The sequence below is a fragment of the Paracoccus salipaludis genome (assembly GCF_002287065.1).
In the GTDB taxonomy this organism is placed as follows: Bacteria; Pseudomonadota; Alphaproteobacteria; order Rhodobacterales; family Rhodobacteraceae; genus Paracoccus; species Paracoccus salipaludis.
In genome coordinates, this window is sequence record NZ_NSJZ01000007.1 from 1 (window position 1) to 54,589 (window position 54,589).

Consider the following 54,589-nt stretch of genomic DNA (forward strand, 5'->3'; position numbering starts at 1 on the left):
GGCGGGCGGCACCCGTCGCCGCCACGCCCGCACGTGCCGCACCCCTGGCCGGCGGCGCGCCTTCGGCCGAGCCGCAGCCCGGCGCCCGCCGCCTGCACGCGGTTCGCCGCACCGACCGGAGCTGAGGCTTGGCCCAACGTCCTGACGAGATCGACGACAGCTCGGCCCCGCTGATCGAGCACCTGGCCGAACTGCGCACCCGCCTGATCTGGTCGGTGCTGGCCTTCGTCGTGGCCGCGATCCTGTGCTATTTCGTGTGGCAGCCGGTCTTCAACTTCCTGACCCACCCCATCTGCGGGGCGCTGGCCAAGCGCGGGCAGGAATGCGGGCTGATCATGCTGAAGGTGCAGGAAGGTTTCTTCCTGGCCATGCAGATCGCCATGTTCGGGGGCTTCATTCTCGCCTTTCCGGTGATCGCCTACCAGCTGTGGCGCTTCATCGCGCCGGGTCTCTACCGCTCGGAAAAGCAGGCCTTCCTGCCCTTCCTCATCGCCTCGCCGGTGATGTTCGCCCTGGGCGCGGCCTTTGCCTATTTCATCATCCTCCCCTGGGCCTTCGACTTCTTCCTCGGTTTCCAGAGCGGGCCCCTTGCCCTGCCCGATGACCCGGCCCAACCGGTCCCGAGCGACCCCAAGATGGCGGGGATCGTGTTCCAGGGGTCGATCAGCGAATACCTGTCGCTGACCACCAAGTTCATCCTGGCGTTCGGGCTGTCCTTCCAGCTGCCGGTGGCCCTGACGCTGATGGGCAAGGCGGGGCTGGTGTCCGCGGCGGGGCTGGCCTCGATGCGCCGTTATGCGATCATCCTGATCCTGGTGCTGGCGGCCATGGTGACGCCCCCCGACATCATCAGCCAGCTGGTGCTGTTTTCCGTGATCTACGCGCTTTACGAGATCGCGATCCAACTGGTGAAGCGGATCGAAACCAAGCGCGAGGCGCAGCTGCGCGCCGAAGGGCTCTGGGTCGATGACGACTGATCCCGCGCTGACGCGCATCGCCGACGCGCTGGACCGCCTGTCGCCGCCGCCTGCCCCCGCACCCAGCTTCACGGAAGCCGAGGCCTATGTCTGGCACACCGCCCCCGACCGGCTGGAGCCCGTGCGCCGCGTTTCCCGCGTGCCGCTGGACCAGCTTGTCGGCATAGACCGCGCGCGCGACACGCTGCTGGCCAATACGCTGCAATTCGCGCGGGGCCACGCGGCCAACAACGCGCTGCTGTGGGGCGCGCGGGGAATGGGCAAGTCCAGCCTCGTCAAGGCGGCCCATGCCGAGGCCGTGGCCCGGGGACTGCCGCTGGTGCTGGTGGAAATCGCCCGCGACGACCTCGATTCGGTCGGGCGCCTGCTGGCGATCCTGGGCGACAGCGACCGCCGCTTCCTGTTGTTCGCCGACGACCTGTCGTTTTCCAGCGATGACGCGCAGTACAAGTCGCTGAAGGCCGTTCTGGACGGCGGGCTTTCGGGCCGTCCGCCGAACGTCGTGCTGTATGCGACCTCGAACCGGCGCCACCTGATGCCGCGCGACATGATCGACAACGAGCGCGCGACCGCCATCCACCCGGGCGAGGCGGTCGAGGAAAAGGTCTCGCTGTCCGACCGCTTCGGGCTCTGGCTTGGCTTCCATCCCTGCGGGCAGGACGAATACCTTGCCATGATCCAGGGCTACTGCGCGGCCTACGGGCTGGACGTGGCGCCCGAGGTGCTGCGTGCCGAGGCGATCGAATGGCAGGCAACGCGCGGGTCGCGGTCGGGCCGCGTGGCCTGGCAGTTCTTCACCGATCTTGCGGGCCGCAGGGGGCTGGCCCTCTAGGCCGCTAACCGGGTGGTAAGGTTTGCCTGCGACAGTTGTTGCAGGGAACCACGGCGATTCGGACGAACGATGCAGGGCGCAGCGGACAGCACGGAGGCGACGGCTCGGGGCGGGCAAGTGCTGCGACGCCACGTTGCCGCCTTGGCCGCGCGCCGCCGCGCGACCGGGGCGACCGAGGATCCCCCGCAGTCATCCCCCGGCAGGCCAGTCCCCCGACCGCCCGAACGGATCATCTCCGGCGCGCTCGGCCGCGCGGCCGAGCGGGTGCATGGCCTGCCGCTGTTCTTCGACCGCGTCGAGGTGCGCCAGGCCGGGCTTGCGGAACTGGCCGAGTGTCTGCCCGAACCTGCGCTGATCCTTGTGGCCGAGGGGCCTGCCGAGGCCTTGGGCGCAGTGGCGATCTGCCCCGGCCTGCTCGCCTCGGTGATCGAGATGCAGGCGGTCGGGCGCGTCTCCTCCCGTGTCCTTCCGATGCGCCGTCCCACCCGGACCGACGGCGCGATCTGCGCCGATCTCGTGAATGCCTGCCTGTTCGAGCTGGGCGACGAGCTTGCGTCGCAGCCGGGGTTCGAGGGCCTGCGCGGCTTCCGATACGCCAGCTTCCTGGATGACGCGCGCCCCCTTGGGCTGATGCTCGAGGACACGGCGTTCCATCTGCTGTCGGTCCATCTGCGCGCGGGAAACGCCGGGCAGCGCGACGGGCGCATGGTCATCGCGCTTCCGGTCGCCACGGCCGTTCGGCAGGCCGAGACAAGAGCCATTCTGCTTGAACCCAAGCCCGAGGAGCCGCCGCCCGAAGCGGCCGGCGAAATCTGCCCGGCGGGCTCTCTGGCCGGGACGGTCAGAACCGTTCCCATCGATCTGGTCGGGATCTTGGGCCGGCGCATGATCTCTCTGGGTGAACTGCGCAGCCTGTCTCCGGGCGACACGATTGCCCTGCCGGCGGCCCTCCTTTCGGCCGCGACGCTCGAAACGACCGGGGGGCAGGTCCTGTTCCGGGGCAAGCTGGGGGAATTCGCCGGCCGCCACGCCCTGCGGCTGGTCGGCGGCGCGGAAGGCGCGACCGCCCCGGCGAGCGGCTGGACCCAGCACGAGCAGGCGTCCGTCCGGGCCCTGGCGCATGAGCCGCCCATTGCCGATCTGGGCACCCCGGATGCCTTCCGGGATGGCGAGGCCGTGCCGTCCGTGCCGCGATCGGCTCTGCCGGCCGGACCGGAGGCGGCCGGGGCCGCGCTTGCCGTCTAGGCTGCTGCGGCTGCACCCAGGACGGCCGTCCGGGAAAGCCTCAGGGCGCTCAGCCGAGAGTCGGTGCTGTCATGGTCCGCTCTGCTGCAGGACCGGTCCTCCCCTGCCTCTCGTCCGTGGAAGCGCGCTGACAGCGGCTGGGCGCGCCGGTCAAGTCGGGACCGGGCCCTTCGGTCAATCCTGCGAACAACCGCACGAACGCCACCCGCAACGCAGGACAATGGGGGCGGACGGGCAACCCATCCTCTCCCTGTCGCGCGGCATGCTCCTTTGCGGCAGCTACCCGGATGAACCGGTCGGGGCATGCGGGCCGGCGCCGTGGATCACGACGGTGCCCGAACGCAGCAGGGAGGTCCTGAAATGGCAAGTCCCGGCTTGAGAGAGGCACAAGCACCCAGAGCCGCATCGGCCCGTGAGGGGGGATACCGGGCACGAAACGGGACACCGTCCCTAAGCGCCTTTCTTCCTTGCCGCCCGAAGGGGCCTCATCGCCGGCCCCACAGAACCTTGAACGGCAGGGATCACCATGCCCGCCGGCAAGGCTGCGAAGGCCCCCTCACGCCTTCCGCGCCGTCTGCCGCCCGCGGGCTTGCTGCAAGCGGGCCGGCCTGCCGCCCCAGAGACCTTGCCGACAGGACGCTGCGGGTCCCTCGGGCCGCCAGCATCCCTGTTCTATCCCGCCAGGGCGATCCGGCCGCCGGGCAGGCGGATGACGCGGCCCTCGAGTTCGAGGTCGAGAAGCGCAGGCGCGAGATGGGCGGGCGAGACGCCGAGGTCGCGGATGACGCTGTCTTCCTCGGCAGGCGAGGGACCCAGCAGGTCCAGCAGCCGGAGGCGCAGCTCGACGAGGTCTGCGCCCGGAGCCTGCGCCGGTGCGCCGCGCGCCTTCGGGTCCTGCAGCGATTGCCGAGGAGCCGGGCCTGCCTCCATCCCCGGTGATGTGGCAGAGGGGCCGGAGATCCCCGGGCACGCTTTCCCCTCCGGATCAGGCGAGGCCGATGGTCCGGTTTCGTCCTCCCGGCGCGCCACCGCCGCGGCACCCGAGCGGGGCACGCCGGAATCAACTCCAATCCGCTGCCCTTCCGGCGCTTGCCCCCGGGCGGCCCGCGTCACCGCGCCGCTCTCCCCGAGCGCCGCGATGACATCCTCGGCGTTGCGCACCAGCGTCGCGCCGTCACGGATCAGCGCGTTGCAGCCGGCGGCGCGGGCATCCAGCGGATGGCCAGGAACCGCCATGATCTCGCGTCCCTGATCGGCGCCGCAGCGTGCGGTGATGAGGCTGCCCGAGCGGTGGGCGGCCTCGATCACCACCACGCCCGCCGACAGGCCCGAGACGATGCGGTTGCGGGCGGGAAAGTGGCGGGCGACCGGCTCGACGCCCGGCGGCTGCTCGGTCAGCAGGCAGCCGGTCTCGGCGATGCGATCGGCCAGGGCGCGGTTCTCGGCCGGGTAGATGACGTCGATGCCCCCCGCCATGACGGCCACGGTGCCCGCGTCGCAGCTTGCCTCATGCGCGGCGGTGTCGATGCCGCGCGCGAGGCCTGCCGTCACGGTCAGCCCCGCCTCGGCAAGGCCGCGCGCAAGTCCCCGCGCCATGCGCAGCCCCAGCGAAGAGGCGTTGCGCGCCCCGATCACCGCGATCGCAGGGCGTTCCAGCGCCTCGACCCGGCCGCGCATCCACAGCACCGGCGGCGCATCAGCGACGGTCGCCAGAAGGGGCGGATAGGCCGGGTCGTCGAATCGGATCAGCCGCGCCTTGGCTCGCGCTCCGGCGGCGAGTTCGGCTTGGGCAACGCCGGGGGGGCAGGGTGCGTAGCCCTCGATCCCCGCCTCGGCGGCGATGCCGGGCAGGGCCTCGAGCGCGGCGGCCGCGCTGCCGTGTTCGGCCAGAAGGCGGTGAAAGGTCGCCGGTCCCACGCGGCGCGAGCGGATGAGGCGAAGGACCGCAAGGTCATCTTCCCTCGGGGTGGGTGGGGCTTCGGGGGTAACGAGAGAAAACGATCGCGCCTGCAAAGCCGGTCCCTGCCTCATCCGCAGGGACGGTCTCGCACGGGATTGGTTAAGATTCCGTTAGCGCGGCCCGGTCAGGCCGCCGAGCCGCCGACCGTGAGCCCGCCGATCAGCAGCGTGGGCTGGCCCACGCCCACCGGCACCCACTGCCCCTGCTTGCCGCAGTTGCCGACGCCGGGGTCCAGCGCGAGGTCGTTGCCCACGGCCCGGATCTGGCGCAGCGCGGTGGCGCCGTCACCGATCAGGGTGGCGCCGCGAATCGGCTCTCCGACCTCGCCGTTCTTCACGCGGTAGGCCTCGGTGCAGGAAAAGACGAACTTGCCGTTGGTGATGTCCACCTGGCCCCCGCCGAAGCCCACGGCATAGATGCCGTCCGCGAGGCCCGACAGGATGGCGGCCGGATCGTCGGTGCCGGGGTCCATCATGGTGTTGGTCATGCGCGGCATGGGCGCGTGCGCGTGGCTTTCCCGCCGCCCGTTGCCCGTGGGCGCGACCCCCATCAGCCGGGCGTTCTGCCGGTCCTGAAGATAGCCCACCAGGATGCCGTCCTCGATCAGCACGTTGCGCTGGGGTGGCGTGCCCTCGTCGTCCACGGTGATCGAGCCGCGCCGGTCGGGCAGGGTGCCGTCGTCCACCACCGTCACGCCGGGCGCGGCGATGCGCTGGCCCATCAGGCCCGAGAAGGCCGAAGCCTTCTTGCGGTTGAAGTCGCCTTCCAGCCCGTGGCCCACCGCCTCGTGCAGCAGGATGCCGGGCCAGCCCGGTCCCAGCACCACGTCCATGACGCCCGCGGGCGCGGGGACGGACCGCAGGTTGACCTGCGCGATCCGCAGAGCCTCGCGCACCAGACCCTGCCAATGCGCGGGCTCCATCAGCGCGGACAGGCCGAATCGCCCGCCGCCGCCCGCCGTGCCGGTTTCGCGGCGCGCGTTCGATTCCACGATCACCGACACGTTCAGCCGCGCCATGGGGCGGATGTCGGACACGATGCCTCCCTCGGGCCGCAGGATCACGACCTCCTGCAGCGAGGAGGCGAGCGAGGCCGTCACCTGCACCACGCGCGGGTCGAGGTCGCGGGCGAAGGCGTCGATGTCGCGCAGGGTGGCGATGCGGGCGCCGAACTCGATCCCGCCCACGGGGTCCGCGTCGGTGTAAAGCCGCGGCCCCGGCCCGGCCGGGGCTGGCGCCAGCACGCCGCCGCCGGTGCCCACGGCCAGCCGCGCCATGGAGGCCGCGTCGCGCAGCGCGGCTTCGGTGATGTCGGTGGAATGGGCGTATCCCGTGACCTCGCCGCGCACGGCGCGCAGGCCGAAGCCCTGAGAGGCGTTGTAGCCCGCGCTGCGCAGCCGCCCGTCGTCGAAGACCAGGCTTTCGCCGCGGGCGCGTTCCAGGAACAGCTCGCCATCCTCGGCGCCGAGCGTCGCCTCGCGCAGGATGGCAAGGGCCCGGTCGGGGTCGATCAGGTCGGCGAAGGGGTCGAAGCGATCACTCATGATTGCCACCGGAGGTAGGGGTTTTTTGGGGACAAGTCGATAGCAATGGCTTGTCGGGTGGCGTCAGATGTGGTTGTGACAAGATGACGCGATGGGGAGAAGGGCGCCGTCCGCGGCCGGCCCGACCGGACCCTGTCGAGACGCAGGACAGAACGGGAATCGACGAATGGCGAACTGGGCAAGGGGCCGCGTGACGGCAGGGCTGATGGCGGCGGGCCTCCTCGCGGCGAACCTGGCGATGACGGGCACGGCGATGGCGCAGGACGTGCTGGGCGATCTGCCGATCATTGGCAAGCCGCAGCCCGGCGCGATCGGGTTCCAGCCCGCGTCCAGCTCGCTGGCGCATGACCAGCAGTGGCTGGACCGCTTCGTGCTGTGGATCATCACCGGCATCACGATCGTTGTCTGCCTGCTGATCCTGTGGTGCATCGTCCGCTTCAACCGCCGCGCCAACCCGGTGCCCGCGCGCTTCACCCACAACACCCCGGTCGAGGTGCTGTGGACGGTGGGGCCTGTCCTGATCCTGCTGACCATCGGCATCTTCTCGCTGCCGGCGCTGTTCCGGTCGCAGGAAATGCCGTCCGACCCGGACCTGGTCATCAAGGCGATCGGCCACCAGTGGTACTGGTCCTACGAATATCCCAACGACGCCATCGCCTTCGATGCGCTGATGCTGGCGCGCGAGGAACTGGGCGACTACGGCTACACCGAGGACGAGTATCTGCTGGCCACCGACAATCCCATCGTGGTCCCGGTCGGCGCGACGGTGCTGATGCAGGTGACGGCCACCGACGTGATCCACTCCTGGGCGATGCCTGCCTTTGCGGTGAAGCAGGACGCCGTGCCCGGCCGGATCGCGCAGCTGTGGTTCGAGGTGGACAAGGAAGGCGTCTACTTCGGCCAGTGCTCGGAGCTTTGCGGCATCAACCACGCCTACATGCCGATCGTCGTGAAGGCCGTCAGCCAGGAGAAGTATGACGCCTGGCTGGCCGAGGCGAAGACGACCATGTCGGCCGACGCCTCGTCCCACCTGCCCGCCGCGCCCGTGCGGCTGGCCCAGGCGAACTGATCAGGCCGGTGAGCGACATCCGCGCATATGAGTCCGCGTCCCCCCGCATCGCGGCCGGGGGCGAGGGCGAGTTCGGCGACTATGTCGCGCTGCTGAAGCCGCGCGTGATGTCGCTGGTCGTCTTCACGGCCTTTGTCGGGCTGTATGTGGCCCCCGTGTCGGTGAACCCGGTCGTGGCCTTTGCGTCGGTGCTGTTCATCGCGCTGGGCGGGGGCGCCTCGGGCGCGCTGAACATGTGGTACGACGCCGACATCGACGCCGTGATGAACCGGACCCGCAAGCGCCCCGTTCCCGCGGGCCGCGTTTCGGCCGAGGAGGCGCTGGGCGTCGGGCTGTTCCTGTCGGGCCTGTCCGTGCTGATGCTGGGGCTTGCGGCCAACTGGTTCGCGGCCGGCTTCCTTGCCTTCACGATCTTCTTCTACGCGGTCATCTACACGGTCTTCCTCAAGCGCTCGACACCGCAGAACATCGTGATCGGCGGCGCGGCGGGCGCCTTCCCGCCCATGATCGGCTGGGCCTGCGCCACCGGCGGCCTTTCGATCGAGCCGCTGCTGATGTTCGCGCTGATCTTCTTCTGGACCCCGCCCCATTTCTGGGCGCTGGCGCTGTTCATGAAGGAGGATTACCACAACGCCGGCGTGCCCATGCTGACGGTCACGCACGGCCGCGAAGCCACGCGCCGCCACGTCTTCGGCTATACGCTGGTGCTGGCCCCGTTCGCGGTGGCGATCGGCCTCACGTCGGTCGGCGGGCCGGTCTACATGGCGGTCGCGCTGGTGCTGAACGCGCTGTTCATCCGCGGCGGCTGGCAGATCCTGCGCCGCACCGAGGAACAGGCGCAGGCCGACGGCTATCGCGCCGAGAAGGGCTTCTTCCGCCTGTCGCTGTACTACCTGGCGCTGCATTTCGCGGCGCTGGCGGTCCAGGCCACGCTGGGGACATGGTGATGGGACTGCAGGCCGAACATGAACTGCACCGCCGTCGCAGCGGCCGTAACATCGGGCTGGGCATCGTGCTGGCCCTGTTCGTGGCGCTGGTCTTCATCCTGTCGGTGGTGAAGATCCGGCAGGGTGACACGATGCAGGCATTCGATCACCGCCCGCAGACCCCGGCGCCCTCGGCGCTGCCCGGGCCGGCGGCGAACCCGGTGGCCGCACCCGGCACGCCCGGCGCGGCCCTGCCCAACGCGCAACCCGCGCCGGTGCGGCCATGACCGCGCGGCCTGACGCGAACAGGCGGCTGGTCTGGCGGCTGCTGGCCGTGGTCGTCACCATGGGCGCGCTGTCCTGGGCGGCGGTGCCCTTCTATTCCTGGTTCTGCCAGGTGACGGGCTTCGCCGGCACCACGCAGGTCGCCTCCCAGGGCGCTGACCGCGTGCTGGACCGCACCGTGCGGGTCCGCTTCGACGCCAACGTCATGCCGGACCTGGGCTGGACCTTCCGTCCCATGCAGACCGAGATGACCGTCCGCCTGGGCGAGACCGCGATGGCCTATTACGAGGCGGTCAACACCTCGGACCAGACCGTGACCGGCAGCGCGACCTACAACGTCGCCCCCGACGACGCGGGCTATTTCTTCGAGAAGATCGAGTGCTTCTGCTTCACCGAGCAGACGCTGGCCCCCGGCGAACGGATCGAGATGCCGCTGACCTTCTTCGTCAGCCCCGACATGGTGGACGACCGCGACGCGGGGCATATCCGCGACATCACGCTCAGCTACACCTTCTTCCGCCAGGACGCGCAGAAATCGGCCAGCGCCGAGGTGGACGCAGCCCCGGCGACCGCCCTAAACTGAACGCCCACGACGACCCCAGAGAGAGCCCGCGACATGGCCCACGCCAAGAACCACGATTATCACATCCTGCCGCCCTCGCTGTGGCCGTTCCTGGGCGCGATCGGCGCATTCATCATGCTGATGGGCGCGGTCTTCTGGATGAAGGGCATGGGCGTCCTGGGGCTGCCCTCCTGGGCGATGTTCGCCGTCGGGGCGCTGATGGTGGCCTACACCATGTGGGGCTGGTGGTCCGACGTCACGCACGAGGGCAACAGCGGCGACCATACGCCCGTGGTCCAGATCGGCCTTCGCTACGGCGTGATCCTGTTCATCATCTCGGAGGTGATGTTCTTCGCCGCCTGGTTCTGGGCCTTCTTCAAGAACGCGCTCTACCCGATGGGCGAGATGAGCCCGATCGTGGACGGAGTCTGGCCGCCCGAAGGGATCCAAACCTTCGATCCCTGGCACCTGCCCTTCATCAACACGCTGATCCTGCTGCTGTCGGGCTGCGCCGTCACCTGGGCGCACCATGCGCTGGTGCATGACAACGACCGCAAGACGGTGATCCGCGGGCTGGCCGTGGCGGTGATCCTGGGCGTCGCCTTCACCTTCCTGCAGGCCTATGAATACAGCCACGCGGCCTTCGGCCTGTCGGACACCGTCTATGGCGGCGTCTTCTTCATGGCGACCGGCTTCCACGGCGTCCATGTCATCATCGGGACGATCTTCCTGCTGGTCTGCCTGATCCGCTTCATGCGGGGCGAGATGAACGACCGCCAGCACATCGGCTTCGAGGCGGCCGCCTGGTACTGGCACTTCGTGGACGTGGTCTGGCTGTTTCTCTTCGCCGCCATCTACGTCTGGGGCCGCTGATCCCCGCATCCGATCCCCGAGGCGCGCGGGCCCGTCCCCGCGCGCTTTCGCCGTTTCAGGGCCTTCCGCCCCGTTGCCGCCCCCTCAAGGCACCTGCCCATGCTGCGCCGCCTGCTTGTCCTGCTGATCCCCGGCCTTGCCCTGACCGCCGTGCTGGCGTCCCTCGGCGTCTGGCAGCTGCACCGGATGGAGTGGAAGGCCCAGCAGCTTGCCGCCATCCAGCGCGGGATCGAGCAGCCTCCCGGTCCCCTGCCGCCTGCCATCGATCCCTCAATGCGCTACCTGCCCGTCATCGTCCCGGGCCGCACCACCGGAGAGGAGATCCTGGTCCTGTCCGGCACGCGCGAACTGGGCGGCGGCTACAATGTCATATCGGCCTTCCAGACCGATGACGGCCGCCGGATCATGGTGGACCGGGGCTTCATCCCGCAGGACGACCGCCACGCGGCCCGCCCTTCCGTGGCGCTGACGGTCACGGGCAACCTGCACTGGCCCGACGAGAAGGGCCGCTCGACCCCCGAGCCGGACCTGAAGGCCGGGATCTGGTTCGCCCGCGAGGTGCCGCGCATGGCCGAGCATCTGGGCACCGAACCCGTGCTGGTCGTCGCCAGCGCCGTTCAGGGCGACGCGCAGGGTGTGATGCCGATGCCGCTGGACATCGGCGGCATCCCGAACAACCACCTGTCCTATGCGGTGCAGTGGTTCACCTTCGCGCTGATCTGCTTCGGGATGACAATGGCGCTGGCGTGGCGTATCCGGCGGCAAACCGACTGAAGGGAAGACGATGCGCTATATCTCGACCCGCGGGCAGGCGCCCGTGCTGCCCTTTGCCGAGGCGATGATGACCGGGCTCGCCCGCGACGGCGGCCTGTATGTCCCCGAAGCGATCCCGCAGATGGATGCGGGCGCCATCGCGGCGCTGGAAGGGCAGTCCTACGAGGAGGCCGCCTTCCGGGTCATGCAGCCCTTCGTGGCGGAAAGCTTTTCCGAAAACGAACTGCGCCAGGCCATCCGCCGTGCCTACCAGGGCTTCGGCCATGCCGCGCGCGCGCCGCTGGTGCAGCTCGCGCCGGGCCATCACCTGCTGGAACTGTTCCACGGGCCGACGCTGGCCTTCAAGGACTTCGCCATGCAGCTGATCGGCCAGCTGTTCCAGGTGGCGCTGGCCCGCGAGGGCCGCCGCGTCACCATCGTCGGCGCGACCTCGGGCGATACCGGCTCGGCCGCGATCGAGGCCTTCCGCGGCCTGCCGAACGTCGATGTCTTCATCCTCTACCCGCACGGCCGGGTCAGCGAGGTGCAGCGGCGGCAGATGACGACGCCCGACGACGCCAACGTCCATGCCCTCGCCATCGACGGCACCTTCGACGACGCGCAGGCGCGGCTGAAGGACCTGTTCAACGACCACGGCTTCCGCGATGGCGTGGGGCTGGCCGGGGTGAACTCGATCAACTGGGCGCGGGTGCTGGCGCAGGTGGTCTATTACTTCACAAGCGCCGTGTCGCTGGGGGCGCCCCACCGCCCGGTCAGCTTCACCGTGCCGACCGGCAACTTCGGCGACATCTTCGCGGGCACCATCGCCCGCGCCATGGGCCTGCCGGTGGACCGGCTGGTGATCGCCACGAACCAGAACGACATCCTCGACCGCGCCATGCGGACCGGCAGCTACGAGGTCGGCCGGGTCGAGCCGTCCGTCTCGCCGTCCATGGACATCCAGGTCAGCTCCAACTTCGAGCGTGCGCTGTTCCACGCGCTGGACGGCGATGGCGCGGCCGTCGCGCAGCTGATGCAGGAACTGAAGGGCGGTTCCTTCAGCATCCCCCAAGGTGCGCTGCAGCACCTGCGCGAAATCTACGACTCGGGCCGGGTGTCAGAACCCGAGACGCTGGCGACCATCGCCCGCGTCCGCGCCGAGACGGGCGAGGTCGTCTGCCCCCATACCGCCGTCGGCATCAAGGTCGCGGACGAGTATCGCAAGGCGGGTGTCCCCATGATCACGCTGGCCACCGCCCATCCCGCCAAGTTCCCCGACGCGGTGGAACAGGCCATCGGCATCCGCCCGCCCTTGCCGCCCCACATGGCCCGGCTGTTCGACCTGCCCGAACGGGTGACCCGGGTTGAAAACGACAACGAGGCGCTTAAGTCCCTGATCCTTGAACGGAGAATGGCTTGAACGACGTCCAGATCACGACTCTTCCCAATGGCCTGCGGGTCGCCACGCGGCTGATGCCGGGACTGCATTCCGCCAGCGTCGGCATCTGGGTCAATGCCGGCGGGCGCGACGAACGCGCCGAACAGAACGGCATCGCGCATTTCCTGGAACACATGGCCTTCAAGGGCACCGCGCGCCGGTCCGCCCTGCAGATCGCGGAAGCCATCGAGGACGTGGGCGGCTACATCAACGCCTATACCTCGCGCGACGTGACGGCCTATTACGCGCGCGTCCTGTCGGGCGACGTGGAGCTGGCGCTGGACGTGATCGGCGACATCGTCCTGAACCCGGCCTTCGACCCGCGCGAGATCGAGGTCGAGCGCGGCGTGATCCTGTCCGAGATCGGCCAGAGCCTCGACACCCCCGACGACGTGATCTTCGACTGGCTGCAGGAAGCGGCCTATCCGGGCCAGCCGATCGGGCGCACGATCCTCGGTCCCGCCGAACGCGTCTCGGGTTTCTCGCGCGAGGATCTCGCGGGCTTCGTGGGCGAGCATTACGGCCCCGGCCAGATGATCGTGGCCGCCGCCGGCGCCGTCGATCACGACGCGCTGGTGCGGCAGGCCGAGGAGAACTTCGGCCACCTCACGCCGCTTCTGGGCGTCGCGCGGGAGGCCGCCGTCTGGCAGGGTACCGAGGCCCGTCGCGTCAAGAAGCTGGAACAGGCGCATTTCGCGCTGGCCTTCGAGGGGCCGGGCTACCTGGACCCCGACTTCTATGCCGCGCAGATCTGGACCAGCGCGCTGGGGGGCGGCATGTCCTCGCGCCTGTTCCAGAAGATCCGCGAGGAACGGGGGCTCTGCTATTCCATCTTCGCGCAGTCGGGCTTTCATGACGACACCGGCATGGTGACGATCTATGCGGGCACCTCGGGCGACCAGGTCGCGGACCTCGCGCACCTGACCATCGACGAGATCCGCCGCTCGGCCGAGGATCTGGGCGAGGCCGAGGTTGCGCGCGCCAAGGCGCAGCTGAAGGCCGGTCTGCTGATGGGGCTGGAAAGCCCCTCGGGGCAGGCGGAACGCATCGCCCGGGCGTTGTCGATCTGGGGCCGGGTGCCGGATGCCGAAGAGGTTGCGCGGCGCATCGACGCGGTGACGGCCGGCGACGTGCGCGACCACGCGCAGCGCATGATCGCGCGGGCGCAGCCGGCGCTGGCGCTTTACGGTCCCGTCCGCAAGGCGCCGCTGCGCGAGGCGCTGGCCGAACGGCTCGCCGCCTGATGTTCCTGCGCCGCCATGCGCCCCGGCTGGAAACCGAGCGCATGGTGCTGCGCCTGCCCGCGCATGGCGACTTTGCCGCCTGGACAAGCCTGCGTGCGGAAAGCCGCGAGTTCCTGACGCCCTGGGAACCGGTCTGGCATGCCGACCACCTGTCGCGCCGCGCCTTCACCAACCGTGTCTACTGGGCCGCGCGGGCAAGCCGCAGCGGCACCTCTCTGCCGCTGTTCCTGGTGCGTCAGGACGGCGTGCTGCTGGGGGCGATCACGCTGGACGGCATCCGGCGCGGCCCGGCGCAGATGGGAACGCTCGGCTACTGGGTCGGCGCGCCCTTTGCCCGGCAGGGCTACATGCGCGAGGCGATCGGGGCGGTGGTGAGTCATGCCTTCGGCCTGATGGACCTGTCCCGGATCGAGGCCGCCTGCCTGCCCGAGAACGTGGCCAGCCGGGGCGCGCTGGAAAGCTGCGGTTTCAAGTACGAGGGCGTTGCGCAGTCCTACCTGCAGATCAACGGACGCTGGCGCAACCACGTGCTTTATTCGATCCTGCGCGCCGACCGGCGCGGGCGGACCGAGGCGGGCTAGAAGGGGGCGCTGCTCCCGCCACTCTGGCGAGTGGCTCCCCCGGGATATTTGGGCAAAGGAGAACTGCATGCTGAACCCCGCCGATGACCGGCTGATCGCGGCGCTGCCCGAGGGCGTCGTCCGTCCGCTCGAGCCGCGGCACCTGGACGAGCCGCGCGGCTATTTCGCGGGGCAGGGCGGGCTGCTGGCGGTGCCGCGCAACGTCGAGGAAGTGGCGGCGGTCGTGCGTGCCTGCGCCGAGGCGCGGGTGGCGGTGCTGCCGCGGGGGGGCGGGACCGGTCTGGTCGCGGGATCGGTCATGCCGGAAGGGCCCGCGCCGCTGGTCCTGTCCATGGAACGCATGACGGCCATCCGCAACGTCTGGCCCGACGAGGATGCGCTGGTGGCCGAAGCCGGCGTCACCCTGCAGCAGGTGCAGGACGCCGCCGCCGCCGTGGACCGCCAGTTCCCGCTGTCGCTGGCAAGCCAGGGCACGGCCCAGATCGGCGGCGTGCTGGCGGCGAACGCCGGCGGCACGGGCGTGCTGCGCTGGGGCAATGCCCGCGCGCTCTGCCTGGGGATCGAGGCGGTGATGCCCGACGGGTCGATCCTGCGCGACCTCAAGCGGCTGCGGAAGGACAACACCGGCTATTCCATCCGCGATCTCATGATCGGGGCCGAGGGCACGCTGGGGATCATCACGGCGGCCACGCTGAAGCTCGCGCCCCGCCCGGCGGCGGTGGCGACGGCGATGCTGGCCGTGCCGGACCCGCAGGCGGCGCTGCAACTGCTGTCGCTGGCGCAGGGCATGATGGCGGGCTGCGTCACGACCTTCGAGCTCATCTCGGGGCAGGGCCTTGCCTTTGTCGCCGAAACGCTGCCGGAAATCCGCCAGCCTTTGCCCGGGGCGCCCTGGTCGGTTCTGCTGGAGCTGTCGCTGCCGAAGGGGATCGACCCGGACGCGGCGGTCGAGGACCTGCTGGGACAGGCGATGGAGGAGGGCCTCGTGCTGGACGGCGCCATCGCCCAGTCGGGCCAGCAGGCCGCCGAGTTCTGGAACCTGCGCGAGCACCTGCCCGAGGCGAACCGGCGCATCGGCGCGATCTCCTCGCATGACATCAGCCTGCCCCTGTCCGAAATCCCGCGCTTCATCGAGGACGCGGGCGCGATGATCGCGGGCATGGGCGACATGCGGATCAACTGCTTCGGCCACCTGGGCGACGGCAACCTGCATTACAACGTCTTCCCCGGCGCAGGCCGCTCGCGTGCGGATTACGCCGACCTTCGGTTCAGGCTGCCCGAGGCGATCTACGGGATGGTGGTGGAACGCGGCGGCTCCTTCTCGGCCGAGCATGGGGTGGGACGGCTCAAGGTCGCGGACCTCGAACGCTGGGGCGACCCGGTGAAGCTGTCGGCCATGCGGGCGATCAAGGCGGCGCTGGACCCGCAGGGGATCATGAACCCCGGCGCGATCCTCGCCTGAGTTGAACCCCGTCGCCGCCCGGCCTATATCGGGCGGCGAAGGACGACCTTCCCCGTCATGGGCAGCATTCGGGACGGCCCGCAAAGGAACCGTTTCCCATGCGCACGACCCTTGACCGCATCCGCCACGCCATCGTGTTCGAACTGGTCGGCCTTGTCCTGATGATCGGCGGCGGCCCGATCCTGACCGGCTTCGACGCCCATTCCCTGGGCGTCATCGGCGTGGTCTCCTCGCTGGTCGCGACCGCCTGGAACTATGTCTACAACCTGGGTTTCGACCGGGCGATGCTGCGGCTGCGGGGCAGCGTCCTCAAGACCCACCCCCTGCGCGCCCTGCACGCTCTGCTGTTCGAGGGCGGGCTGCTGGTCCTGCTGCTGCCCTTTGTCGCCTGGATGCTGGGCGTGTCGCTGTGGCAGGCCTTCCTGTTCGACCTTGCCATCGCGGTCTTCTACATCGTCTATGGCTACGCCTATAACTGGGTCTATGACCGGGTGTTCCCCATGCCCGAGGCGCGGGAGGCTTACACCCCGTCGAACTCGCAAAGGGCGTGAACCTCGACGCCCAGCGCCTCGATCACCTGCCGTCCGCCGAGTTCCGGCAGGTCGATGACGAAGGCCGCGCCGACGACCTCGGCGCCAAGGCGGCGGCAAAGCTCGATGGCGGCGCTGGCGGTCCCGCCCGTGGCCAGCAGGTCGTCCACGATCAGCACGCGCTCGCCCGGGCGGATGGCGTCGTCGTGGATTTCCATCACGGCCTCGCCGTATTCCAGGGCATAGGCCTGGCTGATGACGGCGCCGGGCAGCTTGCCCTTCTTGCGGATCGGGACAAAGCCGGTGGTCAGCTGGTGCGCCACCGCGCCGCCCAGGATGAAGCCGCGCGCTTCCAGCCCCACGACCTTGTCGATGGGAATGCCGGCATAAGGCGACAGCAACTGGTCCACGCAGATGCGGAAGCCGCGCGCGTCCGCGAACAGCGTGGTCACGTCGCGGAACAGGATCCCCTCGTGCGGGAAATCCACGATGGTGCGGATGTAATCCTTGACGCTTTTCTGCCGGTTCATGCCGGGCGCTCCATCTCGAACAATTCGGTGACGATCGCATAATCGCGATAGCCCATCCGTGCCAGCCAGCCGTTGCGTGACAGGTCGAAGCGGCCGTCCACCACGCAGTCGTCGCGCAGGTGGATGCCGGTGACGACGCCCAGCACCATGTGGTTCGATTCGCCCGCCAGGCGGATGATCCGCGTGGCCCGGCATTCCAGGCTGGCCGCCGCCTCCGCCACGCGGGCGCAGTCGATCGTCTCGCAGGGCAGGGCGGTCAGGCCCGCTGCGGTGAACTCGCTGGTGCCCGCCGCAAGCGGGGCCGAGGAAGCGTTCATCGCCTCCTTCAGCGCCCCGTCCGCGATGTTGACGCAGAAGACGCGGGTTTCGGCGATCTGCGCCACGGTGTCCTTGGTGTTCGGCCGGTCCTTCTTGGCCCCGGTCGAGGCGAACATCACCTGCGGCGGAACGTAGGCCGTGGCGTTGAAGAAGGAATAAGGGGCAAGGTTGTCGCCCTGGTGCCCGCGCGTGGAAATCCAGCCGATGGGCCGGGGCGCCACGATGGCGTTCCAGGGATTGTGCGGCAGGCCGTGGCCCGCTTCGGGACGATAGAACATGGGGCGGGACCTTTCCTGCTGCGGCGCGGCCATATGAACACGCCCGCCACCTGCGGCAACCTCCTGCACGGCATTGTTTCTTTCCCCCCTCGCGGGTCGGTGCTAAGGGCGCGCGACTTGCGGCGATGAGGTCCGATGTACACGCTGTGCCCCGAAACAGACGCCGACACGCCCGAGGTCGAGGCACTGCTGGACCTGTGTTTCGCGCCGGGCCGCACGGCGCTGTCCTCTTATCGGCTGCGCAACGGCGTGCCCCCGGTGCGCGAGCTGTGCCTGACCATGCGCGCGGGCGACCCCGACGAATCGATGGTGGCCGCGATCCGCTACTGGCCCGTGCGCGTGGGCGGCAAGCCCGTCCTGCTGCTGGGTCCGGTCGCCGTCCACCCGACCGCGCAGGGCGAGGGGCTGGGCGGGTTCCTGATGCGCGAAAGCCTGTCCCGCGCCGCCGCGATGGGCTGGGAACGCGTGATGCTGGTGGGCGACGCGCCCTATTACGGCCGCTTCGGATTCAGCAAGCTCGAGCATGTCGAGATGCCGCCCCCGACGAACCCCGACCGGGTGCTGGGGCTGGAACTTCGCCCCGGCGCCTGGGTTGGGGTGCGGGGCGCAGTCAGGCGCGAGACCCGGCCCGAGGTGCTGGCGGGGCTTGCGGAACTGGATGCCCCCGATCTGCGCTCATCCTGCGCCGAGGTCGAGGTTACGAAGGACGGTCCCCATGCCCGCGACAAGCATCAGCTCACGGCAAGCCATTCTGCCGCCGATCGATGACCCGTCGGTCCATGTCCAGATCGACAAGCTGGCGCGCCGCTACGACGACGCCGGCGGGCTGATCATGGAGATGCTGGCCTCGGTCGGCGGCGGCGCGCAGGGGCTGATCGACCGGCTGCCGGGCTTCGTGCGCAAGCGGCTGGACCGGATCACCCTGGTGGCGCTGAACCGCGCCTTCGACGCGGCCACGCAGTCGCGGCGCTATGTCCGCGACCGGGGCGACTGGTTCAACCGGCTGGCCTCGACCGTGTCCGGGGCGGCGGGCGGCATGGCGGGCCTGCCGGGCGCGATGGTCGAACTGCCGCTGACGGTGACGATGCTGCTGCGCGCGATCCTCGAGATCGCGGCCGAGCACGGGCTCGATCCCGAAAGCGACGAGGTGCGGATGGAGGCGCTGCGCGTCTTCGCCGCCGCCGGGCCGATGTCCGAGGACGACGGCACCGACCTGGGCCTTCTGGCCGCGAAGCTGTCGATCACCGGCCAGACCGTGCAGGGCATCATCGCCCGCATCGCGCCGCGCCTGTCGCTGGTGCTGGGCCAGAAGCTCGCCGCGCAGGCCACGCCGGTCTTCGGGGCGATGGCGGGGGCATCCATCAACTTCGCCTTCGCCGGCTACTATCAGGAAATCGCCCGCGTCCACTTCGGCATCCTACGGCTGGCGCGCGAAACCGGCCTGCCGCGCGAGGCGCTGACCGAGGCGCTGCGCGACCGCATCGAGCAGCTTCAGGCCCAGCGCGGCACCAAGGTCCGCAAGGCCACGCCCTGAGCCCGCATCTTCTGTCCTGAAATATCCCCGCCGGATGCCCCGGCGGCGCAACCCGTCACTCCGCTTCCGCTTCGGGAGCCGACAGTTCCAGGGGCAGGCTTTCGGCCGCCAGGTCATCCACCGACAGCCCCGCCCTGGGCCGCGCCAGCGCCGCGCGGGTGACCCAGAACAGCCGCTCCTGCGCGCGGGTGATGGCGACATAGGCGAGGCGCTTCCACAGGGGCAGCCCGGCCTCGGTCCGGTTCGACCAGGCGGCGGCGGACAGGTCGGGGGCGAAGACCTGCACCTCGGGCCATTGCGAGCCCTGCGCCTTGTGGATCGTCACCGCCGCGCCGTGCAGGAAGGTCGCGCCCATGCGGGCGGCGAAGGGGATGAAGGGCTCCTCGACATCCGGCGTCTCGATCTTGACGATGCTGGCGGCGGACAGGCGCGGCTCGGGCGTGCCGATCACATGCAGGCGGGAAAAGCCCGGCTTCTTTCCCGGCCCCAGATAGATCACCTGCGCGCCCTTGATCAGCCCCCGCGCCTCGAGGTCGATGCGCTTCTTGCGGTGCTTCAGCGGCAGCTCGATCCCGTCACAGACCAGCGGCTCGCCCGGCAGCAGCAGGTCGCCCGGCGCGCCATGGGCCGCGCGGAAGGCGGTGATCAGCCGCACGCGCGTCGCGTTGCGCCAGACCAGGGCCGGGCTGCGGGCCATCAGGTCGGCATCCATCCGTTCCGCCCAGACCACGCGCGGATCGCTGGCGGCCGCCTCGCGCACCAGCCGCTCGAACGCCGGGAAGTCCACGGCAGGGTCCGACAGCGCATGGGCGAGGTCGAGGATCGGGCTGTCGTCCGCCTGCCGGTGGATGCGGTGCAGCTCCAGCTTCTGCGAGGCCGCCAGCCGGTCGAAGACCATCTCGCCCGACTGCCCCACGGGGGCAAGCTGCGCGGGATCGCCGAACAGGACCAGCAGCGGAAAGATCTCGCGCAGGTCGTCGAACTGGCGCTCGTCCAGCATCGAGGCCTCGTCGATCAGACCGATGTCCAGCGGGTCCTCGCGCCGCTTCCAGCCCTGGATGAAGTCCGACCCCCGCAGGCCCGCCGCCGCCAGCGCGCCGGGGATCGAGCCGTGTTCCTGGTAGAACATGAGCGCCCGGTCCAGCGCCTCGTCGGTCAGCCCCTCGATCCGGGGCCGGTCGCCGGTGCCGGTCAGCCATTCGGCCAGGCGTTCGTATTCCGGGTCGTAGACGGGGGTATAAAGGATGCGGTGGATCGTCGTCGCGGGCACGCCGCGCGTGCGCAGCACGAAGGCCGCCTTGTTGGTCGGCGCAAGGATCGCGACCGTGCGGGCGTCCTTCTTGCGCTTGCTTTCGTAATCGCCGCTGACGACCTGCACGCCCGCCCCCACCAGCGCGCGGGTCAGTTCCGACAGCAGCAGCGTCTTGCCCGATCCCGCCTTGCCGAGGACGGCCATGACCCGGCCCTTGCCGGGCTGGGCAGGGGCAAGTTCCTCGGACAGAAGGTCGATGCCCGCGACGGCCAGCGCCTCGGCCAGCGCATCCCATGCCTCGGCCTGGTCGGGCGAGAAGCTGGGCCGGGTGGGGGAGGAGGGGGAAAGTTCCATGCCGCATCCTAGCGGGACCGGCGGCGCACTGCCACGGCCGACGGCAATTTTCGCCGCGACGGACCCAGGGCCGGGTCAGGGCGTTGAGCGGCTGAAGACGCCTGGGCGCGTCGCCACCAACAGGAAAGGACATTCCATGAGATACCGGCACCACCACCGCTCGGACCCGCTGCTGCCGCTGCTGGCGCTGGCCGGGATCGCCGCGCTGACGGTCTCGTTCCTGCGCGACAGCGCACCCCGCCGCGCGGCCCGCCACGCGGCCCGCAGCCCGGAAGGGCTGGCCGCCATCCACCCGAAGGTCGCCGAAGGGGCCGAGGAGGTCGCCGGCCCGACCTTCGTCCGCGATGCGGGGCCTGAATCGATGCGCGACCGCCCGCGCCGCGGCTGGGACCGCGTGGACGAGCAGGTGGATGAATCCTTCCCCGCCAGCGATCCGCCCGGCAACTACTGATCGTCAGGGCGCCTGACCGATCGGCGCGGCGGGACGGGTGTCGTCCCGCCGCAAGATGACAGGAGATTCAACGATGAGATTCGCACTCGGCCTTGCCGCGTCGCTGATGATGGCCGCGCCCGCCCTCGCGCAGGACGCAGGAACCACGGCCTCGACCGAGATCGACCCGCAGGCCTATGCCGGCATCTGGTACGAGATCGCCCGCACCCCCGCCCCCTTCCAGGAGATGTGCGCGGGCGGCGTCACCGCCACCTACGAACTGGTGGGTGCCGGGACGGTGAAGGTCACGAACCGCTGCGACGGGGAGGACGGCCAGCCGCAGGGCATCACCGGCGAGGCCGAGGTCGTGAGCAACAACTTCAACACCCTGAACGTCGAGTTCTCGATGGGCGAGCAGAACCAGGGCGTGAACTATGTTGTGGCCGCCGCCAGCGACATCGAGGACGGGAAATACCAGTGGGCCGCCGTGCAGTCGCCCGAAGGCCCCATCGGCTGGATCCTCGCGCGCGAGCCGCAGATCGACGCCGAGACCCGCAGCCAAGCCGAGGCCGCGCTGACCGAGGCCGGAATCGACGTGTCGCAACTGTCCGACACCGCCCAGCCGCCGCAGACCTACCAGCCTGCCCAGTAACGGGCGGTGAAATGAAGAAGGCCGGCGTCAAAGCGCCGGCCCTTGCATTTCAGAACCTCAGCGGCGCGGGCCGGCTTCCAGCGCGTCCTCGAAGGTGCGCAGGCCGGTGCGCGGGGCCTGCACCAGCACGGCCATGTTGCCGGGCTTGTGCTCGTTCTTCATCATCTTCACATGCGCCTGCGGGATCTCGTCCCAAGGGAAGACCTCGGACATGCAGGGGTCCAGGCGGCGCTCCAGCATCAGCCGGTTGGCGGCGGCGGCCTGCTTCAGGTGGGCGAAGTGCGACCCCTGCAGGCGCTTCTGGTGCATCCACATGTAGCGGACGTCGAAGGTGCAGTTGAAGCCGGTGGTGCCCGCGCAGATCACCACCATGCCGCCCTTCTTGCAGACGAAGACCGACACCGGGAAGGTCGATTCGCCGGGGTGTTCAAAGACGATGTCGACGTTCTGGCCCTTGCCGGTGATGTCCCAGATGGCCTTGCCGAACTTGCGGACCTCGTTGAACCACTGCTTGTATTCCTCGGACCCGACCTTCGGCAGCTGGCCCCAGCAGTTGAAGTCCTTGCGGTTCAGCACGCCCTTGGCCCCGAGCCCCATGACGAACTCGCGCTTGTCCTCGTCCGAGATGACGCCGATGGCGTTCGCGCCCGCCGCGTTGATCAGCTGGATCGCATAGGAGCCAAGACCCCCCGAAGCGCCCCAGACCAGAACGTTCATGCCGGGCTTCAGTTCGTGGGGCTCGTGCCCGAACAGCATCCGGTAGGCGGTGGCCAGCGTCAGGGTATAGCAGGCGGCCTCTTCCCAGGTCAGGTGCTTGGGACGCGGCATCAGCTGCTGGGCCTGGACGCGGGTGAACTGCGCGAAGGAGCCGTCGGGCGTCTCGTAGCCCCAGATGCGCTGGGTCGGCGAATACATCGGGTCGCCCCCGTTGCATTCCTCGTCGTTGCCGTCGTCCTGGTTGCAGTGGATGACGACCTCGTCGCCGACCTTCCAGTTGCGGACCTTGTCGCCCACCTTCCAGACGATCCCCGAGGCGTCCGAGCCCGCGATGTGGTAAGGCTGCTTGTGGACGTCGAACATGCTGATCGGCACGCCAAGCCCGGCCCAGATGCCGTTGTAGTTGACGCCCGCCGCCATCACCAGGACCAGCACCTCGTTGCTGTCGATCTCCCAGGTGTCCACGACCTCGACCTGCATCGCCTGGTCGGGCTCGCCCTGGCGCTCGCGCCGGATCGCCCAGGCATACATCTGCCTGGGCACATGGCCGAGGGGCGGCATCTCGCCGATTTCGTACAGGTCCTTGATCGGCGCGTCGTAGGGGGCGATCGCGGATGGGGCGTCCAGGGCCATGATGATCTCCTCGCGTTCATGCCGCAGCGCAGAAGCCGGGCTTGTGAATCGAGTGCTATGCGCCGCAGCGCAACATTGCAATAGATGTGCCGCAAGGTGACGCAACAATATGTCCAAGGCGTGAAACGATGTTGCGGGCGCCACGTTACGCCTGTGCCGCACTGCGGCGAGTTGACGGCGCAGCATCCTGTCCCTTAACTCGCCCCAAGCGACAGATTCTTGCGAGAGGGGCGCCGCATGGCCCAGAAGGACAAACCCTGGCTGTTCCGCACCTATGCCGGTCACTCGACGGCCGCCAAGTCGAACGAACTGTACCGCACCAACCTTTCCAAGGGGCAGACCGGCCTGTCGGTGGCCTTCGACCTGCCCACCCAGACGGGCTATGACAGCGACCACGTGCTGGCGCGGGGCGAGGTCGGCAAGGTCGGCGTCCCGGTCTGCCACCTGGGCGACATGCGGGCGCTGTTCGACCGGATCCCGCTGGAACAGATGAACACCTCGATGACGATCAACGCGACGGCGCCCTGGCTGCTGTCGCTGTATGTCGCGGTCGCCGAGGAGCAGGGGGCGGACGTGTCCAGGCTGCAGGGCACGGTGCAGAACGACATCATCAAGGAATACCTGTCGCGCGGCACCTACATCTGCCCGCCGAAGCCGTCCCTGCGGATGATCACGGACGTGGCGGCCTATACGGCGCAGGCCCTGCCCAAGTGGAACCCGATGAACGTCTGCTCCTATCACCTGCAGGAGGCGGGGGCGACGCCGGAACAGGAACTCGCCTATGCGCTGGCCACCGGGATCGCGGTGCTGGACGATCTGAAAGGCAAGGTCGAGCCCGCCGAGTTCCCCGCCATGGTCGGGCGCATCAGCTTCTTCGTGAACGCGGGCATCCGGTTCGTCACCGAACTGTGCAAGATGCGGGCCTTCACGGAGCTCTGGGACGAGATCTGCTGCGACCGTTACGGGATCGAGGACGAGAAATACCGCCGCTTCCGCTATGGCGTGCAGGTGAACTCGCTTGGCCTGACGGAACAGCAGCCGGAAAACAACGTTTACCGCATCCTGATCGAGATGCTGGCGGTGACGTTGTCGAAGAACGCCCGCGCCCGCGCCGTGCAGCTGCCCGCCTGGAACGAGGCGCTGGGCCTGCCGCGCCCCTGGGACCAGCAGTGGTCGCTGAGGATGCAGCAGATCATGGCCTACGAGACCGACCTGCTGGAATACGGCGACCTGTTCGACGGGAACCCCGTCGTGGCGGCCAAGGTCGAGGAACTCAAGGACGGCGCCCGGGCGGAGTTGAAGCTGCTGGACGAGATGGGCGGCGCCATCGCCGCCATCGACTACATGAAAGGGCGGCTGGTCGAATCGAACGCGGCGCGGCTGAACCGGGTCGAGGACGGCGAGACGGTCGTGGTCGGCGTGAACCGCTGGCAGGGGGGCGAACCCTCGCCCCTGACCGCGGGGGACGGAGGCATCATGGTCGTCGATCCGGCGGTCGAGCAGGACCAGGTTTCCCGCCTGAACCAGTGGCGGGCGACCCGCGACACGGCGGCCGTCGAGGCGGCGCTTGCGCGCCTGCGCGCCGACGCCGAGGCGGGGCGCAACATCATGCCCGCCTCGATCGCGGCGGCCAAGGCCGGGGCCACGACCGGCGAATGGGCGGGCGTCATGCGCCAGGTCCATGGCGAATACCGCGGCCCGACCGGCGTGTCCCCCAACCCCTCGAACCGCACCGAGGGGCTGGAGCCGATCCGCGAGGCGGTGGACGCGGTCAGCACGCGGCTGGGGCGGCGGATGAAGTTCGTCGTGGGCAAGCCGGGCCTCGACGGCCATTCCAACGGGGCCGAGCAGATCGCCTTCCGCGCGCGGGACTGCGGCATCGACATCACCTATGACGGCATCCGCCTGACGCCGGAACAGATCGTGGCCGCCGCCCGCGATCAGCAGGCGCATGTGGTGGGCCTTTCGATCCTGTCGGGCAGCCACCTGCCCCTGGTGCGCGACGTGATGGAGCGGATGCGGGCGGCAGGCCTCGGCAACATCCCGGTGATCGTCGGCGGCATCATCCCCGACGAGGACGCCGCGCAGTTGCGGGCGATGGGCGTGGCGCGGGTCTACACGCCCAAGGACTTCGAGCTGAACCGGATCATGATGGATCTGGTCTCGCTGGTGGACCCCGAGGCGCAGGCGGCCTGATCCATCTTCCGCGCAAGAAGAAAGGGGCGCAGGGAGGCGCCCCTTTCCCATTCCACTGCACGCGGTGGATTACGAGGCGGGCAGCAGAACCCCGTCGATCACATGAACCACTCCGTTCCCGGCCTGAAGGTCGGCGGCCGTCACGGTGACGGGCGTGCCGTCCGCGCCCCCGATCATGACCTTGCCGTCCATGCTGGTCGCGGTCAGGCGGCAGTTGCCCAGCGTGGTGATCTCGGCGCTGCCGTTGTTGTCGGCGATCAGCTTGGCGACATCCGCCGCCATCGCCTTGCCCTCGACCACGTGGCAGCCCAGCACGGCGGCCAGCCGGTCCTTGTTCTCGGGCTTGAGCAGGTCATCGAGCGCGCCTGCCGGCAGCGCCGCAAAGGCGCCGTTCGTGGGGGCGAAGACGGTGAAGGGGCCTTCGCCCTGCAGCGTCCCGGCCAGTTCGGCGGCCGTCACGGCTTGCACCAGCGTGGTGTGGTCGGGCGAGCCCACGGCGACATCGACGACGGTCGCGGGGGCGTCCTGCGCAAGGGCGGCGCCCGCGCCGAGGGCGAACAGGGCGGCGGCGGTGAAGGTCCGGGCAAAACTCATGGTCGTCTCCTGCTGGATAGATTGTTTCACTCGTGCCAGAATAACTGCATGCAGGCCGGGATGGGATCCGTGCCCCCGGCATCAAGTTGGCGTGACGGTTCAGGAGCTTGCCGTGATCCGTTGCCCCGGCGAAGTTCCTGCTTGTGCCTCGGCGGCGCGTTTCCCATCCTCCACCGGCCTGACCTGCCGGAGATCGCCATGCCCGCCCCCGAGAACCGCTTCAAATCCCGGCTCGCAGCGGGCGAGACCCTGATCGGCGCCTGGGTGGGGCTGGGTGACGCCTATGCGGCCGAGATCACGGCCACGGCGGGCTTCGACTGGCTGCTGATCGACGGCGAGCACGCGCCGAACGACCTCCGTTCCATCCTGTCGCAACTGCGGGTGGTCGAGGGGTCGGCCAGCGCCCCGGTGGTGCGCCTGCCGATGGGCGAGACCTGGGCCATCAAGCAGGCGCTGGACATCGGGGCGCAATCGCTGCTGATCCCAATGGTGGAAAGCGCGGCGCAGGCGGAGCAGCTTGTCCGCGCCGTCCGCTATCCACCGAACGGGAACCGCGGCGTGGGGGCGGCGCTGGCGCGGGCCTCGGGCTTTTCCGCGGTGCCCGACTACCTTGCCACGGCGGATGCCCAGATCTGGCTGGGCGTGCAGGTGGAAACCCGCGCGGGCCTTGCGGTCCTGGACGAGATCCTGACGGTCGAGGGCGTGGACGGCGTCTTCATCGGTCCCTCGGACCTGGCCGCGGATATGGGCTTCCCGGGGCAGCTGGACCACCCTCTGGTGCAGCGCGCGATCCGCGCCGCGATCCGGGTCATCTGCGCTGCGGGCAAGGCGCCGGGCATCCTCTGGACGGACGAGGCGAATGCGCGCAACGCCGTGGCCGACGGCGCCCGCTTCGTGGCGACCGCCATCGACGTGACGACCTATGCCGCCGCGATCCGGGACGCGGCGGCACGGGGGCTGGCGCTGAAACCCTGAATCAGTTCTGCCGGGGCACCCGCCCCAGCAGGAAGAACTCCTCGTTCGGGGGAATGTCGGCCATGTTCACCAGCCGGTTCGACATGCCGAAGAAGGCCGCGATCGCGCCGATGTCCCAGATCTCGTCGGGGGTGAAGCCCGCGTCGATCATGTCCTCGTAATCGTCCTGGGTGATGTTGTCGGCATCCGTCGCCACTAGCTCGGCGTAGTAAAGCATGGCGTAATGCCGTTCGCTCAGGCCCGCCTTGCGCCAGTTGATCGCCACCTTGTCCGCGATCAGCGGATCCTTCGCCCGGATGCGCAGGATCGCCCCATGCGCCACCACGCAATACTGGCAGCGGTTGATGCCGCTGGTCGCCACCACGATCATCTCGCGCTCGGCCTTCGACAGCCCCTCGTCCTTTTCCATCAGCGCGTCGTGATAGGCGAAGAAGGCGCGGAACTCGGCCGGGCGGTGCGCCAGCGCTAGGAAGATGTTCGGAACAAAGCCCGACTTCTCCTGCACGGCGCGGATCATCTCCTGGATATCGGGCGGCAGGCTCCGCAGGTTGGGGATCTCGAAACGGCTGATCGGCTGGGTCATGGAGAAGGCTCCTGCGTGTGACTGTTCCTTCTCGCACGCGGCGACCGCCACGACCACTGGCGTCCTGCCTTGCCTGCGCGGCTCAGGTCAGGGCGCCGTGGAGCGCCCGCAGGATGCGCCTTGCGCCGTCGAAATTCGTCGCGATCTCGAAGCTGACAAGAAACAGGAAAGGATAACCCAGGTATTCGCGCCGCCAGGTCGCCGGCACACGCGTCCAGGCGGCCGCGATCCCGCGTTGGAAGATCGGAAACAACAGCCAGCCGATCGCCGCGCCGACGGCAAGGCCGGCAAGGACGTCCGAGGCATAGTGCTTGCCCACCAGGATGCGCGGCAGGGACACGAGCAGGACTGCGTGCAGACCTAGTAGCCACCAGCCCAGGCGCGGAGCGACGCGGAGCATGGCAACAGCAAAGGCACCGAAGATCATGGCATGATCACTGGGAAACGAACTCCAGTCCTGAAGCCAGGCATCCGTCTGCGCCAGTTCGCCCGCTACAGCGGGGTCCACGAACGGGCGGGGGCGGTACGGCAGCAGGTTGGCCGTCATGCGCCCGATCAGGATGGCGACCATGATGACAGCCACCAGTGCGGCGGCGTCGATCCGCTGGCCGAGTTGGGTCCTTGCAGCGGGACGGAACCAGACCCACCAGATGGCGGTTGCGGCCAGCACCCCCTTGACCTCGTAGAGGGTCGAGAAATCGCTCAGGTTTGCCGCCACGTCCGGATGTTCGCTCATCCAGATGATCAGGGCGCGTGAAAGCTGCTGGTCAGACCCGCTCAGCATCAGCCACACGCTGGACGCCAGGCAGCCGAGCGCAACCAGAGCAACCGGCAGGGCAGAGGATGTTCCATGTTCCTTGAAAGGTGAAAGCGGCTCCGCTGGAAAAGTCATTCTGTCGTGCCTTCGCATAATTGTCATGTTGACCCTTAGAATGCTTTTGCCCTTGAGCAGTATGCAAAAGACGAATCTGGATTAACGTCTTGGCCGAAGGGCTCGCAGCCACTGGCCCATCTCGTGGCGCCCTGTCGTTGACTTTCGCTCGTCCGCCTCGTATCCGGTTCCCGATTCCCGGAAGGTCGTCCTTCCGGTCCCCGCCTTGTCCGGGGATCGCCCCCCGTCAGCGCGGATGCGCCCACGGGGGCAAATGGTGTTTTCTTGCGGAGGGTCCGCGATGTTCGAGAGCCTGTCAGACCGCCTCGGCGGAGTCTTCGACCGCCTGACCAAGCAGGGCGCCCTGACCGAGGATGACGTCACCGCCGCCATGCGCGAGGTGCGCCAGGCGCTGCTGGACGCCGACGTCTCGCTGCCGGTCGTGCGCAGCTTCGTCCGCGCGGTCACGCAGAAGGCCACGGGCGCGGCGGTCACCAAGTCGGTCAGCCCCGGCCAGCAGGTCGTCAAGATCGTCCATGACGAACTGATCCGCACCCTTCAGGGCGAGGACGCGCCCGAGACGCTGAAGATCGACACCCCGCCCGCGCCGATCCTGATGGTCGGCCTGCAGGGCTCGGGCAAGACCACCACCACCGCCAAGCTGGCGAAACGCCTCAAGGACCGCGAGAAGAAGCGCGTCCTGATGGCCTCGCTGGACACCAACCGCCCTGCGGCGATGGAGCAGCTTGCGATCCTCGGCCAGCAGGTCGGCGTCGATACCCTGCCGATCATCAAGGGCGAGAACGCGGTCCAGATCGCCCGCCGCGCCAAGCAGCAGGCGACGCTGGGCGGCTATGACGTCTACATGCTGGACACCGCGGGCCGCCTGCACATCGACGAAGTGCTGATGGACGAGGTGCAGGCCGTCCGCGACGTGGCGAACCCGCGCGAAACGCTGCTGGTCGTCGACGGACTGACGGGCCAGGACGCCGTGAACGTCGCGACCGAGTTCGACGCCAAGGTCGGCGTCTCGGGTGTCGTGCTGACCCGGATGGACGGCGACGGACGCGGCGGCGCGGCGCTGTCGATGCGCCAGATCACCGGCAAGCCCATCCGCTTCGTCGGCGTCGGCGAAAAGATGGACGCGCTGGAAACCTTTGATGCGGAACGCGTCGCGGGCCGCATCCTCGGCATGGGCGACATCGTGGCCCTGGTCGAGAAGGCGCAGCAGGTCCTGGAGGTTGAGCAGGCCGAGCGCATGATGAAGCGCTTCGCCAAGGGTCTGTTCAACATGAACGACCTGAAGAACCAGCTTGAGCAGATGCAGAAGATGGGCGGGATGCAGTCCATCATGGGCATGATGCCGGGCATGGGGAAGATGGCCAAGCAGGCCGAGGCCGCGGGCATCGACGACAAGATGATCCGCCGCCAGATCGCGCTGATCAATTCCATGACCAGGAAAGAGCGCGCGAACCCCGAGCTTCTGCAGGCTTCCCGCAAGAAGCGGATCGCGGCGGGCGCCGGCATGGACGTGGCGGAACTGAACAAGCTGCTGAAGATGCAGCGGCAGATGGCCGACACGATGAAGAAGGTCAGCAAGATGGGCAAGGGCGCCATGCTCAAGCAGGCGATGCGCGCCATGTCCGGCAAGGGCGGCGGGCTGCCCGACCTGGGCGAGGTCGATCCGGCCAAGATGGCCGAGGCCACCAAGATGCTGCAGGACCCCAAGGGCTTGGGCGGCCAGCTTGGCGGGCTCAACCTGCCCGGCGGGCTTTCGGGGTTGTTCGGCAAGAAATGACCACGCCCTTCGCCCCCCTGCCGGTGATCGCATCCGGCCGGTTCATACCTTCCGTGCATCGGCTGTGCATCAGCCGTGCCTCGCCTGCACAGCCTGGATTCGCCCGATGACCGACCCCGCCACCCGCGCCGCCGAGGTGCTCGCCGAGCACCGCGCCAGCATCGACCGGCTGGACGCCGTCCTGGTCTTCACCCTGGCCGAGCGGTTCAAGCACACCCAGTCCGTCGGGCGGCTCAAGGCCCAGCACGACCTGCCGCCCTCGGACCCCGCGCGCGAGGCCCAGCAGATCGCGCGGCTCGAACGGCTGGCGGCCGAGGCGGATCTGGATCCGGCCTTTGCCCGCAAGTTCCTGAATTTCGTGATCTCGGAAGTCATCCGGCATCACGAGCAATTCCAGAAATAACGCCATATCAAGGAGATGAACCTATGGCCATGAAGATCCGGCTCGCCCGTGGCGGGTCCAAGAAGCGTCCCCACTACGCCATCGTCGCGTCCGACTCGCGCATGCCGCGCGACGGCCGCTTCCTGGAGAAGCTGGGCACCTACAACCCGCTGCTGCCGAAGGACTCGGAAGAGCGGATCAAGATGGACCTCGAGCGCGTGCAGTACTGGCTGGGCCAGGGCGCGCAGCCGACCGACCGCGTGGCCCGCTTCCTGGAAGCCGCCGGCGTGAAGGACAAGACCGAGCGCGCCAACCTCAAGAAGGGCGAGCCGGGCAAGGCCGCCAAGGACCGCGCCGAGAAGCGCGCCGCCCGCGACGCCGCCGCTGCCGAGGCCGCCAACGCGCCCGCCGCGACCGACGAGACCGCGCTGGACGCGTCCGAATCGACCAGCGGCACCGAGTCGCCCTGATCCACGGATCGCCGGCGGGCGCGTCATGGCGCCCGCCTGTCCTGACGCTCGGCAGGGGGCACCCGCATGGCTGAACCGTCCAACCGCATCTGCGTCGGCGCCATCGCCGGCGCCTTCGGCGTGCGCGGCGAGGTGCGGCTGAAAAGCTTCTGCGCCGTGGCCGATGACATCGCCACCTATGGCGAACTGTTCAGCGAGGACGGCAGGCGCCGCTTTGCCGTCAAGCTGACACGCCCCGTCAACGGGGGCCTCGGTGCCCGGCTGTCGGGGATCGAGACAAAGGAACAGGCGGACGCGCTGAAGGGCGCGACGCTCTGGGCCGACCGCGCGGCGCTGCCCTCGCTGCCGGACGACGAATTCTACCACGCCGACCTGATCGGGCTCGAGGTGATGGACACGGGCGGCGCAAGCCTGGGCCGGGTCCGCGCCATCTATGACCACGGCGCGGGCGACATCCTCGAAGTTTACGGGACCTCGGGCATCCTGCTGATCCCCTTCACGCGGGCGGCGGTCCCCACCGTGGACCTGGCTGCAAGGCGTATCGTCGCCGATCCCCCGGGTTCGGATGAATAGGGCGTCCTCGCGCCAGTGGATCGGCCGGGCCCTGATCTTCGTCGGACCCGTGCTGGCGGGTCTTGGCCGGGCAGGGGGCTGGTCGGTCGGGTTGTTCGCGCTGCTCGCCGTCTGCGGGCTGGTGCTGGCCGCGCCTGCGGAAACCTGGCGCTCGCCCTTTCACCTGGCGGGGGCCACGGCGCTGGCCGCGCTGGGCTGCGTGGCGCTGTATTTCGGGGGCGGGGCGCTGGCCCGCAGCCTCGGCTGGTCCGGCAACTGGGGTGGCCTCGGCCCTCTGGCGCTGTCGGGGGCGGGCGCGGTTCTGGCGGGCACCGGCTGGTTTCCGGTCGGCGGGGGCCACGATGGCTGAGCCGCCCTCCCGTTCGCATGGCCGGGTGGCCGTCCGCCCCACGCTGCGGCCGCGCGACCTGATGGCGCCGCCCGAACTGGCGGGCGCCTGGACCGCGCAGGTCATCACCCTGTTCCCCGAGGCCTTCCCCGGCACGCTGGGCCTGTCGCTGACGGGCCGGGCGCTGACCGAAGGGCTGTGGTCGCTGCGCACGATCCAGTTGCGCGACCACGGCATCGGGCGGCACCGCAACGTGGACGACACGCCCGCCGGGGGCGGCGCGGGCATGGTGATCCGCCCCGACGTCATGGCCGCCGCCCTGCGCGAGGCGAAATCCGCCGCGCCGGACCTGCCGGTGGTCTATCTCTCGCCGCGCGGCCGCCCGCTGACGCAGGCGATCGCCCGTCGTCTGGCGCAGGGTCCCGGCGTCACGCTGATCTGCGGGCGGTTCGAGGGCGTGGACCAGCGCGTGCTGGACGCCTTCGACGTGACCGAGATCAGCATCGGCGATTATGTCCTGACCGGCGGAGAGATCGCCGCTCAGGTCTTGATCGACGCGACGGTTCGCCTTATACCGCGCGTGCTGGGGAATCAGGAATCTCTGGCCGAGGAGTCCTTTTCCCACGGCCTGCTTGAGCATCCGCAGTACACGAAGCCCGCCGAATGGGAAGGCCGCAGGATCCCGGATGTTCTTTTGTCCGGAAATCACGCGGCAATTTCGCATTGGCGGGACGAAGAGGCCGAAAGGCTGACAAAGGAACGCCGCCCCGACCTGTGGCGGGCATACCGCGACGGTATGGACCCGAACCGAAGGACGCAGCTCTCGGGCGCATCAGACCAATCGCGGAACCACCGCGAGCATGACGAGGATCAATCGCGATGAACCTGATCGCCCAACTGGAAGCCGAGCAGATCGCCTCGCTCGGCAAAACCATTCCCGACTTCAAGGCCGGCGACACCGTGCGCGTCGGCTACAAGGTGACGGAAGGCACCCGCACCCGCGTGCAGATGTACGAAGGCGTCTGCATCAGCCGCAAGGGCGGCGAGACCATCGGTGCGTCCTTCACCGTCCGCAAGATCTCCTTCGGCGAGGGCGTCGAGCGCGTCTTCCCGCTGTATTCGACCAACATCGACTCGATCGAGGTCGTGCGCCGTGGCCGCGTCCGCCGCGCCAAGCTGTACTACCTGCGCGATCGTCGCGGCAAATCCGCCCGCATCGCCGAAGTGTCCAACTACAAGCCGAAGGCCGCCAAGGCCGACGCCAACGCCTGAGGTCGCGCGCGATGAAAGCCGATACCCATCCCGAATACCACATGATCACCGTCAAGATGACGGATGGCACGACCTACCAGACCCGTTCGACCTGGGGCAAGGAAGGCGACACGATGTCCCTGGACATCGACCCGACCTCGCACCCGGCATGGACCGGCGGCTCGGCCAAGCTGATGGACACCGGGGGACGCGTCTCCAGGTTCAAGAACAAGTACGCCGGCCTGGGCTTCTGATCCCCGGCACCGGAACCCGGAAGCGCCGCCCCGAAAGGGCGGCGCTTTCTCATGCCGCAGCGGCGATCGGCAAGGAACCGTCCATGGCGGCGATTGTCCACAGGTGAGCGTCCGGACCGCCATGACTTGTCCCGCCCGGCCCGTTAGCCTTCCGCCGATCTGAAGCGAGGCGATTCGTGGCGCATATCATCGTCGTCGGAAACGAAAAGGGCGGCTCGGGGAAATCCACCACCTCGATGCATGTGGCCACCGCGCTGGCCCGCATGGGGCATCGCGTGGGGGCGCTGGACCTCGACGTGCGCCAGCGCAGCTTCGGCCGCTACCTGGAAAACCGCATGGCCTTCCTGGAGCGCGAGGCGCTGACCCTGCCCACACCCACGCTGGCCGAACTGCCCCGCGACGAGGGCGGGGATCCCTTGTCGACCGCCGTGTCGGCGCTGGACCCCGAGCATGACTTCATCGTCATCGACTGCCCCGGCTCGCACACGAAGCTGAGCCAGATGGCCCATACGCTGGCCGACACGCTGGTCACGCCGATGAACGACAGCTTCATCGACTTCGACCTCTTGGCGCGCATCTCGCCCCAGGGCGAGGTGCTGGGGCCGTCCATCTATGCCGAGATGGTCTGGTCCGCGCGCCAGTTGCGGGGGCAGGCGGGGGCGGGACCGATCGACTGGGTGGTGCTGCGCAACCGCCTGGGCACCACCGAGATGCACAACAAGCGCAAGGTCGGCGAGGCGCTGACGCGGCTGTCCCGCCGCATCGGCTTCCGCGTGGCCGCCGGCTTTGCCGAGCGCGTGATCTTCCGCGAACTGTTCCCGCGCGGACTGACCCTTCTGGACCTGCGCGACATCGGCACGCAGAACCTGTCCATGTCGAACATCGCGGCCCGGCAGGAACTGCGCGACCTCCTGGTCGAGCTGCGGCTGCCCGGCGTCAAGGTCAACATCTAGGCACCATCACGTCACTGCCGCAGACGTCGCCATTGTGGCGGGTTATGGTCGCTCTTATGTGCCACCGGCACCAGAGAGACATCAGACCCATGCGGCGCCTTTTCCTTCTTGCAGCCCTTGTCCTGCTGGCCCCCGGCCCCCTGCTGGCCATGGGCGGCGCCCCTCCCGAGGAAGCGGCCGCCCCTGTCGCGGCCGCGGTCCCGACCGTCACGGTCGAGCCTGCCGCCATGGCCGAGGTGCAGCGGCGCGTGCCCCTGTCGGGCACGCTGGTCGCCCGGACCGAGGTGCAGGTCTATCCGCAGGTCGAAGGGCTCGAGATCGTGTCCCTGGGCGCCGAGGCGGGCGACCGGGTCGAAAAGGGGCAGGAGCTTGCCCGGCTGTCCGATGCGACGGTGCAGGCGGAACTGGACCAGGCCGCGGCCGAGCTGCAGCGCGCCACGGCCGGCGTCAGCCAGGCCCAAAGCCAGATTTCCAGCGCCCACGCCGCGCTGATCCAGGCCGTCACCGCGCTGGAACGCGCCCGCAGCCTGCGCCAGAGCGGCAGCGGCACCCAGGCCTCGCTGGATCAGGCCATCGCCGCCGAGGCCGCGGCCCAGGCCACGGCCATCAACGCGCGTGAGGGACTGGCGGTCGCCCAGGCCACCGAGGCGCAGGCCCGGGTCGCACGCGAGATCGCGCAACTGAATCTGGACCGCACGCGCATCGTCTCGCCCGTGGAGGGCCGGGTCGCCAGCCGCAGCGCGCAGCTTGGCGGCATCGCCTCGGCGGCTTCGGGGGCGATGTTCACCCTGATCGCGGATGGCTCGATCGAGTTCCAGGGCGAGGTGATCGAGACCGACCTGCCCCAGCTGCGCCCCGGCCAGCCGGCCGAACTGCAGGTTGCGGGCGTGGGGCCCGTGACGGGCCGGGTGCGGCAACTGCCCGCCGCCGTGGATGCGACCACGCGGCTGGGCCTTGTCCGGATCGAGCTTGACCACGACGACCGGCTGCTGGCGGGGCTGTTTTCCAGCGGCGACATCATCACCGACCGCCATGAGGCTGTGACGGTGCCCGCGTCGGCGATCCTGGCCGATGGCTCGGGCTCGCATGTGCAGGTCGTGGCAGAGGGGGTCGTGGAAACGCGGGCGGTGGACGCCGGCCTTCTGTGGCAGGACCGCCGCGAGATCCGAAAGGGCCTTGCGGCAGGTGAGGCGGTGATCGCCCGTGCCGGGGCCTTCTTCACGACGGGCGACCGGGTGAACGCGACGACGGGGAACCTGGACGCCCCGGCCGTCGCCTCGGCAGAGCCCGCGGCCCAGCCGGCCGCCGCCACGCCGTCGGTCGGCCTTGCCACTCCGGCTGCAGCGGCCACCATCGAGAAGGACATGCCGCCCGCGACCGAGCCCGTGGCCCCGGCGGCTCAGCCCGGGGCGCAGCCATGAACCTGTCCACCTGGTCCATCCGCCACCCGGTTCCACCCATCGCGGTCTTCCTGGTCCTGATCGTGCTGGGGCTGGTCAGCTTCCTGCGCCTGCCCGTCACGGCCATGCCGAACGTGGACCTGCCCATCGTCTCGGTCACGGTCGCCCAGCCCGGCGCGGCGCCGACCGAGCTGATCTCGCAGGTCGTGCGCCCGATCGAGGACGCCATCGCCAATGTCCAGGGGATGCGCCACATCAGCGCCACCGCTTCGGACGGGTCGGCCAGCCTGACGGTGGAGTTCGAGCTGGAAACCGACAGCGACCGGGCGCTGAACGACGTCAAGGACGCGGTGGCCAGCGTCCGCGCGGACCTGCCGCAGTCGATCACCGAACCGCTGGTCCGCCGCGTGGACGTGACCGGGATGCCGATCCTGACCTACGCGGTGGGCGACCCCACCCGGTCCATCGAGGGCCTGTCCAAATTCGTGGACGACGTGATCGCACGCGAGCTGACCACCCTTCGGGGCATCGGCCAGGTCAGCCGCATCGGCGGCGCCGACCGGCAGATCGAGGTGGCGCTGGACCCGGACCGGCTGCTGGCGCACGGGCTGACCGCGGCCGAGGTGTCCGACGAACTGGGCATGCAGAACGTCAACATGGGCGGCGGCCGGGGCGACCTGGCGGGCAAGGAGTATTCGATCCGCACGCTGGGCTCGGCCGACACGGTGGCACAGCTGGCGGCAACCCCCGTGTCCATCGCGGGCGGCAAGACGGTGCGGCTGGACCAGTTGGGCACCGTGACCGACGGACCCACGGATGAACGCAGCTTTGCGCTGCTGGACGGCAAGCCCGTGGTGGCCTTCGGCGTTTATCGCGCGACGGGCGAATCCGACCTCATGGCCGGCGACAATGCCAAGGAACGGCTGGCCGAGATCGCCGCGCGCTATCCCAACCTGACCATCACCCTGGTCGACGACACCACGACCTATACCGAACAGTCCTACGAGACGGCGATGCACACGCTGTACGAAGGCGCGGCGTTGGCGGTCATCGTGGTGCTGCTGTTCCTGCGCAACTGGCGCGCGACGGTGATCGCGGCGGTGGCGCTGCCCCTGTCGGTCATCCCGACCTTCTTCGTCATGGACGCGCTGGGCTTCACCCTGAACGGGATCAGCCTGCTGGCGATCACGCTGGTCACGGGCATCCTGGTCGATGACGCCATTGTCGAGATCGAGAACATCGTGCGCCACATGCACATGGGCTCGCCGCCCTATCTGGCCGCCGAGGAGGCCGCCAACGAGATCGGCACCACCGTCATCGCCATCAGCTTCTCGATCGTCGCGGTCTTCGCGCCCGTCGGCTTCATGAGCGGGATCGCGGGCCAGTATTTCAAGCAGTTCGGCCTGACGGTCGCGGTGTCGGTCCTGTTCTCGCTGCTGGTCGCACGGATCGTCACGCCGATGCTTGCCGCCTATTTCCTGCGCGGCGCCGGACACCCCGAGGAGGAACGCGACGGCCCCTTCATGCGCGGCCTCATGGGCGTGTTGCGCTGGACGATGCGGCACCGGGGGCTGACGCTGCTGCTGGGCCTCGGCGTCTTCGCGGGCTCGATCTATTCGGCCACCCTGCTGCCGACCGAGTTCATCGCCCCCGCCGACGTGGGCCGCAGCCAGATCGAGGTCGAGCTGCCGCCCGGATCGATCGTGGACCAGAACGAGGAGGTGACGCGCGCCCTGACCGCCCGCGTGGCCGCCATCCCCGAGGTGCAATCCGTCTTCGTCATGGGCGGCACCTCGGAGCCCACCAAGTCGCGGCTGATGATCAACTATGGCAACACGGCCAGCCGCGAACGCACCCAGTTCGAGATCGAGGAGCAATTGAAGGGCTTTCTGGCCGACACGCCCGACGTGCGGCTGAACTTCCAGAACGAGGCCGGCGCGAATGACCTGACGGTCAGCGTGCTGGGCGACACCGAGGAGGGCGCGGCGCAGGCGGCCGCCATGCTGGTGGCCGAGATGCGCGGGATGCCGGAACTGGAAAGCGTCACCTCGTCCTCGGCGCTGCAGCGGCCCGAGATCCAGATCACGCCGCATGTGGAACGCGCGGCCCAGATGGGCGTGTCCACGGCCGCCATGGCGCAGACGCTGCTGGTGGCGACCCTGGGCGATTCGGAATCGAACCTGCCCAAGTTCAACGCGGGCGACGAGCAGATCCCGATCATGGTCCGCCTGAACGAGGCCGCACGCGAGGACCTGCTGCAACTGAGGAACCTGCGCCTTCCGTCCTCGGTCGGGCAGGTGCCCCTTGGAGCGGTGGCCGACGTGTCGCTGTCGGCGGGGGCCACGCAGATCTCGCGCTATGACCAGCGCTATCGCACGACCGTGTCTGCGAACCTGGCGGACGGCGCGATCCTCGGGCCGGCCGCGGCCAAGGTGCAGGCGGCGCAGGACCGGTTGAGCCTGCCGCCGGGGACCGAGTTCGAGGCCTCGGGCGATGCCGAGATCATGGGCGAGGTTTTCGGCGCCTTCGGCTTCGCCATGGGGGCGGGGGCGCTGCTGGTCTATGTCGTGCTGGTGCTGCTGTTCCACAACTTCGTGACGCCGGTCAGCATCCTGCTGTCGCTGCCCCTGGCGATCGGCGGCGCGATCCTTGCGCTTTACGCCACCGGAAACGCCATCGGCATGGCGGTCGTCATCGGCTTCCTGATGCTGATGGGGATCGTCACCAAGAACGCGATCATGCTGGTCGAGTTTGCGGTGCAGGCGATGGACCGGGGCGTGGCCAAGCGCGACGCGATCCTTGATGCCGTCCACAAGCGGGCGCGGCCGATCATCATGACCACCATCGCCATGGCGGCGGGGATGCTGCCCTCGGCCATCTCGACCGCCGAGGGGTCCGAGTTCCGCTCGCCCATGGCCATCGCGGTGATCGGGGGGCTGCTGCTGTCCACGCTGCTGTCCCTGCTGTTCGTGCCCTCGTTGTTCTCGCTGCTACATGGCGGGCAGCAGCGCGTCGGCGGCTGGCTGCAGCGCCGCCTGGGGCTGAACAAGGCCGAGCCTGCGGCGGCGGAGTAGGGGCGCTGCCTCCGTCGCCCCTGCACGAAGGTGGTACCACCCCCATTCACCCCGCAGGCATTCGGGTCAGAAAGAAGAAGGGCGCCCTTTCGGAGCGCCCTTTTTCCGTCGTCGCTGCCGGGTGGCTCAGGCGAGCATCCCGATCGGGTTCTCGAGGTGGTTCACGATGGCCTCCAGAAGCTGGGCGCCCAGGGCTCCGTCGATGACCCGGTGATCGACCGACAGCGTCATGGACATGACGTTGCGCACGACCACCTCGCCGTTCTCGACCACGGGCGTCTGGATGCCCGCGCCGACCGCCAGGATCGCGCCGTGGGGCGGGTTGATCACGGCGTCGAAGTTCTCGATCCCGAACATGCCGAGGTTCGAGATCGCGAAGCTGCCGCCCTGGTATTCGTGGGGCGCGAGCTTCTTGGTCTTGGCGCGGTTGGCGAGGTCCTTCATCTCGCTCGACAGCGCAGACAGGGTCTTCTTGTCGGCGTCCTTCAGGACCGGCGTGAACAGCCCGCCTTCCACCGCGACGGCCACCGCCACATCCGAGGGCTTGAGCTTGATGATCCGGTCGCCCGCCCAGACGGCATTCGCATCCGGCACCTGCTGCAAGGCCAGCGCGCAGGCCTTGATGATGAAGTCGTTGACCGACAGCTTCACGCCGCGCGCGCCGAGCTGGCTGTTCAGCGTGCCCCGGAACTCCATCAGCGCATCCAGCTTGGCCGACCGGCGCAGGTAGAAATGCGGGATGGTCTGCTTGGCCTCGGACAGGCGCGCGGCGATGGTGCGGCGCATCCCGTCCAGCGCGACCTCCTCGGTTTCGCGGCCTTCCAGCATCTTGCGGACGGTCTCGTAGCCCATGCCCTGCGGCGCGGCGGCAGCGGGCTTGGGGGCCGCGGCCGCCGGTTGGGCAGGGGCCTGGGCCTGCGCGGCCTCGGCGGCGGCAGGCTGGGCCGCAGGCTTTGCCGCGCCGGGCCGGGCATTCTCGACATCGGCCTTGACGATCCGGCCCCTGGGCCCGCTGCCGGTGAGACCCGACAGGTCGATCCCCCGCTCGGCCGCGATGCGGCGGGCCAGCGGCGAGGCGAAGACGCGCTCGCCCTTGTCCCCGGACGGGGCCGCGCCGGATGCGGCGGCCGCGCCGCCGTCCCCCGCGACCGGCGCGCCGATGGGGCCGCCATAGCCCTTCTCGGCGGCGGCCCTTTCCTCGGCAGCCGGCGATGCGCTGCCCGCGCCGCCAGCCGGGGCAACCGAGGGTCTGGATGCGCCCGCCGCGTCATCCACGCTTTCGCCTTCCTCGACCAGCACGGCGATGGGCGTGTTGACCTTCACCCCCTGCGTGCCCTCGGACACCATGATCCTGCCGATCACGCCTTCGTCCACGGCCTCGAACTCCATCGTGGCCTTGTCGGTCTCGATCTCGGCCAGGATGTCGCCGGATTTCACCGTGTCGCCTTCCTTGACCAGCCACTTGGCCAGCGTCCCTTCCTCCATCGTCGGGGACAGGGCGGGCATCAGGATTTCGGTTGCCAAGTTCAGGTTCCTCCCTGAGGGGGCGGGCAGCGGCCGTCGATCCCCGAAATTTCTATGTCGTGGACGTGCCCATCGCGAAGCACGAAACTCACCTGTCCGGACGCTGTCCGCCCGGCAACAAGCGCCTCATCACCCTTGCGGAACTGCAACTGGCCCGAGCGTGCCAGCATGGCTTCGGCGAGATCCGCATCCTCGCCGACCCATGATGCGGACAGGATGTCGCGAAGGTTGTCACGCTCATCCGCCTGCTGTTCCAGTTCGTCACATCGGTAAGCATAGCTGACGCCGGCGTCCAGCGCCCGGAAGGTCGTGGCGGTGGCGTAAGTCGCGCCACCCCCCACAAGCACTCCTGCCGCGAAATACGCCACTTTCCGCATCCTACCGATATGTGACCTTGCGGACCGCCTCGACCACCTCGTCCGCCGTGATCAGCGCCAGGCGTTCCAGGTTCGCCGCATAGGGCATGGGCACGTCCTTGCCGGTGCAGTTGATCACCGGGGCGTCCAGCCAGTCGAAGGCATTCTCCATGATCCAGGCCGACAGGTGGTTGCCGATCGAACCCACGGGGAAGCCTTCCTCGACCGTGACCACGCGGTTGGTCTTCTGGACCGAGCGCAGGATCGCGGGATAGTCGATGGGGCGCAGGGTGCGCAGGTCCAGCACCTCGGCGTCGATGCCGTCGTTCGACAGCTTCTCGGCCGCTTCCAGCGCATGGGCCATGCCGATGCCGAAGCTGATGATGGTGACGTCCTTCCCCTTGCGGGCGACGCGGGCCTTGCCGAAGGGAATGGTGAAGTCGTCCATCTGCGGCACGTCGAAGCTGCGGCCGTAGAGGATCTCGTTTTCAAGGAAGATCACCGGGTTCGGGTCCCGGATCGCGGTTTTCAGCAGGCCCTTGGCGTCCGCCGCCGAATAGGGCTGCACGACCTTGAGGCCGGGGATCGCCGCATACCAGGCGGCGAAGTCCTGGCTGTGCTGGGCCGCCACGCGGGCGGCGGCGCCGTTCGGGCCGCGGAAGACGATGGGGCAGCCCATCTGGCCCCCGGACATGTAGAGCGTCTTGGCCGCCGAGTTGATGATGTGGTCGATCGCCTGCATGGCGAAGTTGAAGGTCATGAACTCGACGATGGGACGCAGGCCGCCGAAGGCTGCGCCCACGCCGATGCCGGCAAAGCCCATTTCCGAGATCGGCGTGTCCACCACCCGGCGCGGGCCGAAGCGGTCCAGCAGCCCCTGGCTGATCTTGTAGGCGCCCTGGTATTCACCGACCTCCTCGCCCATCAGGAAGACGGCCTCGTCGCGCTCCATCTCCTCGGCCATGGCCTCGCGCAGCGCTTCGCGGACGGTCATCTGCTTGACGGTCGTGCCCTCGGGCCAGTCGGGGGATTCGTCGGGTTCGGGCGTGTTCACCTGCTCGACGGCAGATTTCGCCGCGGCGGGGGCGCGGTCGGGCGCCTCGCCGGTCTCGTCGCGGCTGGCCTCGCCGCGGCCGGGCTGGGCCAGCGGCTCGGCGGCATGGGGGACGGTGGTGCCGCTGTCGCCGGTGCCGGCATCGGCGGATTCGCCCTCGGCCACCAGCACGGCGATGGGGGTGTTGACCTTGACCCCCTGCGTGCCTTCGGACACCAGCAGGCGGCCCACGGTGCCCTCATCGACCGCCTCGAACTCCATCGTGGCCTTGTCGGTCTCGATCTCGGCCAGGATGTCGCCGGATTTCACCGTGTCGCCTTCCTTGACCAGCCACTTGGCCAGCGTCCCTTCCTCCATCGTCGGGGACAGGGCGGGCATCAGGATTTCGGTTGCCATGTGTCAGCCCTCACACGTTCAGGTCTTCGGCCGCCGTCTGCGGCACGTCGTCGGCATAGATGTCGGTCCACAGCTCATCCAGCGGCGGCTCGGGGCTTTCGCGCGAGAAGTCGGCCGAGTCGTTGACGATGTCCTTGATCTCCTTGTCGATGGACTTGAGATCGTCTTCCGAGGCGTGGCCGCCCTGAAGCAGAAGCTGGCGGACATGCTCGATGGCGTCGCGCTCGTCGCGCATCTTCTGCACCTCCTCGCGGGTGCGGTATTTCGCCGGGTCCGACATCGAGTGGCCGCGGTAGCGGTAGGTCATCATTTCCAGGATGTAGGGGCCGTTCCCCGCGCGGCAGTGCGCGACCGCCTTTTCGCCCGCGGCCTTGACGGCCAGCACGTCCATGCCGTCCACCTGCTCGCCCGGAATGCCGAAGGCCTCGCCCCGGCCATAAAGCGTGGTGGACCGGGTGGACCGCTTCATGCTGGTCCCCATGGCATACTGGTTGTTCTCGATCACGAAGATGACCGGCAGGGCCCAGAGCTCGGCCATGTTGTAGGTCTCGTAGACCTGACCCTGGTTCGAGGCGCCGTCGCCGAAATAGGTGAAGGTGACGTTGTCGTTGCCTTTGTACTTGTCGGCAAAGGCGAGGCCCGCCCCCAGCGGCACCTGCGCGCCGACGATGCCGTGGCCGCCGTAGAAGTGCTTTTCGCGGCTGAACATGTGCATCGAGCCGCCCTTGCCCTTGGAATAGCCGCCGATGCGCCCGGTCAGTTCCGCCATCACGCCACGCGCCTCCATCCCGCAGGCCAGCATGTGGCCGTGGTCGCGGTACGAGGTGATGCGCTTGTCGCCTTCCTTGGTCGTGGCCTCCAGCCCGACGACAACGGCTTCCTGGCCGATGTACAGGTGGCAGAAGCCGCCGATCAGGCCCATGCCGTAAAGCTGGCCGGCCTTTTCCTCGAACCGGCGGATCAGCAGCATGTCGCGGTAATATTTCAGCAGTTCGTCGCGCGAGACATTCGCGGACGCGGCTGGCGCGGCAGTCTCGGTCGGCTTTCTGGCCATCTGCATCCTCCGGCGCAGGTAGTTCAACGTTGAACTAAAACTACGGCGGGGTGCGGGACGCGCGCAAGCCGATTTCTGACGCGGCGTCAGCGGACGATCAGTTCGTCCGCGCGCACCAGCCCCAGGACGTCGCGCGCGCGTTCGTCCAGCAGCTCGAGGTCCAGATACTGATCCGACAGGCGGCGGGTCAGGTTCCGCATCCGCTCGACTTCCGCCTGCAGGTTGTCGCGCTCGGCCACCAGTTCGGCGGTCTCGGCCTCAAGCTGCACCCGCCGCAGGATGCCCGACGGACCCTGCACAGCGGCAAAGGCGAAGTAGAGCGACAGCAGCAGCGCCGCGAAGAAATAGATCAGCGCGCCGATCGGCAGGGTCCTGGTCACGGTCATGGCCTCATGTCTTTCGGGCATCATGGCACGCCGCCACGTCAAGCGGAACGGGAGGCGATGCAGCGCCGTTCTGCCTGCGAGTGTGGCGGGCGTTTCCCTTGCGCGCCCTCGCGTCTATGATTCCGTCAGCCGCAGCCCAGAGGAGCCGGATGTCCATGCGCAATGTTCAGGTCGTGCTGGGGGTGCTGTTCGGCGTCGCGGTGTTCCTGTTCCTCGACTATGCGCTGCCCTCGCGCGAGACGGTGCGGATCACCAACACCTACAACAAGCTGACGGACCTCGGCTGGAACCGCATCTTCTACGCCGCGCCCGATACCGGCACGGTCGAGAACCAGCAGGGACTGCGGGACATCCGCTTCATCGACACGGTGAAGCCCAACGGCAAGCCGCTGGTCTACCGCAACGAGGACACGGGCCTGATCTGGCCGCCCTATTTCAAGTACGACAGCTCGAACCTCCATGCGGTCGCGGGCGACCTGCGGTCCACATCGGAAAGCCCGCGCTGGGTCAGCATCACCTCCTATGGCTGGCGCAACGACCTGCTGACGATCTTCCCCAACGCGATCTCGATCACCCCGGTCGCGGGACCGGGCGAGCGGCCGACGAACTGGCCGGCGCTGGTGATCCTGGTCATCCTGGGCATCCTGCTGGCGCTGTTCTGGCGGGCCTGGAACCGCTTCCGCGAGGCCCGGATCTCGCCCGCCGTGACGCGGGCCGAGCGTCGGCTGGAGCGGATGGACGCCCGCGCCGACCGCGCGCGCGAGCGGCTGGGGTCCGAGGCACGCGAGGCGCGGGGTCGTTTCCGCGGCTGGGTGCAAAGCTGGCGGCCGCCCCGGCGCTGATTCCGCACCAAGGCCGTCACGGGTATTTGGGTCAGGAAGAAGCCGCTGGTCCTCAGCCGGGAGGGGCCTTGGGACCGATCGGCCGGGCCGGGTTGCCCGCCACCGTGGCGCCTGCCGCCACGTCGCGCGTCACGACCGCGCCCGCGCCGACGATCGCGCCCGCGCCGATGGTGACGCCGGGCAGGATCAGGGCGCCCGCGCCGATCCAGACGTCGTCGCCGATGGCGACGGGGCGCCCGGATTCCTCGCCCGCCGCGCGGCGGTGGGCTTCCCGCGGATGGTCGGCGGTCAGGACCTGCACCATCGGGCCGACCTGGACACGGGCGCCAAGGCGGATCTCGGCCACGTCCAGGAAGACGCAGCCGTAGTTCAGGAAGCAGCCGGGACCGAAATGGATGTGGACGCCATAGTCCACGTGGAAGGGCGGGCGGATCACCGCGCCGTTCCATGTGCCCAGCAGGTCCGACAGCAGACTGCGGTCCTCGCCGTCGATGGTCGCGTTGTAGGCCCGCATGAGCGCCTGCGCGCGGCGGCGCAGGGCGGTCAGTTCCGCGTCCTCGGGGTCATAGGGCAGGCCGGCCAGCATCGCCCGGCGGGCAGGCCCCATCAGATGAAGCCGAGTTCCAGCCGTGCTTCGTCCGACATCATCTCCATCCCCCAGGGGGGCTGGAAGACCATGTCCACGTCCACCTGCCGCACGCCGGGAAGGGCGTTGACGGCGTCCGCGACCCAGCCCGGCATCTCGCCTGCCACGGGGCAGCCGGGCGCGGTCAGGGTCATCAGGATGCGGACGGCGTTCGTGTCGTCGATGGTGATCGTGTAGACGAGGCCGAGGTCAAAGATGTTGACCGGGATTTCCGGGTCATAAACCGTGCGGCAGGCCTCGACCACGCTGTCATACAGCGGATGGTCGGTGGTCGAGGGCGCGATCAGCGGCTCGCCCTCGGTCGGCTGGGTCTGCGGCTGATACATGGGTCGGCCTCCGTCTCGGGTTCGTGTCCGCATATAGGGGCTGGCGGCCCGGGACGAAAGACCATGGGGAAAAGTCAGAAACGCAGGCTGAAGCGGTGAACGAGGCCCAGCCGCAGGGCGGGCTGGTCCTTGTCCTCGACAAAGGGCGCGTCGGCGGCGTCGCCCGTAAGGCGGGAATATTCGACCTCGCCCACCAGGGCCAGCGCGGGGGTCAGGGCGTAGCGCGCCTCGAGGCTGGCGCCGACCGCGTAGAAGCCCCCATCGGGCGAATAGGCCTCGTAGCCGCTGCGCGCCGATTCGTCCCCGGACACGCCGAAGAAGGTGCGGGTGAAGTGCTCGTCGCCGAACTTGCCCTCGATCCCCGGCCAGAGGGTCAGGCGTTCGTTCGGGGCGATGCGGTAGGTCGCGCCCACCGCGCCCACCAGCCCGTCATGGCCGCCGAAACCCTTGCGCACGACCAGGTAGCCGCTGGCCGGACCCCGGGTATAGCGGAAGCGGACGCCGGCCTCGATCGTGCGGTCGATGTCGTCGAGGCCCGTCAGCACGTCGGAATCGCCCGGATCCCGCCCGCCGCGCCAGTTCACCGTCGGCACGATTCGCAGCCCGTCGGACGAGCCGTCGCGCGTCGCGGGTTGCCCCGGCGCAGTCACGTCGAGGTTGCGGAAGATGATCCAGGGCGAGGCCTCCATGTCGCCCGAGCCGGGCCAATCGGGCTCGATCTCGGCGCCAAGCCCGATGTCGGCGGCAACGCCCCAGCCCTCCTGCGCCTGGGCGGACAGGGGCATGGCAAGGGCGGCGAGAAGCAGGGGCAGGCTGGCGCGCATGGGAATGTCTCCGGGGTTCAGGGCAAGCATTGGACGGCAAGCAATTCCGCGCAAGGGCGATCAGCCGCGCTCGGCAGCCTCCAGCCGTTCGAGCGCCTCGAGCCACAGGGCCTCGGCACGGGGCAGGGCCTCGGCGGCCTCGGCGTGCTTGCGGCCCCATTTCTCGGCCTCGGACGGGTCGTCGTAAAGCGCGGGGTCGGCCATTCTCTCGCTGATCTTCGCCATCATGGCGGTCAGCTTCTCGACCCGTTCCTCGCCGCGCCGGACGTCGGCGCGCAACTCCAGGATCTCGTCGCGGCTGGCCTTCTTCGGCGCGGGCTTCGGGGCGTCCTTCGGGCGCTCGGGCTCATCGGCCGTCAGCAGCGACTTGCGGTAGGTTTCCAGGTCATGCGGATAGGGCGAGACGGCACCCTCGGCCACCAGCCACAGCCGGTCGGCCACCAGTTCCAGCAGGTGCATGTCGTGGCTGACCAGCACCACGGCGCCGGTGTAATCGTTCAGCGCCTCGGTCAGCGCCTCGCGCGATTCGATGTCGAGGTGGTTCGTCGGCTCGTCCAGCACCAGCAGATGCGGCGCATCGATGGTGGCCAGCAGCAGCGACAGACGCGCCTTCTGGCCGCCGGACAGCGCGCGGACCTTCGTTTCGGCCTGCGCCTCCATCAGGCCGAAGCCGGCAAGGCGCGCGCGCAGGCGGGCGGGCGGCTCGTCGGGCCGCAGGCGGCGGACGTGGTCCAGAGGGGTTTCGTCCAGGTGCAGTTCGTCCACCTGATGCTGGGCGAAGTAGCCCACGCGCAGCCTGGACGAGCGCGCCACCTTTCCGTCCATCGCGGGCAGGCGGTCGGCCAGCAGCTTGGACAGCGTGGACTTGCCCTGGCCGTTGCGGCCCAGAAGCGCGATCCGGTCGTCCTGGTCGATCCGCAGGTTCAGGCGCCGCAGCACCGCGCGGTCCCCGTAGCCGACCGAGACATTGTCCAGCGCAAGGATCGGCGGCGACAACTGGTCGGGCTGGGGGAAGGTGCAGCGGTGGAACTTCGCCTCCTCGGGCGCGGTGATCGGCTCCATCTTCGCCAGCGCCTTCAGGCGCGACTGCGCCTGCGCCGCCTTGGTCGCCTTGGCGCGGAAGCGGTCCACGAAGCTTTGCAGGTGGGCGCGGCGGGCTTCCTGCTTCTTGGCCTCGGCCGCCTGAAGCGCCCGGCGCTCGGCGCGGATGCGGGCGAAGCTGTCGTAGCCGCCCGAGTAGAGGTTCAGCTTGCGGTCCTCGAGATGCAGGATCGAGCCGACCGCGCGATTCAGCAGCCCCCGGTCGTGGCTGATGACGATGACCGTGTGGGGATAGCGGGAAAGATAGCCCTCCAGCCACAGCGCGCCTTCGAGGTCGAGGTAGTTTGTGGGTTCGTCCAGCAGCAGCAGGTCGGGCTGGGCGAACAGGACGCCCGCCAGCGCCATCCGCATCCGCCAGCCGCCCGAGAAATCGCCCGTGGGGCGCGCCTGGTCCTGCGTCGAGAAGCCCAGGCCCTGCAGGATCGAGGCCGCGCGGCCTTCCGCCGACCAGGCGTCGATGTCGGCCAGTCGCGTCTGGATGTCCGCGATGCGGTGGGGATCGGTGGCGGTCTCGGCCTCGGCCATGAGCGCGTGGCGTTCCGTGTCGGCGGCCAGCACCGTGTCCAGCACGGACAGGTCGGTCGCGGGCGATTCCTGCGCCACGCCCCCGATGCGGGCGCGCGAGGGCAGGCTGATCGTGCCCCCGTCCAGCGTGAGTTCGCCCCGGATCAGCCGGAACAGCGTCGTCTTGCCGGCGCCGTTCGGGCCGACAAGGCCCACCTTGTGCCCCGTCGGGATCACCGCCGAGGCGTGGTCGAACAGCGGCCGTCCCGCGATGGAATAGGAGATGTCGTCGATGCGCAGCATGGGCGGGGCTTGCAGCAGCCGCGCGGTTTCGTCAACGCGGCTGATCGGCCCCGGGCGAATATCCTTGTTGGAAGGCCCGGTTTCGCCTATATGGGCCAGGCAACGTTTTTCTATCCGCTCTCTGTCTCCGTCTACCGGCTTCAGTATGCTGCTATGACTGACTGCGCCGGGCCATCGCATTTCGCGGATGGCGACATGACAGGAGATCTCACGATGGCCAACGGCACCGTGAAATGGTTCAACACCACCAAAGGCTTCGGCTTCATCCAGCCGGAAGGCGGCAACCGCGACGTGTTCCTGCACATCTCGGCGCTTGAGCGCGCCGGGCTGCAGGCCCCCGCCGACGGTCAGAAGGTCACCTTCGACCTGGAAAAAGGCCGCGACGGCCGCGAATCCGCAGTGAACGTCCGCTTCGCCTGATCGGGCCCGAGCGACGCAAGCAAAGGGGGCGGGCCTGCGGGTCCGCCCTTTTTCATCGGCGCGGCGGGTTTTCTTTGCGCATGGGCCATGATAGCCGCCCGGCCGATCAGACAACCCCGGACCCCGAGGACATCATGGCCACCGAACGCACGCTTTCCATCATCAAGCCCGACGCCACCCGCCGCAACCTGACCGGCAAGATCAACGCCAAGTTCGAGGACGCGGGCCTGCGCATCGTCGCGCAGAAGCGCATCAAGCTGTCGCCCGAGCAGGCCGGCAAGTTCTACGAAGTCCACAAGGACCGCCCCTTCTATGGCGAGCTGGTCGAGTTCATGGCCTCGGAACCGGTCGTCGTGCAGGTGCTGGAAGGCGAGAACGCCATCGCCAAGAACCGCGAAGTGATGGGCGCGACCAACCCGGCCAATGCCGACGCGGGCACCATCCGCAAGGAATTCGCCCTGTCGGTGGGCGAGAACTCGGTCCACGGCTCGGACGCGCCGGAAACCGCTAAGGAAGAGATCGCCTTCTTCTTCTCGGGCCTCGAACTGGTCGGCTGATCGTCCTGCCCGTTGCCCGATGCGAAGGCCGCCCCCGGGGCGGCCTTTTCCGTTCCGGGCCTAGCCCCGGGTCGCGGTCAGATCGACGGTGACAAGGACCGGGAAGGACACGGTGCTTTCATCCGCATAGGTGGCCCCCACCCCGAAATCGCGCCGGTCCAGCGTCAGGGTTCCCCTGGCGGTCGCCTGGTCGCCCGCGATCGTCAGGTCGAAGGGCAGGGTCGCGGGCCGGGTCTGGCCCGCGACGGTCAGCGTGCCGGTGGCCTGGTGCGCCGCACCCCCGTCCGGCGCGCGGCCGATGGTCCCCTCGAAGCGGGCGGTCGGGAAGGCCGGGGCGTTCAGGAAGTCGGGCCCCGTCGCCATGCCGCTGACCGCGCCCAGTGTCAGCGAGGCGATGTTGACCTCGGCCGCGACCTCGCCGGTGCCGGTCGCCTCGTCATAGGTGATGGTGGCGGTCCATGTGCCGAACTGCCCTTCGACCGGAACGCCCGCCTGCGTGACCGACAGGCCCAGCGTGCCCGACAGCACCGTCCAGGCCGAGCCGGGCCGGGCCGCCGCTGCCGCGGGCGCAGAGGTCTGCACGGGGGCTTCCTGCGGGGCCGCGTCCTGCGGGCGCTCGGTCGTGGCGGCCCAGACGGCCAGCCCGCCCCACAGCGCCAGCGCCAGCAGCGGCGGAACCCAGGGGTTGGCGCGCGGCCCCTGCGGCGGCTCGGGCACCCGCGCGGCATTTCCCGCCATGCGCGCCAGCGTCGCGTCGCGGTCGATGATCGTGTGCTTCAGCGCGCCCGCGACATGCAGCCCGATCAGCGCGGCCAGCAGCCACCAGCCGTTGACGTGGAAGGCCGTGAAGCGCTCGGACAGTCCGGCATCCTGCGGCACGCCGGGCAGGCGCTGGCCGAAGGGCCAGAGGATATTGGCGAAGCCCCCGCCCGGCGCGGACGTATGCAGCAGCCAGCCCGCCAGCGGCATCAGCACCATGCCGCCGTAAAGCGCCCAGTGGACGGTCGAGGCGACAAGGTTTTCCAGCCTGCGTTCGGGATGCAGCGGCCTCGGGTGGCCCTGGACCAGCACCCAGAGGATGCGCGCCAGCGCCAGGAACAGCACCGTGATGCCCACCGTCTTGTGGATGGAAAAGGCCTGCACCATCCGGGGCAGCGCCTCGGCGCCGCCCGCGCGGAAGCTTTCGGCGTAAAGGCCCAGCGCGATGGCCGACAGGATCAGGGCGGCAATGGTCCAGTGCAGGAAGCGGTGGACGCTGCCATAGGCGCGGGAGGTGTTGGCGGCGGGCATCGCTCTCTCCTGCCGTTGCGGGATCGCTGTCCTCGGGCTATCCCATCGCAAAGCATGGAGGAAGCTCAAGATGCGCGCATTCGTCTTTCCCGGCCAGGGGGCCCAGACCATCGGCATGGGGCGCGCGCTGGCCGACGCCTATCCGGCCGCGCGCGCCGTATTCGAGGAAGTGGACGAGGCGCTGGGCGAGAAGCTGTCCGCGGTGATCTGGGACGGCGACATCGAGACGCTGACGCTGACCCGCAACGCCCAGCCCGCCCTGATGGCGACCTCGGTCGCCGCGATGCGTGCGCTGGAGGCGGAAGGCTTCGCCGTGACGGACGCCGCCTTCGTCGCGGGGCATTCGCTGGGGGAATATTCGGCGCTTTGCGCGGCGGGTGCGATCAGCCTGTCGGACACGGCGCGGCTTTTGTGCATCCGCGGCACCGCCATGCAGGAAGCGGTGCCCGTGGGCGTGGGCGCGATGGCCGCGATCCTCGGGCTGGACTTCGCGACAGTGGACGAGATCGCCCGCGAGGCGGCCGGGGACGAGGTCTGCCAGGCCGCCAACGACAACGACCCGGCGCAGGTGGTGATCTCGGGCCACAAGGCGGCGGTGGAACGGGCGGCGGCGCTTGCCAAGGAACGCGGCGCCAAGCGGGCGCTGATGCTGCCGGTCTCCGCCCCCTTCCATTGCGCGCTGATGCAGCCCGCCGCGACGGTGATGGCCGACGCGCTGGCGGGCGTCGATATCCACGAGCCTGCCGTGCCCCTGATCGCCAATGTCCGCGCCGAGCCCGTGACCATGCCCGGCGCGATCCGGCAGTTCCTGGTCGAGCAGGTCACGGGGTCGGTCCGCTGGCGCGAGTCCGTGCAGTTCATGGCCGACCAGGGCGTGACCGAGTTCTGGGAGATCGGCGCCGGCAAGGCCCTGTCGGGCATGATCAAGCGCATCGCGCCCGGCGTCGAGACGAAGGCGGTCGGCACCCCCGAGGATGTCGCGGCGCTGCGTGGCTGAGGCCGGACCGGGGCGCTGCCCCGGCCCTGATATTTCCAAGACAGAAGATGAGGCATCGATGTTCGACCTGACCGGAAAGAACGCTCTGATCACCGGCGCTTCGGGCGGCATCGGTGGGGCCGTGGCGGCCGCGCTGCACGCGGCGGGCGCAAGTGTGACCCTGTCGGGCACGCGCGAGGCGCCCTTGCGGGAACTCGCCGCGTCCTTGGGCGAACGGGCGCATGTGGTGACGGCGAACCTGGGCGATCCGGCCGAGGTCGAGGCGCTGCCGAAGAAGGCAGCCGAGGCAATGGGGTCCGTGGATATCCTCGTCAACAATGCGGGCATCACGCGGGACAACCTGTTCATGCGGATGTCGGACGAGGAATGGGCACAGGTGCTGGACGTCAATCTGACCTCGTCCTTCCGGCTGGCGCGCGGGGTGCTGCGCGGCATGATGAAGGCGCGCTGGGGGCGGATTGTCAGCATCACCTCGGTCGTGGGGACCACGGGCAACCCGGGGCAGGGGAACTATGCCGCCGCAAAGGCCGGGCTGGTGGGGATGTCGAAAAGCCTCGCCTCCGAAGTCGCCTCACGCGGGATCACGGTCAACTGCGTCGCGCCCGGCTTCATCGAGACGGCGATGACCGACAAGCTGAACGACGACCAGAAGGCGCGCATCCTGACCCAGATTCCCGCCGGGCGCATGGGCAGGGCAGACGAGATCGCGGCCGCCGTGCTGTATCTGGCCAGCCCCGAGGCAGGTTACGTCACCGGGGCCACGCTGCATGTCAACGGCGGCATGGCGATGGTCTGAGGGGCCGCGAAAGCGGTTGCGGATCACAATGGCGTTGCTATATGCCGGGGCCAAGGCCGCAGGGACCCGCCCGCGGCTTGTTGCCGGGTGCGTCCCGGTCGCATCCCGGGCGGAGTGCCCGTAACTGAGGAACGAGACATGAGCGATATCGCTGATCGCGTGAAAAAGATCGTCGTCGAGCATCTGGGCGTCGAAGAGGACAAGGTCACCGAGACCGCCTCGTTCATCGACGATCTGGGCGCGGATTCGCTGGACACCGTCGAGCTGGTCATGGCCTTCGAGGAAGAGTTCGGCATCGAGATCCCCGATGACGCCGCCGAAACGATCCAGACCTTCGGCGACGCGGTCAAGTTCATCGGCCAGGCGACCGCCGCCTGATCGCTGCCCGCATCGGCATCCTGTGAACGGCGTCCCCGCGGGGGCGCCGTTTCCTTTTCGGCGCTGCGGCGGATTGGCGCGGCGTCGGAACCCGGGTTCCTGCGGTTCGTTGAAGGGCAAATCGACGACATCAGGAGAAGGTCATGCCCGTGAACCTGCAGGGACTGGAAGACAATGCCCGCAAGACCGCGATCTCGGAGCTGCAGGCCTGCATGAGCGACGGGCTGTCGCTGTCGCTGGCGCTGAAGCAGGCGCACTGGAACCTAAAGGGCCCGAACTTCATCGCCGTGCATGAACTGCTGGACGGGGTGAAGACGCGGCTCGATCCCAACATCGACGACATGGCCGAGCGCATCCAGCAGCTTGACGGCACGGCGGTCGGCACGGTCGAGGAGGTCGCCCGCGCGACCCGGCTTGCGCCCTATCCGACGGACCTGACCTCGGCCGAGGACCACCTGCGCGAGGTCGCGGACCGGCTGCGCGCTTACGGCGAGCGGGTGCGGGCGGCCATCGACAGCGTGGACGAGGCGGGCGACGCCGACAGCGCGGACCTCCTGACCGCCGCATCGCGCCAGGCCGACAAGGACCTGTGGTTCATCGAGGCGCACCGCGGCTGACCAGGCTGGCCCATCCGGGTTTTCCATTGAAGAAGGGCGGGCCCGAGGACCCGCCCTTCCTGCATCCGAAGGCGAGGCTCAGCTCGGGATCTGCGCGGAAATCCCTTCCACGAAGAAGTTCATCGAGGACAGTTCTTCGTCGGTGGCCTTCTGTCCCTCGGCCAGCCAGGCGCTGCCGTCCTGCTTGTTCAGCGGGCCGGTGAAGGGGTGATAGGCGCCCGATCCGATCTGGTCGCGCAGGGCCTCGGCCTCGGCCTTGACCTCGGCGGGCACGGCCTCGGTGATCTCGCCGATCTGGACCTCGCCATCGCCGATCCCCAGCCAGACGCCGTGGGATTTCCAGGTGCCGTCCAGTACCTCGCCCACGCGCTTGACGTAGTAGGGGGCCCAGTTGTCGATGATCGAACTGACGCGCGGGGTCGGCTTGAAGGCCGCCATGTCGGACGCCTGCCCGAAGCCGATGCCGCCCTTTTCCTGCAGCTTGGCCAGCGGCGCGGTGGAGTCGGTGTGCTGCAGGATCACGTCCACGCCCTCGGCCAGCAGGGCGGAGGCCGCGTCCGCCTCTTTCGCGGGGTCGAACCAGGTATAGGCCCAGACGACGCGCATCTCGACGTCGGGGTTCACCTTGCGGGCGTGCAGGAAGGACGAGTTGATGCCCTGGATCACTTCGGGGATCGGGAAGGACCCGATGTAGCCGATCTTGTTCGACTTGGTCATGCGGCCGGCGATGGTGCCCATGACGGCGCGGCCCTCGTAGAAGCGGGCGTCATAGGTGGCCACGTTGTCGGCGCGCTTGTAGCCGGTGGCGTGCTCGAACTTCACGTCGGGGAACTTGGCGGCGGTGTTGATGACCGCGTCCATGAAGCCGAAGCTGGTCGCGAAGATCAGCTTGCAGCCCGACAGCGCAAGCTGGGTCAGGGCGCGCTCGGCGTCGGCGCCCTCGGGAACGCTTTCGATGAAGGTCGTCTCGATCCGGTCACCGTATTCGGCCTCGATCGCCTGCCGGCCCAGGTCGTGCTGGTAGGACCAGCCGCCGTCGCCGACCGGGCCCACGTAGATGAAGCCGACCTTCAGCTTCTCGCCCTCGGGGATCGGGGTCTGCGCGGCGGCCGGCAGGGCGGGCAGCAGGGCCACCAGCGCCGCTGCTGCGGCCGAGGCCAGAAGGGTTCTGCGGTTCATGGACATCTCCTCTGTCGGATCTTGTTATCGCAGCGCGTGGAAGGGCCGGCCCAGGGAACCCGGGGCCGTTCCGCCGCCGCCTGCGTATTTGTGGCGCGCCGATATGATCACCAGGACGATGATCGTGGCAAGATAGGGGGCCATGCTGAGCAGCTGCACCGGCACCGCCACGCCCGCTGCCTGAAGGCGAAGCTGCAGAACGGTCACGCCGCCGAAAAGCCAGGCACCGGCGAGAACGCCCCAGGGACTCCACCCCGCGAAGACGACGATGGCCAGCGCGATCCAGCCCGCGCCGGCGGTCATGCCCTCGGTCCACTGCAGGACGGTCGCGATGGACACGTAAGCCCCGCCGATCCCGG

At 69.1% G+C, this 54,589-nt stretch carries 58 protein-coding genes and 1 pseudogene (1 of these 59 cut by a window edge); 38 read left to right on the plus strand and 21 right to left on the minus strand.

The genetic code is table 11. The annotated features are described in order from the left end of the window. The first annotated feature begins 128 nt into the window (after positions 1-128). From tatC to CK240_RS09785, 3 genes are all read left to right on the plus strand, one after another. Entirely contained in the window at positions 129-977 is an 849-nt protein-coding gene (gene tatC, locus CK240_RS09775; protein ID WP_095640162.1) for a twin-arginine translocase subunit TatC, read from the plus strand. Then, positions 967-1,809, plus strand: a complete 843-nt coding sequence (locus CK240_RS09780; RefSeq protein ID WP_095640163.1) for an ATP-binding protein — start codon at positions 967-969, stop codon at positions 1,807-1,809. Before tatC ends, CK240_RS09780 begins: the two co-directional genes overlap by 11 nt. A gap of 117 nt (positions 1,810-1,926) precedes the next feature. Next, on the plus strand, positions 1,927-3,054 hold the full coding sequence (locus CK240_RS09785) for a FliM/FliN family flagellar motor switch protein (protein ID WP_167650009.1): 1,128 nt from the start codon (positions 1,927-1,929) through the stop codon (positions 3,052-3,054). Between the two features lie 672 nt (positions 3,055-3,726). On the opposite strand, the gene dprA is transcribed toward CK240_RS09785, so the two are convergent. Next, positions 3,727-5,085 carry a DNA-processing protein DprA gene (gene dprA, locus CK240_RS09790; RefSeq protein ID WP_095640165.1) on the minus strand — a complete coding sequence of 453 codons (1,359 nt, stop codon included), beginning with the start codon at positions 5,083-5,085 and terminating at the stop codon, positions 3,727-3,729. A 53-nt stretch (positions 5,086-5,138) separates the two neighbouring features. Further along, a complete protein-coding gene (gene tldD, locus CK240_RS09795) occupies positions 5,139-6,557 on the minus strand; it encodes a metalloprotease TldD (protein WP_095640166.1) in 1,419 nt (472 codons plus the stop codon). 166 nt (positions 6,558-6,723) lie between these two features. Here tldD and coxB point away from each other — a divergent pair, with 166 nt between their 5' ends. From coxB to CK240_RS09850, 11 genes are all read left to right on the plus strand, one after another. Next, positions 6,724-7,626 carry a cytochrome c oxidase subunit II gene (gene coxB, locus CK240_RS09800; RefSeq protein ID WP_240517366.1) on the plus strand — a complete coding sequence of 301 codons (903 nt, stop codon included), beginning with the start codon at positions 6,724-6,726 and terminating at the stop codon, positions 7,624-7,626. Positions 7,627-7,634: 8 nt separating this feature from the next. After that, positions 7,635-8,573, plus strand: a complete 939-nt coding sequence (cyoE, locus tag CK240_RS09805) for a heme o synthase (RefSeq protein ID WP_420818619.1) — start codon at positions 7,635-7,637, stop codon at positions 8,571-8,573. Continuing rightward, on the plus strand, positions 8,573-8,839 hold the full coding sequence (locus tag CK240_RS09810) for a hypothetical protein (RefSeq protein ID WP_095640293.1): 267 nt from the start codon (positions 8,573-8,575) through the stop codon (positions 8,837-8,839). Before cyoE ends, CK240_RS09810 begins: the two co-directional genes overlap by 1 nt. After that, a complete protein-coding gene (locus CK240_RS09815; protein WP_095640167.1) occupies positions 8,836-9,420 on the plus strand; it encodes a cytochrome c oxidase assembly protein in 585 nt (194 codons plus the stop codon). Before CK240_RS09810 ends, CK240_RS09815 begins: the two co-directional genes overlap by 4 nt. A gap of 33 nt (positions 9,421-9,453) precedes the next feature. After that, positions 9,454-10,272, plus strand: a complete 819-nt coding sequence (locus CK240_RS09820; protein ID WP_095640168.1) for a cytochrome c oxidase subunit 3 — start codon at positions 9,454-9,456, stop codon at positions 10,270-10,272. Between the two features lie 99 nt (positions 10,273-10,371). Further along, positions 10,372-11,046, plus strand: coding sequence for an SURF1 family protein (locus tag CK240_RS09825; RefSeq protein ID WP_167650010.1), 675 nt, complete (start codon positions 10,372-10,374; stop codon positions 11,044-11,046). 10 nt (positions 11,047-11,056) lie between these two features. Beyond that, complete coding sequence (gene thrC, locus CK240_RS09830) at positions 11,057-12,445, plus strand: threonine synthase (protein ID WP_095640169.1); 1,389 nt, start codon at positions 11,057-11,059, stop codon at positions 12,443-12,445. Next, positions 12,442-13,707, plus strand: a complete 1,266-nt coding sequence (locus CK240_RS09835; protein ID WP_095640170.1) for a M16 family metallopeptidase — start codon at positions 12,442-12,444, stop codon at positions 13,705-13,707. Before thrC ends, CK240_RS09835 begins: the two co-directional genes overlap by 4 nt. Next, a complete protein-coding gene (locus CK240_RS09840; RefSeq protein WP_167650011.1) occupies positions 13,707-14,288 on the plus strand; it encodes a GNAT family N-acetyltransferase in 582 nt (193 codons plus the stop codon). Before CK240_RS09835 ends, CK240_RS09840 begins: the two co-directional genes overlap by 1 nt. Before the next feature lie 67 nt (positions 14,289-14,355). Next, the gene (locus tag CK240_RS09845; protein WP_095640172.1) at positions 14,356-15,750 is read left to right on the plus strand and encodes an FAD-binding oxidoreductase; all 1,395 of its coding nucleotides are present in this window, start codon (positions 14,356-14,358) and stop codon (positions 15,748-15,750) included. Between the two features lie 98 nt (positions 15,751-15,848). Further along, the gene (locus CK240_RS09850; protein WP_095640173.1) at positions 15,849-16,301 is read left to right on the plus strand and encodes a PACE efflux transporter; all 453 of its coding nucleotides are present in this window, start codon (positions 15,849-15,851) and stop codon (positions 16,299-16,301) included. Here CK240_RS09850 and CK240_RS09855 read toward each other — a convergent pair. Together CK240_RS09855 and CK240_RS09860 are read right to left on the minus strand one after the other, a co-directional pair. Beyond that, the gene (locus CK240_RS09855; protein ID WP_095640174.1) at positions 16,271-16,810 is read right to left on the minus strand and encodes an adenine phosphoribosyltransferase; all 540 of its coding nucleotides are present in this window, start codon (positions 16,808-16,810) and stop codon (positions 16,271-16,273) included. The two genes, CK240_RS09850 and CK240_RS09855, sit on opposite strands and share 31 nt — an antisense overlap. Continuing rightward, entirely contained in the window at positions 16,807-17,406 is a 600-nt protein-coding gene (locus tag CK240_RS09860) for a flavin reductase family protein (RefSeq protein ID WP_095640295.1), read from the minus strand. Before CK240_RS09860 ends, CK240_RS09855 begins: the two co-directional genes overlap by 4 nt. A 135-nt stretch (positions 17,407-17,541) precedes the next feature. Between CK240_RS09860 and CK240_RS09865 the strand changes: the two are divergent. Both CK240_RS09865 and CK240_RS09870 read left to right on the plus strand, forming a co-directional pair. After that, a pseudogene (locus CK240_RS09865) lies at positions 17,542-18,024 on the plus strand (GNAT family N-acetyltransferase); the annotation flags it as partial. A 97-nt stretch (positions 18,025-18,121) separates the two neighbouring features. Further along, entirely contained in the window at positions 18,122-18,940 is an 819-nt protein-coding gene (locus CK240_RS09870; protein WP_095640176.1) for an EcsC family protein, read from the plus strand. A gap of 55 nt (positions 18,941-18,995) precedes the next feature. On the opposite strand, the gene CK240_RS09875 is transcribed toward CK240_RS09870, so the two are convergent. Next, entirely contained in the window at positions 18,996-20,546 is a 1,551-nt protein-coding gene (locus CK240_RS09875) for an ATP-dependent DNA helicase (protein ID WP_095640177.1), read from the minus strand. Positions 20,547-20,682: 136 nt separating this feature from the next. Between CK240_RS09875 and CK240_RS09880 the strand changes: the two genes are divergently transcribed. Together CK240_RS09880 and CK240_RS09885 are read left to right on the plus strand one after the other, a co-directional pair. Beyond that, a complete protein-coding gene (locus tag CK240_RS09880) occupies positions 20,683-20,997 on the plus strand; it encodes a hypothetical protein (RefSeq protein WP_095640178.1) in 315 nt (104 codons plus the stop codon). Positions 20,998-21,070: 73 nt separating this feature from the next. After that, entirely contained in the window at positions 21,071-21,628 is a 558-nt protein-coding gene (locus tag CK240_RS09885) for a lipocalin family protein (RefSeq protein ID WP_167650012.1), read from the plus strand. Between the two features lie 57 nt (positions 21,629-21,685). On the opposite strand, the gene ccrA is transcribed toward CK240_RS09885, so the two are convergent. Then, positions 21,686-22,978 carry a crotonyl-CoA carboxylase/reductase gene (gene ccrA / locus CK240_RS09890; RefSeq protein WP_095640180.1) on the minus strand — a complete coding sequence of 431 codons (1,293 nt, stop codon included), beginning with the start codon at positions 22,976-22,978 and terminating at the stop codon, positions 21,686-21,688. A 219-nt stretch (positions 22,979-23,197) separates the two neighbouring features. On the opposite strand from ccrA, the gene CK240_RS09895 reads away from it, so the two are divergent. After that, positions 23,198-25,174 carry a protein meaA gene (locus CK240_RS09895; protein ID WP_276304608.1) on the plus strand — a complete coding sequence of 659 codons (1,977 nt, stop codon included), beginning with the start codon at positions 23,198-23,200 and terminating at the stop codon, positions 25,172-25,174. Between the two features lie 69 nt (positions 25,175-25,243). On the opposite strand, the gene CK240_RS09900 is transcribed toward CK240_RS09895, so the two are convergent. Next, positions 25,244-25,768, minus strand: coding sequence for a fasciclin domain-containing protein (locus CK240_RS09900; protein ID WP_095640182.1), 525 nt, complete (start codon positions 25,766-25,768; stop codon positions 25,244-25,246). A gap of 198 nt (positions 25,769-25,966) precedes the next feature. On the opposite strand from CK240_RS09900, the gene CK240_RS09905 reads away from it, so the two are divergent. Then, entirely contained in the window at positions 25,967-26,743 is a 777-nt protein-coding gene (locus CK240_RS09905; RefSeq protein ID WP_095640183.1) for an aldolase/citrate lyase family protein, read from the plus strand. A 1-nt stretch (position 26,744) separates the two neighbouring features. On the opposite strand, the gene CK240_RS09910 is transcribed toward CK240_RS09905, so the two are convergent. Both CK240_RS09910 and CK240_RS09915 read right to left on the minus strand, forming a co-directional pair. Further along, positions 26,745-27,326 (minus strand): peroxidase-related enzyme, encoded by a 582-nt coding sequence (locus tag CK240_RS09910; RefSeq protein ID WP_095640184.1) that lies wholly within the window; start codon positions 27,324-27,326, stop codon positions 26,745-26,747. An 82-nt stretch (positions 27,327-27,408) separates the two neighbouring features. Next, positions 27,409-28,218 carry a phosphatase PAP2 family protein gene (locus CK240_RS09915; RefSeq protein WP_167650013.1) on the minus strand — a complete coding sequence of 270 codons (810 nt, stop codon included), beginning with the start codon at positions 28,216-28,218 and terminating at the stop codon, positions 27,409-27,411. 280 nt (positions 28,219-28,498) lie between these two features. Between CK240_RS09915 and ffh the strand changes: the two genes are divergently transcribed. From ffh to CK240_RS09970, 11 genes are all read left to right on the plus strand, one after another. Continuing rightward, positions 28,499-29,995 carry a signal recognition particle protein gene (gene ffh, locus CK240_RS09920; RefSeq protein ID WP_095640186.1) on the plus strand — a complete coding sequence of 499 codons (1,497 nt, stop codon included), beginning with the start codon at positions 28,499-28,501 and terminating at the stop codon, positions 29,993-29,995. 106 nt (positions 29,996-30,101) lie between these two features. After that, positions 30,102-30,398 carry a chorismate mutase gene (locus CK240_RS09925; RefSeq protein ID WP_095640187.1) on the plus strand — a complete coding sequence of 99 codons (297 nt, stop codon included), beginning with the start codon at positions 30,102-30,104 and terminating at the stop codon, positions 30,396-30,398. A 23-nt stretch (positions 30,399-30,421) separates the two neighbouring features. After that, positions 30,422-30,847 carry a 30S ribosomal protein S16 gene (rpsP, locus tag CK240_RS09930; RefSeq protein WP_095640188.1) on the plus strand — a complete coding sequence of 142 codons (426 nt, stop codon included), beginning with the start codon at positions 30,422-30,424 and terminating at the stop codon, positions 30,845-30,847. Positions 30,848-30,913: 66 nt separating this feature from the next. Next, positions 30,914-31,420: a ribosome maturation factor RimM gene (rimM, locus tag CK240_RS09935; protein WP_095640189.1), complete on the plus strand. Its 507-nt coding sequence runs from the start codon at positions 30,914-30,916 to the stop codon at positions 31,418-31,420. After that, positions 31,413-31,769, plus strand: a complete 357-nt coding sequence (locus CK240_RS09940; RefSeq protein ID WP_095640190.1) for a hypothetical protein — start codon at positions 31,413-31,415, stop codon at positions 31,767-31,769. The genes rimM and CK240_RS09940 overlap by 8 nt, the downstream gene beginning before the upstream one ends. Beyond that, complete coding sequence (trmD, locus tag CK240_RS09945; RefSeq protein ID WP_095640191.1) at positions 31,762-32,631, plus strand: tRNA (guanosine(37)-N1)-methyltransferase TrmD; 870 nt, start codon at positions 31,762-31,764, stop codon at positions 32,629-32,631. Before CK240_RS09940 ends, trmD begins: the two co-directional genes overlap by 8 nt. After that, positions 32,628-33,020 (plus strand): 50S ribosomal protein L19, encoded by a 393-nt coding sequence (gene rplS, locus CK240_RS09950; RefSeq protein ID WP_090752485.1) that lies wholly within the window; start codon positions 32,628-32,630, stop codon positions 33,018-33,020. Before trmD ends, rplS begins: the two co-directional genes overlap by 4 nt. Before the next feature lie 11 nt (positions 33,021-33,031). After that, entirely contained in the window at positions 33,032-33,253 is a 222-nt protein-coding gene (gene rpmE / locus CK240_RS09955; protein ID WP_090752488.1) for a 50S ribosomal protein L31, read from the plus strand. A 176-nt stretch (positions 33,254-33,429) separates the two neighbouring features. Beyond that, the gene (locus CK240_RS09960; protein ID WP_095640192.1) at positions 33,430-34,206 is read left to right on the plus strand and encodes a division plane positioning ATPase MipZ; all 777 of its coding nucleotides are present in this window, start codon (positions 33,430-33,432) and stop codon (positions 34,204-34,206) included. 89 nt (positions 34,207-34,295) lie between these two features. After that, positions 34,296-35,627, plus strand: a complete 1,332-nt coding sequence (locus CK240_RS09965; RefSeq protein WP_095640193.1) for an efflux RND transporter periplasmic adaptor subunit — start codon at positions 34,296-34,298, stop codon at positions 35,625-35,627. Next, the gene (locus CK240_RS09970) at positions 35,624-38,680 is read left to right on the plus strand and encodes an efflux RND transporter permease subunit (RefSeq protein ID WP_095640194.1); all 3,057 of its coding nucleotides are present in this window, start codon (positions 35,624-35,626) and stop codon (positions 38,678-38,680) included. The genes CK240_RS09965 and CK240_RS09970 overlap by 4 nt, the downstream gene beginning before the upstream one ends. A gap of 126 nt (positions 38,681-38,806) precedes the next feature. Here CK240_RS09970 and CK240_RS09975 read toward each other — a convergent pair whose 3' ends face one another. From CK240_RS09975 to CK240_RS09995, 5 genes are all read right to left on the minus strand, one after another. Then, positions 38,807-40,204: a pyruvate dehydrogenase complex dihydrolipoamide acetyltransferase gene (locus tag CK240_RS09975; protein ID WP_095640195.1), complete on the minus strand. Its 1,398-nt coding sequence runs from the start codon at positions 40,202-40,204 to the stop codon at positions 38,807-38,809. A 2-nt stretch (positions 40,205-40,206) separates the two neighbouring features. After that, entirely contained in the window at positions 40,207-40,572 is a 366-nt protein-coding gene (locus CK240_RS09980; protein ID WP_135058818.1) for a hypothetical protein, read from the minus strand. 10 nt (positions 40,573-40,582) lie between these two features. Next, the gene (locus tag CK240_RS09985; RefSeq protein WP_095640197.1) at positions 40,583-42,010 is read right to left on the minus strand and encodes a pyruvate dehydrogenase complex E1 component subunit beta; all 1,428 of its coding nucleotides are present in this window, start codon (positions 42,008-42,010) and stop codon (positions 40,583-40,585) included. A gap of 10 nt (positions 42,011-42,020) precedes the next feature. Next, positions 42,021-43,064, minus strand: coding sequence for a pyruvate dehydrogenase (acetyl-transferring) E1 component subunit alpha (gene pdhA, locus CK240_RS09990; protein WP_095640198.1), 1,044 nt, complete (start codon positions 43,062-43,064; stop codon positions 42,021-42,023). A gap of 86 nt (positions 43,065-43,150) precedes the next feature. Then, positions 43,151-43,450 carry an FtsB family cell division protein gene (locus CK240_RS09995; protein WP_205957807.1) on the minus strand — a complete coding sequence of 100 codons (300 nt, stop codon included), beginning with the start codon at positions 43,448-43,450 and terminating at the stop codon, positions 43,151-43,153. Positions 43,451-43,599: 149 nt separating this feature from the next. Here CK240_RS09995 and CK240_RS10000 point away from each other — a divergent pair, with 149 nt between their 5' ends. Further along, on the plus strand, positions 43,600-44,292 hold the full coding sequence (locus tag CK240_RS10000) for a DUF1523 family protein (protein WP_240517367.1): 693 nt from the start codon (positions 43,600-43,602) through the stop codon (positions 44,290-44,292). A 52-nt stretch (positions 44,293-44,344) separates the two neighbouring features. Here CK240_RS10000 and CK240_RS10005 read toward each other — a convergent pair whose 3' ends face one another. The 4 genes from CK240_RS10005 to CK240_RS10020 all read right to left on the minus strand — a co-directional run bounded on the left by CK240_RS10005 (position 44,345) and on the right by CK240_RS10020 (position 47,996). Continuing rightward, positions 44,345-44,899 carry a sugar O-acetyltransferase gene (locus CK240_RS10005; protein ID WP_240517368.1) on the minus strand — a complete coding sequence of 185 codons (555 nt, stop codon included), beginning with the start codon at positions 44,897-44,899 and terminating at the stop codon, positions 44,345-44,347. Continuing rightward, the gene (locus CK240_RS10010; RefSeq protein ID WP_095640199.1) at positions 44,899-45,264 is read right to left on the minus strand and encodes an SUF system Fe-S cluster assembly protein; all 366 of its coding nucleotides are present in this window, start codon (positions 45,262-45,264) and stop codon (positions 44,899-44,901) included. Before CK240_RS10010 ends, CK240_RS10005 begins: the two co-directional genes overlap by 1 nt. Before the next feature lie 74 nt (positions 45,265-45,338). Next, a complete protein-coding gene (locus CK240_RS10015; RefSeq protein ID WP_205957808.1) occupies positions 45,339-46,088 on the minus strand; it encodes a MipA/OmpV family protein in 750 nt (249 codons plus the stop codon). A gap of 60 nt (positions 46,089-46,148) precedes the next feature. After that, complete coding sequence (locus tag CK240_RS10020; protein ID WP_095640201.1) at positions 46,149-47,996, minus strand: ABC-F family ATP-binding cassette domain-containing protein; 1,848 nt, start codon at positions 47,994-47,996, stop codon at positions 46,149-46,151. A gap of 213 nt (positions 47,997-48,209) precedes the next feature. Between CK240_RS10020 and CK240_RS10025 the strand changes: the two genes are divergently transcribed. Further along, a complete protein-coding gene (locus CK240_RS10025; RefSeq protein ID WP_095640202.1) occupies positions 48,210-48,416 on the plus strand; it encodes a cold-shock protein in 207 nt (68 codons plus the stop codon). Positions 48,417-48,550: 134 nt separating this feature from the next. Beyond that, positions 48,551-48,973 (plus strand): nucleoside-diphosphate kinase, encoded by a 423-nt coding sequence (gene ndk, locus CK240_RS10030; protein WP_095640203.1) that lies wholly within the window; start codon positions 48,551-48,553, stop codon positions 48,971-48,973. 60 nt (positions 48,974-49,033) lie between these two features. Here ndk and CK240_RS10035 read toward each other — a convergent pair whose 3' ends face one another. Beyond that, positions 49,034-50,263 (minus strand): cytochrome b/b6 domain-containing protein, encoded by a 1,230-nt coding sequence (locus CK240_RS10035; protein ID WP_095640204.1) that lies wholly within the window; start codon positions 50,261-50,263, stop codon positions 49,034-49,036. 70 nt (positions 50,264-50,333) lie between these two features. Here CK240_RS10035 and fabD point away from each other — a divergent pair, with 70 nt between their 5' ends. The 4 genes from fabD to dps all read left to right on the plus strand — a co-directional run bounded on the left by fabD (position 50,334) and on the right by dps (position 53,051). Then, entirely contained in the window at positions 50,334-51,260 is a 927-nt protein-coding gene (gene fabD / locus CK240_RS10040) for an ACP S-malonyltransferase (RefSeq protein ID WP_095640205.1), read from the plus strand. 58 nt (positions 51,261-51,318) lie between these two features. After that, positions 51,319-52,056, plus strand: a complete 738-nt coding sequence (fabG, locus tag CK240_RS10045; protein ID WP_095640206.1) for a 3-oxoacyl-[acyl-carrier-protein] reductase — start codon at positions 51,319-51,321, stop codon at positions 52,054-52,056. 138 nt (positions 52,057-52,194) lie between these two features. Continuing rightward, positions 52,195-52,434: an acyl carrier protein gene (locus CK240_RS10050; RefSeq protein ID WP_095640207.1), complete on the plus strand. Its 240-nt coding sequence runs from the start codon at positions 52,195-52,197 to the stop codon at positions 52,432-52,434. A gap of 143 nt (positions 52,435-52,577) precedes the next feature. Beyond that, the gene (gene dps, locus CK240_RS10055; RefSeq protein ID WP_095640208.1) at positions 52,578-53,051 is read left to right on the plus strand and encodes a DNA starvation/stationary phase protection protein Dps; all 474 of its coding nucleotides are present in this window, start codon (positions 52,578-52,580) and stop codon (positions 53,049-53,051) included. Positions 53,052-53,129: 78 nt separating this feature from the next. On the opposite strand, the gene CK240_RS10060 is transcribed toward dps, so the two are convergent. Together CK240_RS10060 and CK240_RS10065 are read right to left on the minus strand one after the other, a co-directional pair. Further along, a complete protein-coding gene (locus tag CK240_RS10060; protein WP_095640209.1) occupies positions 53,130-54,230 on the minus strand; it encodes a BMP family ABC transporter substrate-binding protein in 1,101 nt (366 codons plus the stop codon). Between the two features lie 24 nt (positions 54,231-54,254). Then, positions 54,255-54,589, minus strand: partial view of an ABC transporter permease gene (locus CK240_RS10065; protein ID WP_420818620.1) — the 3' end only. 544 nt of this gene lie beyond the right edge of the window; 335 of the gene's 879 nt are visible here — the last part of the coding sequence; its start codon lies off the right edge, out of view — the gene reads right to left on this strand; its stop codon occupies positions 54,255-54,257.

What these genes read in the sequence shown, in the direction of transcription:
- CK240_RS10020 (WP_095640201.1), bottom strand. Translation starts at nt 47,996, where the DNA reads ATGCTGCGCATCGACGACATCTCCTATTCCATCGCGGGACGGCCGCTG.
- CK240_RS09825 (WP_167650010.1), top strand. Translation starts at nt 10,372, where the DNA reads ATGCTGCGCCGCCTGCTTGTCCTGCTGATCCCCGGCCTTGCCCTGACC.
- dprA (WP_095640165.1), bottom strand. Translation starts at nt 5,085, where the DNA reads ATGAGGCAGGGACCGGCTTTGCAGGCGCGATCGTTTTCTCTCGTTACC.
- CK240_RS10000 (WP_240517367.1), top strand. Translation starts at nt 43,600, where the DNA reads ATGTCCATGCGCAATGTTCAGGTCGTGCTGGGGGTGCTGTTCGGCGTC.
- CK240_RS10035 (WP_095640204.1), bottom strand. Translation starts at nt 50,263, where the DNA reads ATGCCCGCCGCCAACACCTCCCGCGCCTATGGCAGCGTCCACCGCTTC.
- rpmE (WP_090752488.1), top strand. Translation starts at nt 33,032, where the DNA reads ATGAAAGCCGATACCCATCCCGAATACCACATGATCACCGTCAAGATG.
- CK240_RS09910 (WP_095640184.1), bottom strand. Translation starts at nt 27,326, where the DNA reads ATGACCCAGCCGATCAGCCGTTTCGAGATCCCCAACCTGCGGAGCCTG.
- tldD (WP_095640166.1), bottom strand. Translation starts at nt 6,557, where the DNA reads ATGAGTGATCGCTTCGACCCCTTCGCCGACCTGATCGACCCCGACCGG.
- CK240_RS10050 (WP_095640207.1), top strand. Translation starts at nt 52,195, where the DNA reads ATGAGCGATATCGCTGATCGCGTGAAAAAGATCGTCGTCGAGCATCTG.
- CK240_RS10025 (WP_095640202.1), top strand. Translation starts at nt 48,210, where the DNA reads ATGGCCAACGGCACCGTGAAATGGTTCAACACCACCAAAGGCTTCGGC.
- CK240_RS09880 (WP_095640178.1), top strand. Translation starts at nt 20,683, where the DNA reads ATGAGATACCGGCACCACCACCGCTCGGACCCGCTGCTGCCGCTGCTG.
- CK240_RS09855 (WP_095640174.1), bottom strand. Translation starts at nt 16,810, where the DNA reads ATGAACCGGCAGAAAAGCGTCAAGGATTACATCCGCACCATCGTGGAT.
- CK240_RS09870 (WP_095640176.1), top strand. Translation starts at nt 18,122, where the DNA reads ATGCCCGCGACAAGCATCAGCTCACGGCAAGCCATTCTGCCGCCGATC.
- CK240_RS09815 (WP_095640167.1), top strand. Translation starts at nt 8,836, where the DNA reads ATGACCGCGCGGCCTGACGCGAACAGGCGGCTGGTCTGGCGGCTGCTG.
- CK240_RS09780 (WP_095640163.1), top strand. Translation starts at nt 967, where the DNA reads ATGACGACTGATCCCGCGCTGACGCGCATCGCCGACGCGCTGGACCGC.
- CK240_RS09820 (WP_095640168.1), top strand. Translation starts at nt 9,454, where the DNA reads ATGGCCCACGCCAAGAACCACGATTATCACATCCTGCCGCCCTCGCTG.
- CK240_RS09965 (WP_095640193.1), top strand. Translation starts at nt 34,296, where the DNA reads ATGCGGCGCCTTTTCCTTCTTGCAGCCCTTGTCCTGCTGGCCCCCGGC.
- CK240_RS09940 (WP_095640190.1), top strand. Translation starts at nt 31,413, where the DNA reads ATGAATAGGGCGTCCTCGCGCCAGTGGATCGGCCGGGCCCTGATCTTC.
- coxB (WP_240517366.1), top strand. Translation starts at nt 6,724, where the DNA reads ATGGCGAACTGGGCAAGGGGCCGCGTGACGGCAGGGCTGATGGCGGCG.
- dps (WP_095640208.1), top strand. Translation starts at nt 52,578, where the DNA reads ATGCCCGTGAACCTGCAGGGACTGGAAGACAATGCCCGCAAGACCGCG.
- CK240_RS09925 (WP_095640187.1), top strand. Translation starts at nt 30,102, where the DNA reads ATGACCGACCCCGCCACCCGCGCCGCCGAGGTGCTCGCCGAGCACCGC.
- CK240_RS09905 (WP_095640183.1), top strand. Translation starts at nt 25,967, where the DNA reads ATGCCCGCCCCCGAGAACCGCTTCAAATCCCGGCTCGCAGCGGGCGAG.
- thrC (WP_095640169.1), top strand. Translation starts at nt 11,057, where the DNA reads ATGCGCTATATCTCGACCCGCGGGCAGGCGCCCGTGCTGCCCTTTGCC.
- ccrA (WP_095640180.1), bottom strand. Translation starts at nt 22,978, where the DNA reads ATGGCCCTGGACGCCCCATCCGCGATCGCCCCCTACGACGCGCCGATC.
- CK240_RS09840 (WP_167650011.1), top strand. Translation starts at nt 13,707, where the DNA reads ATGTTCCTGCGCCGCCATGCGCCCCGGCTGGAAACCGAGCGCATGGTG.
- CK240_RS09970 (WP_095640194.1), top strand. Translation starts at nt 35,624, where the DNA reads ATGAACCTGTCCACCTGGTCCATCCGCCACCCGGTTCCACCCATCGCG.
- rpsP (WP_095640188.1), top strand. Translation starts at nt 30,422, where the DNA reads ATGGCCATGAAGATCCGGCTCGCCCGTGGCGGGTCCAAGAAGCGTCCC.
- fabD (WP_095640205.1), top strand. Translation starts at nt 50,334, where the DNA reads ATGCGCGCATTCGTCTTTCCCGGCCAGGGGGCCCAGACCATCGGCATG.
- CK240_RS09850 (WP_095640173.1), top strand. Translation starts at nt 15,849, where the DNA reads ATGCGCACGACCCTTGACCGCATCCGCCACGCCATCGTGTTCGAACTG.
- CK240_RS09985 (WP_095640197.1), bottom strand. Translation starts at nt 42,010, where the DNA reads ATGGCAACCGAAATCCTGATGCCCGCCCTGTCCCCGACGATGGAGGAA.
- CK240_RS09900 (WP_095640182.1), bottom strand. Translation starts at nt 25,768, where the DNA reads ATGAGTTTTGCCCGGACCTTCACCGCCGCCGCCCTGTTCGCCCTCGGC.
- CK240_RS10060 (WP_095640209.1), bottom strand. Translation starts at nt 54,230, where the DNA reads ATGAACCGCAGAACCCTTCTGGCCTCGGCCGCAGCAGCGGCGCTGGTG.
- pdhA (WP_095640198.1), bottom strand. Translation starts at nt 43,064, where the DNA reads ATGGCCAGAAAGCCGACCGAGACTGCCGCGCCAGCCGCGTCCGCGAAT.
- CK240_RS09845 (WP_095640172.1), top strand. Translation starts at nt 14,356, where the DNA reads ATGCTGAACCCCGCCGATGACCGGCTGATCGCGGCGCTGCCCGAGGGC.
- ndk (WP_095640203.1), top strand. Translation starts at nt 48,551, where the DNA reads ATGGCCACCGAACGCACGCTTTCCATCATCAAGCCCGACGCCACCCGC.
- CK240_RS09810 (WP_095640293.1), top strand. Translation starts at nt 8,573, where the DNA reads ATGGGACTGCAGGCCGAACATGAACTGCACCGCCGTCGCAGCGGCCGT.
- CK240_RS09885 (WP_167650012.1), top strand. Translation starts at nt 21,071, where the DNA reads ATGAGATTCGCACTCGGCCTTGCCGCGTCGCTGATGATGGCCGCGCCC.
- ffh (WP_095640186.1), top strand. Translation starts at nt 28,499, where the DNA reads ATGTTCGAGAGCCTGTCAGACCGCCTCGGCGGAGTCTTCGACCGCCTG.
- trmD (WP_095640191.1), top strand. Translation starts at nt 31,762, where the DNA reads ATGGCTGAGCCGCCCTCCCGTTCGCATGGCCGGGTGGCCGTCCGCCCC.
- CK240_RS09860 (WP_095640295.1), bottom strand. Translation starts at nt 17,406, where the DNA reads ATGTTCTATCGTCCCGAAGCGGGCCACGGCCTGCCGCACAATCCCTGG.
- CK240_RS10015 (WP_205957808.1), bottom strand. Translation starts at nt 46,088, where the DNA reads ATGCGCGCCAGCCTGCCCCTGCTTCTCGCCGCCCTTGCCATGCCCCTG.
- rimM (WP_095640189.1), top strand. Translation starts at nt 30,914, where the DNA reads ATGGCTGAACCGTCCAACCGCATCTGCGTCGGCGCCATCGCCGGCGCC.
- fabG (WP_095640206.1), top strand. Translation starts at nt 51,319, where the DNA reads ATGTTCGACCTGACCGGAAAGAACGCTCTGATCACCGGCGCTTCGGGC.
- CK240_RS10010 (WP_095640199.1), bottom strand. Translation starts at nt 45,264, where the DNA reads ATGTATCAGCCGCAGACCCAGCCGACCGAGGGCGAGCCGCTGATCGCG.
- CK240_RS09875 (WP_095640177.1), bottom strand. Translation starts at nt 20,546, where the DNA reads ATGGAACTTTCCCCCTCCTCCCCCACCCGGCCCAGCTTCTCGCCCGAC.
- CK240_RS10005 (WP_240517368.1), bottom strand. Translation starts at nt 44,899, where the DNA reads ATGGGGCCTGCCCGCCGGGCGATGCTGGCCGGCCTGCCCTATGACCCC.
- rplS (WP_090752485.1), top strand. Translation starts at nt 32,628, where the DNA reads ATGAACCTGATCGCCCAACTGGAAGCCGAGCAGATCGCCTCGCTCGGC.
- CK240_RS09915 (WP_167650013.1), bottom strand. Translation starts at nt 28,218, where the DNA reads ATGACTTTTCCAGCGGAGCCGCTTTCACCTTTCAAGGAACATGGAACA.
- CK240_RS09995 (WP_205957807.1), bottom strand. Translation starts at nt 43,450, where the DNA reads ATGACCGTGACCAGGACCCTGCCGATCGGCGCGCTGATCTATTTCTTC.